General features: G+C 37.0%; 47 protein-coding genes and 1 pseudogene. 38 read left to right on the top strand and 10 right to left on the bottom strand.

The features are described 5' to 3' along the window. Positions 1 to 209: helix-turn-helix domain-containing protein (locus L634_RS0115260; RefSeq protein WP_157452411.1), on the bottom strand; the 209-nt coding region annotated here is incomplete at its 3' end. 72 nt (positions 210 to 281) lie between these two features. Here L634_RS0115260 and L634_RS32280 point away from each other — a divergent pair. From L634_RS32280 to L634_RS0115240, 5 genes are all read left to right on the top strand, one after another. After that, positions 282 to 1,175, top strand: a complete 894-nt coding sequence (locus L634_RS32280) for a hypothetical protein (RefSeq protein WP_051428347.1) — start codon at positions 282 to 284, stop codon at positions 1,173 to 1,175. Between the two features lie 39 nt (positions 1,176 to 1,214). Next, a complete protein-coding gene (locus L634_RS32275; RefSeq protein WP_051428346.1) occupies positions 1,215 to 2,381 on the top strand; it encodes a Mu transposase C-terminal domain-containing protein in 1,167 nt (388 codons plus the stop codon). Then, positions 2,365 to 4,089, top strand: coding sequence for an ATP-binding protein (locus L634_RS0115250; protein WP_026583187.1), 1,725 nt, complete (start codon positions 2,365 to 2,367; stop codon positions 4,087 to 4,089). Before L634_RS32275 ends, L634_RS0115250 begins: the two co-directional genes overlap by 17 nt. Before the next feature lie 21 nt (positions 4,090 to 4,110). Continuing rightward, positions 4,111 to 5,994, top strand: a complete 1,884-nt coding sequence (locus L634_RS0115245) for a TnsD family Tn7-like transposition protein (RefSeq protein WP_026583186.1) — start codon at positions 4,111 to 4,113, stop codon at positions 5,992 to 5,994. A 198-nt stretch (positions 5,995 to 6,192) separates the two neighbouring features. Further along, positions 6,193 to 6,555, top strand: a complete 363-nt coding sequence (locus L634_RS0115240; protein WP_026583185.1) for an ankyrin repeat domain-containing protein — start codon at positions 6,193 to 6,195, stop codon at positions 6,553 to 6,555. A gap of 255 nt (positions 6,556 to 6,810) precedes the next feature. Here L634_RS0115240 and L634_RS0115235 read toward each other — a convergent pair whose 3' ends face one another. The 6 genes from L634_RS0115235 to L634_RS0115210 all read right to left on the bottom strand — a co-directional run bounded on the left by L634_RS0115235 (position 6,811) and on the right by L634_RS0115210 (position 10,994). After that, complete coding sequence (locus L634_RS0115235) at positions 6,811 to 7,404, bottom strand: redoxin domain-containing protein (RefSeq protein ID WP_026583184.1); 594 nt, start codon at positions 7,402 to 7,404, stop codon at positions 6,811 to 6,813. Further along, entirely contained in the window at positions 7,397 to 8,023 is a 627-nt protein-coding gene (locus L634_RS32270) for a hypothetical protein (RefSeq protein ID WP_051428345.1), read from the bottom strand. The genes L634_RS0115235 and L634_RS32270 overlap by 8 nt, the downstream gene beginning before the upstream one ends. Next, entirely contained in the window at positions 8,020 to 8,424 is a 405-nt protein-coding gene (locus tag L634_RS0115225) for an OsmC family protein (RefSeq protein WP_026583183.1), read from the bottom strand. The genes L634_RS32270 and L634_RS0115225 overlap by 4 nt, the downstream gene beginning before the upstream one ends. Before the next feature lie 85 nt (positions 8,425 to 8,509). After that, positions 8,510 to 9,580, bottom strand: a complete 1,071-nt coding sequence (locus L634_RS0115220) for a HAMP domain-containing sensor histidine kinase (RefSeq protein ID WP_026583182.1) — start codon at positions 9,578 to 9,580, stop codon at positions 8,510 to 8,512. Further along, on the bottom strand, positions 9,567 to 10,265 hold the full coding sequence (locus L634_RS0115215) for a response regulator transcription factor (protein ID WP_026583181.1): 699 nt from the start codon (positions 10,263 to 10,265) through the stop codon (positions 9,567 to 9,569). The genes L634_RS0115220 and L634_RS0115215 overlap by 14 nt, the downstream gene beginning before the upstream one ends. A gap of 15 nt (positions 10,266 to 10,280) precedes the next feature. Further along, positions 10,281 to 10,994, bottom strand: a complete 714-nt coding sequence (locus tag L634_RS0115210) for a cytochrome c biogenesis CcdA family protein (RefSeq protein ID WP_026583180.1) — start codon at positions 10,992 to 10,994, stop codon at positions 10,281 to 10,283. 434 nt (positions 10,995 to 11,428) lie between these two features. Between L634_RS0115210 and L634_RS0115205 the strand changes: the two genes are divergently transcribed. From L634_RS0115205 to L634_RS0115180, 6 genes are read left to right on the top strand one after another with little or no spacing between them, the layout of a single operon-like run. Beyond that, positions 11,429 to 12,001, top strand: coding sequence for a sulfurtransferase TusA family protein (locus L634_RS0115205; RefSeq protein WP_026583179.1), 573 nt, complete (start codon positions 11,429 to 11,431; stop codon positions 11,999 to 12,001). Between the two features lie 15 nt (positions 12,002 to 12,016). Further along, entirely contained in the window at positions 12,017 to 12,406 is a 390-nt protein-coding gene (locus L634_RS0115200) for a DsrE/DsrF/DrsH-like family protein (RefSeq protein WP_026583178.1), read from the top strand. A 12-nt stretch (positions 12,407 to 12,418) separates the two neighbouring features. Then, the gene (locus tag L634_RS0115195; RefSeq protein ID WP_026583177.1) at positions 12,419 to 12,655 is read left to right on the top strand and encodes a glutaredoxin family protein; all 237 of its coding nucleotides are present in this window, start codon (positions 12,419 to 12,421) and stop codon (positions 12,653 to 12,655) included. A gap of 14 nt (positions 12,656 to 12,669) precedes the next feature. Then, entirely contained in the window at positions 12,670 to 13,806 is a 1,137-nt protein-coding gene (locus L634_RS0115190) for an MBL fold metallo-hydrolase (RefSeq protein ID WP_026583176.1), read from the top strand. A gap of 14 nt (positions 13,807 to 13,820) precedes the next feature. Then, positions 13,821 to 14,048, top strand: coding sequence for a sulfurtransferase TusA family protein (locus tag L634_RS0115185; RefSeq protein ID WP_026583175.1), 228 nt, complete (start codon positions 13,821 to 13,823; stop codon positions 14,046 to 14,048). Positions 14,049 to 14,100: 52 nt separating this feature from the next. Continuing rightward, positions 14,101 to 14,880 carry a sulfite exporter TauE/SafE family protein gene (locus L634_RS0115180; protein ID WP_026583174.1) on the top strand — a complete coding sequence of 260 codons (780 nt, stop codon included), beginning with the start codon at positions 14,101 to 14,103 and terminating at the stop codon, positions 14,878 to 14,880. Here the strand turns inward: L634_RS0115180 and L634_RS33870 are convergent. Beyond that, positions 14,877 to 15,053 (bottom strand): hypothetical protein, encoded by a 177-nt coding sequence (locus L634_RS33870; protein WP_198029775.1) that lies wholly within the window; start codon positions 15,051 to 15,053, stop codon positions 14,877 to 14,879. The two genes, L634_RS0115180 and L634_RS33870, sit on opposite strands and share 4 nt — an antisense overlap. A 121-nt stretch (positions 15,054 to 15,174) precedes the next feature. On the opposite strand from L634_RS33870, the gene L634_RS0115170 reads away from it, so the two are divergent. Then, entirely contained in the window at positions 15,175 to 15,576 is a 402-nt protein-coding gene (locus L634_RS0115170) for a DUF2892 domain-containing protein (RefSeq protein WP_026583173.1), read from the top strand. Between the two features lie 206 nt (positions 15,577 to 15,782). On the opposite strand, the gene hxlB is transcribed toward L634_RS0115170, so the two are convergent. Further along, on the bottom strand, positions 15,783 to 16,340 hold the full coding sequence (gene hxlB / locus L634_RS0115165; protein ID WP_026583172.1) for a 6-phospho-3-hexuloisomerase: 558 nt from the start codon (positions 16,338 to 16,340) through the stop codon (positions 15,783 to 15,785). A gap of 8 nt (positions 16,341 to 16,348) precedes the next feature. Then, positions 16,349 to 16,981 carry a 3-hexulose-6-phosphate synthase gene (gene hxlA / locus L634_RS0115160; RefSeq protein ID WP_026583171.1) on the bottom strand — a complete coding sequence of 211 codons (633 nt, stop codon included), beginning with the start codon at positions 16,979 to 16,981 and terminating at the stop codon, positions 16,349 to 16,351. Positions 16,982 to 17,192: 211 nt separating this feature from the next. Here hxlA and L634_RS0115155 point away from each other — a divergent pair, with 211 nt between their 5' ends. From L634_RS0115155 to L634_RS31205, 26 genes and pseudogenes are all read left to right on the top strand, one after another. Then, positions 17,193 to 17,558: a winged helix-turn-helix transcriptional regulator gene (locus tag L634_RS0115155; protein ID WP_026583170.1), complete on the top strand. Its 366-nt coding sequence runs from the start codon at positions 17,193 to 17,195 to the stop codon at positions 17,556 to 17,558. Positions 17,559 to 17,885: 327 nt separating this feature from the next. Continuing rightward, positions 17,886 to 18,050 carry a hypothetical protein gene (locus tag L634_RS33450; protein WP_157452410.1) on the top strand — a complete coding sequence of 55 codons (165 nt, stop codon included), beginning with the start codon at positions 17,886 to 17,888 and terminating at the stop codon, positions 18,048 to 18,050. A 51-nt stretch (positions 18,051 to 18,101) separates the two neighbouring features. Next, a complete protein-coding gene (gene zwf / locus L634_RS0115145) occupies positions 18,102 to 19,556 on the top strand; it encodes a glucose-6-phosphate dehydrogenase (RefSeq protein ID WP_026583169.1) in 1,455 nt (484 codons plus the stop codon). A gap of 53 nt (positions 19,557 to 19,609) precedes the next feature. After that, positions 19,610 to 20,503 (top strand): phosphogluconate dehydrogenase (NAD(+)-dependent, decarboxylating), encoded by an 894-nt coding sequence (gene gnd / locus L634_RS0115140; protein WP_026583168.1) that lies wholly within the window; start codon positions 19,610 to 19,612, stop codon positions 20,501 to 20,503. 49 nt (positions 20,504 to 20,552) lie between these two features. Next, on the top strand, positions 20,553 to 21,890 hold the full coding sequence (locus L634_RS0115135; RefSeq protein WP_026583167.1) for a glucose-6-phosphate isomerase: 1,338 nt from the start codon (positions 20,553 to 20,555) through the stop codon (positions 21,888 to 21,890). A 702-nt stretch (positions 21,891 to 22,592) separates the two neighbouring features. After that, positions 22,593 to 23,858, top strand: a pseudogene (locus tag L634_RS31225) (MFS transporter). A 270-nt stretch (positions 23,859 to 24,128) separates the two neighbouring features. Beyond that, entirely contained in the window at positions 24,129 to 24,512 is a 384-nt protein-coding gene (locus L634_RS0115125; protein WP_026583166.1) for a DUF302 domain-containing protein, read from the top strand. A 73-nt stretch (positions 24,513 to 24,585) separates the two neighbouring features. After that, complete coding sequence (locus L634_RS0115120; RefSeq protein WP_026583165.1) at positions 24,586 to 25,167, top strand: class I SAM-dependent methyltransferase; 582 nt, start codon at positions 24,586 to 24,588, stop codon at positions 25,165 to 25,167. A 263-nt stretch (positions 25,168 to 25,430) separates the two neighbouring features. Then, the gene (locus L634_RS31220; RefSeq protein ID WP_051428344.1) at positions 25,431 to 25,835 is read left to right on the top strand and encodes a hypothetical protein; all 405 of its coding nucleotides are present in this window, start codon (positions 25,431 to 25,433) and stop codon (positions 25,833 to 25,835) included. Further along, positions 25,814 to 26,074 (top strand): metal-sensitive transcriptional regulator, encoded by a 261-nt coding sequence (locus L634_RS0115110; RefSeq protein WP_026583164.1) that lies wholly within the window; start codon positions 25,814 to 25,816, stop codon positions 26,072 to 26,074. Before L634_RS31220 ends, L634_RS0115110 begins: the two co-directional genes overlap by 22 nt. A gap of 172 nt (positions 26,075 to 26,246) precedes the next feature. After that, positions 26,247 to 26,726 carry a DsrE/DsrF/DrsH-like family protein gene (locus L634_RS0115105; protein ID WP_026583163.1) on the top strand — a complete coding sequence of 160 codons (480 nt, stop codon included), beginning with the start codon at positions 26,247 to 26,249 and terminating at the stop codon, positions 26,724 to 26,726. Between the two features lie 49 nt (positions 26,727 to 26,775). Then, positions 26,776 to 27,135: a rhodanese-like domain-containing protein gene (locus tag L634_RS0115100; RefSeq protein ID WP_026583162.1), complete on the top strand. Its 360-nt coding sequence runs from the start codon at positions 26,776 to 26,778 to the stop codon at positions 27,133 to 27,135. A gap of 24 nt (positions 27,136 to 27,159) precedes the next feature. Beyond that, positions 27,160 to 27,456 carry a rhodanese-like domain-containing protein gene (locus L634_RS0115095; RefSeq protein ID WP_026583161.1) on the top strand — a complete coding sequence of 99 codons (297 nt, stop codon included), beginning with the start codon at positions 27,160 to 27,162 and terminating at the stop codon, positions 27,454 to 27,456. A 52-nt stretch (positions 27,457 to 27,508) separates the two neighbouring features. Then, complete coding sequence (locus L634_RS0115090) at positions 27,509 to 28,084, top strand: sulfurtransferase TusA family protein (protein ID WP_026583160.1); 576 nt, start codon at positions 27,509 to 27,511, stop codon at positions 28,082 to 28,084. A gap of 14 nt (positions 28,085 to 28,098) precedes the next feature. Next, positions 28,099 to 28,332, top strand: coding sequence for a glutaredoxin family protein (locus tag L634_RS0115085; RefSeq protein WP_026583159.1), 234 nt, complete (start codon positions 28,099 to 28,101; stop codon positions 28,330 to 28,332). Between the two features lie 12 nt (positions 28,333 to 28,344). Further along, positions 28,345 to 28,740 carry a DsrE/DsrF/DrsH-like family protein gene (locus L634_RS0115080; RefSeq protein WP_026583158.1) on the top strand — a complete coding sequence of 132 codons (396 nt, stop codon included), beginning with the start codon at positions 28,345 to 28,347 and terminating at the stop codon, positions 28,738 to 28,740. A gap of 40 nt (positions 28,741 to 28,780) precedes the next feature. Then, on the top strand, positions 28,781 to 29,908 hold the full coding sequence (locus L634_RS0115075) for an MBL fold metallo-hydrolase (protein WP_026583157.1): 1,128 nt from the start codon (positions 28,781 to 28,783) through the stop codon (positions 29,906 to 29,908). Positions 29,909 to 29,936: 28 nt separating this feature from the next. Further along, complete coding sequence (locus L634_RS0115070; RefSeq protein WP_026583156.1) at positions 29,937 to 30,164, top strand: sulfurtransferase TusA family protein; 228 nt, start codon at positions 29,937 to 29,939, stop codon at positions 30,162 to 30,164. A gap of 51 nt (positions 30,165 to 30,215) precedes the next feature. Next, positions 30,216 to 30,992 (top strand): sulfite exporter TauE/SafE family protein, encoded by a 777-nt coding sequence (locus L634_RS0115065; protein WP_026583155.1) that lies wholly within the window; start codon positions 30,216 to 30,218, stop codon positions 30,990 to 30,992. A 53-nt stretch (positions 30,993 to 31,045) separates the two neighbouring features. Next, positions 31,046 to 31,393 (top strand): DsrE/DsrF/DrsH-like family protein, encoded by a 348-nt coding sequence (locus tag L634_RS0115060; protein ID WP_026583154.1) that lies wholly within the window; start codon positions 31,046 to 31,048, stop codon positions 31,391 to 31,393. A 15-nt stretch (positions 31,394 to 31,408) separates the two neighbouring features. Next, a complete protein-coding gene (locus L634_RS0115055) occupies positions 31,409 to 31,789 on the top strand; it encodes a peroxiredoxin family protein (protein ID WP_026583153.1) in 381 nt (126 codons plus the stop codon). A 1,007-nt stretch (positions 31,790 to 32,796) separates the two neighbouring features. Next, a complete protein-coding gene (locus L634_RS0115045) occupies positions 32,797 to 34,650 on the top strand; it encodes a TnsD family Tn7-like transposition protein (RefSeq protein ID WP_051428343.1) in 1,854 nt (617 codons plus the stop codon). Between the two features lie 424 nt (positions 34,651 to 35,074). Continuing rightward, on the top strand, positions 35,075 to 35,260 hold the full coding sequence (locus L634_RS0115035) for a hypothetical protein (protein WP_026583151.1): 186 nt from the start codon (positions 35,075 to 35,077) through the stop codon (positions 35,258 to 35,260). A gap of 6 nt (positions 35,261 to 35,266) precedes the next feature. Beyond that, a complete protein-coding gene (locus L634_RS0115030) occupies positions 35,267 to 38,317 on the top strand; it encodes a DEAD/DEAH box helicase (RefSeq protein WP_026583150.1) in 3,051 nt (1,016 codons plus the stop codon). Between the two features lie 407 nt (positions 38,318 to 38,724). Continuing rightward, positions 38,725 to 39,648 (top strand): AlbA family DNA-binding domain-containing protein, encoded by a 924-nt coding sequence (locus L634_RS32760; RefSeq protein ID WP_084028913.1) that lies wholly within the window; start codon positions 38,725 to 38,727, stop codon positions 39,646 to 39,648. Positions 39,649 to 39,747: 99 nt separating this feature from the next. Next, positions 39,748 to 41,511, top strand: coding sequence for an ATP-dependent nuclease (locus L634_RS31205; RefSeq protein ID WP_051428342.1), 1,764 nt, complete (start codon positions 39,748 to 39,750; stop codon positions 41,509 to 41,511). Positions 41,512 to 41,809 lie beyond the last annotated feature (298 nt).

Here is a 41,809-nt window from a genome sequence, read left to right as displayed (position 1 = left end):
GGATACTCTTCTAGCCAGGCAAGTATCCAGTCTTTATAGTGATCTAGTTTTTTCTTCTTTCCCAAAGGCTGTTCAGTATAGGCTCTTGCTTCATCGAATGTCATTTCTAAATACTTATAGACAGTCGGTCTTGAGATCTTAAGCTCCTTAGCGATTTGTGCTACTTTAAACTTTCTCTTATGTAATTCCTGAATCTTTATATATAACACTAACTTCTCCTCCAAAATCCTAACCTCCAGTAAAATAACGTCACGATCTATTTTACTAAAGTAGTAGGTTGATTGAGCAAAAGTGTAAAATCTTATCGAGCAAAAAGTGTCAACTTTATTCTAGCGTTTACACCATTTTTTCGTAAATATGAAGAAATAGTAATTGAGGCTGAAAAAGGGCATCTTAGGACGATTGAAATTGATCCCGATTTAAGGATGATTTCTCCCGACGAGGAATATTTAAATAAATTTAGAGCAAAAAGAGATGAAAAATGGGGGGTAATAAAGGATATAGTCATTCACGAGCCTGATGCCTACATACCAGAAAAACGTGGACCTCTAGTTTCCAGGATTGAAGATAGTACAGGAAAGAGCAGAAAGGTTATTTATGATTACCTTAAAAAATATTGGTTTTATGGAAAATCAATTAATGGTCTTTTAAATGATTATTTTGACTGTGGTGCACCGGGAAAAACAAGAAATATAACAAAAAAAACTGGCCCACGTTCAGCAGATGGAAATGACTTCATAGTAACGGAACAAGATAAAAAAATATTTGAAAAAGCAATTGAATTATTTCATGAAAAAGGAGGTATGGATATTACTGAAACACATCAACGCATGTGTGAAAAGTGGTATAGTGTCGGGAAAGTTCGTGAGCAAGGAGTGTTGGTATCAATTGTAAAGCCTGAAAAATCACCTTCTCTTAAACAATTCAGGACTTGGTATACAAAAAATTATTCAAAGTACGAAAGGCATTCAAAAAGAAGAGGAAAAAGAAAAGCTGAAATGGAAGTACGGGCTTTAATTGGGAATGCTGAGGCACAGGCACCTAGTGTAGGAGCATTATTTGAAATTGATTCAACTCCAGCTGATATTATTCTAGTCGCTGAGGATAGGGAAACTATATTAGGTTCACCAACTTTATATATGGTAAAAGATGTATTTAGTCGTTTGATAGTATGATTTCATATTACATGGTCTCATGCTTCATCAGTAGAGCAAATGGTTGCTATAGAAAATACTGCAACCAATAAAGTAGAATTTTGCAGAAGATATGGGATTGAAATTGAAGAAAGTGATTGGCCATGTGCACATCTACCTAGTATGATTTCTGGTGACCGAGGGGAACTAAAGGCGAGAATGTCGGAAAATCTGGTGAATATTAAAGTGAATGTTGCTAATGCCCCATCATATAGAGGTGACTTGAAACCATTTATAGAACAACATTTTAGATTAACAAATAAAAAAATTAGAGCACTTTTTACTAAGTTTGGAGCAAAACCGCCAAAGTTAATAGAACGCGGGGATAAAGACCCGGAACGAGATGCAGTTATGACTATTTTTGAGTTTACACAATTCATGATTATGCTAATTCTTACTTACAATAAAAGCGCATTACCTAAGGGTTATTTTTTAACACAGGAAATGTTTGAAGATAAAGTAGAGCTTACTCCATTGGGGGTATGGAATTGGAATAGAGGAAAAAAACTTTTACATCAAGAACCTCGTGACCTATTGCGTTATAACTTACTTCCTAAGGAAGGTGCAACAGTAACAAGGTGGGGGATAAAATGGCAAGGTATGTTTTACGCAAGTCCTCGTGGGATTAAAGAAGGTTGGTTTGTTGAAGGGTGTATAGATGGTGAAAAGAAAATAACACTTTCTTATGATCCAAGGAATGTAAGTAGCATTTTTATAAGGTTAAAAGACGGAAGCCTAGAACAATGTGTTCTTACAGATAAATATAAAGAATATGAGGGGTTACATTTAGAGGATGTAAAGGCCCTTATGAAATATAAAAAGGAACAGTTAGACAAAAAGAAAAAAGAAGAAAAACAACATAATGCTGTATTAAACGCATACTCCAAACAATTAGCTGAAAATGCAAAAAAGGAAACAAAGGATGCCACTAAGGGTATGAGTTATTATGAGAAGCAAAAGAACAAGAGAGAGACAAGAAAAGCAGAAGCTAGGACAAGAGCTAGCGAACATGCATGGACAACAACTTCGAATTCCAATATGGAAGATGCCTTTGGGCAAAAAGGCCAAGTTGTTGAATTTCCTTCGAAAAGTGAAACCAATAATTTAGTGGAACAACAAAGTGAAATTCAAAAGCGATTTAGTTCGAAAATTAATAATAGGAGGAGAAACCGTGAATCTTTGGAATGAGGGGATGGAAAGACTAGATGGCACTCATTGCATGGCAGAATATAAAGAGCAAGTTGTACCAGAAAACAGGGGCAATCCATTCATTGAGGCTATTCCCAACCGACTAGGTATAGACCAATTTATAGATACCCTTCATTCTTTACCTGAGTTTGATTCCAGTTTCTTAAAATTAGAAGCAGAAGACAGGTTATCTCTTGTGCAACAAATAAAACCCAGTTTTTGGTTGCCATTTCCTAGTCATTTCGATAAATATAGAGGTTTGTATAACATGATTAAGATTGGTTATCAATCGAGAAATCCACTTAATGCCATGTATAATCGTCAGTTTGCTATTGGCTGGGATGAAATCTATAAAAATGGAATAGATAGTGAAGGTAAAAATATCGCAGGAAACATTCAGACAGCTCAAAGTTTGGCTGAAATAGGGGTAAGTGGAGTTGGTAAAAGCAAGGTTTATGAAAGAATATTAAAACGGCTTTTTCCTCAAGTAATCCATCATAGTGAATATAAAGGCCGAAAGCTGTTAATGACGCAAGTAGTTTGGCTGCATATTGAGTGCCCTAGTGGAAAATCAGTTGGGGCATTGTGTAAAAACTTCTATGATAAAGTAGATGAATTACTAGGAAGTAATTTTTATCAAAAATATGGCGAGAAAGCTGGCAACACTGATGTATTGGCTAAGCGAATGGTTAAAGTAGCAGCCCAGATAAACCTTGGTGTTCTAATAATTGACGAAATACAAAATGTTCATAAGGCTCATTCCGGTGGAGATGAACGTATGATCAACTTTATTACTGAATTGGTAAATACAATTGGAGTACCTGTAATTATCATTGGAACCTTTAAGGCGTTGTATCTTTTTAATGATTCTTTTGCAAATTCAAGACGGGGAACTCCAGATAGTTATAGTGAAAATATTATGGACCTATTACCAGGAGATAGCTGGGAGTGGAATGAGCTTATTGAAAGTCTTTGGGACTTACAATATACATCCAGCTTCACTCCACTAACTGATGAACTTAAGCATTTAATGTATTATCATACTTTGGGAATACCTGACATAGCCGTGAAATTATTTATTCACGTCCAATCTAAGGCTATTTTAAATGGTGGTGATGAAAGAATAACACCCGCTTTAATTAATGAGGTTGCTTCCAAAAGTTTAAAGCTACTTCAAGAAAAATTTGAAAAAATTAGAAATGGTAATACATCAGCGTTAAAAGAGTTAGATGACATTAAGCCGAATTGGGGCTCTTTTAATGACTACATTAGGGAAATGTCCTTTCGTATGAAGGTACATGGAAAGATTGCTAATGACCACATACGCTCTTTACAGCAAAGGGACAAAGAGTCAATCCTTGAGGAACTGGTTAAGTTTGCATTGAATTTAGCAGAGAACCCTGAAATGGCAGAATATTTAGCGAATCAAGTGTATGAAGCAAGTGGTGGTATGGGAGATAAACAGAACATGTTTTCTCAGTTAGCTCAATTAGCACTGGAAGCTAATGGACAAATAGTAGCAAACAAGAAAGAAAATAATTCTTTACCTAAACAAAAAAAGACAAAGAAAACAAAACCTATGCTTGAGAAGAATGATATCCGGTTTATTGTCCAACAAGGACATAAAAAGGGGTTGTCTACTGAAGAGGCTTTAGAAGAAGCTCAGTTAATTAATGAATGTGAGGATTTACTTAGATTTTGTAATTAGTTGTTTATATGGGGGAAACGTATGAATAAAATTTTAAATTTTCCAGAGGGATATCCGGATGAGGATTTTAGAAGTGTTGTTTATCGTTACCATATAAGAGCAGGAAATGTAAGTATGGACGAAACAAACAACGAACTATTTGATGTAAAATCGGCAAAATTATTACAGTTCCCTAGAAAATTATCAACCCTATTGGAACAGTTACCTTTTGGGCATAACTTGACAGAAGACCATTTTCTATCAAACACATGGTTTCCTTTAATTAGCCCTTTTTTGCCTAAAGAAAGATTATCTTTAGTCTACAACGATATTTTAAATGGTGATGGACCAAAGTATGTAGGACGCATTGTAAGTCAAAGGCAGTTGCCTATATTATCTAAGGAAATAAAATACTGTCCTTTATGTGTGGAACAAGATTATGAAGTATATGGTGAAAGCTATTTACACTTAAGTCACCAATTGTCATTTATTAAAATATGTCCAAAACATAAAGTAACCCTTTATGAATCGTGCCCTGATTGTGGGAGCAGTTATTCAAATAAAGAACAAGGTAGTCTTACTGTAATACCATGCTGTAAAGGCATTGAAATACAGCACGAAAGTGTGGACGAAGTTGAGGAGTTGAAAATAAAGCTAAAGAATGAAATGGTCTATTTTAGAAACAATTCATTTAACCTAAGCCATGGTATGCTCCATAGTAAAATAATGATTTTGCTTGGAGCCAAGGGCTACATCGATATTAAAGGAAATATTGAAAAACAACGTCTTATAAAGGATTTGGAGGGATATTATAAAAGAGATTTCTTAAATGAAATTGTAGGGTCTAAAGATACATATCTTTTGACTAAGACAAGCCTTTATAACTTTCTGAACCCCGACCAGATGACTAGGTTTATATTATTGTATTTTCTTGTAATTTTGTTTTTATCGGGATCAGTAAAAAATTTTTTAGATGTGCTTGAAACATTTTCTTGCCCTATTCCGTTTGGAACTGGACCATGGGAGTGTTATAACTCAATCTGCTCTTCTTACGAGATTGGGCTGCCAATAATAAAGTGTAAAAGAACTTACATCTATAAAGGAAACTTTAAAGGGTATTTCTTATGCCCAGTTTGTGGTTATGAGTATGCACGTAAGTGGTCTCTTACAGACAAGGAAAATGATAAAATTAGTGTCACGGAGATGGGACATTTATGGCAGATGAAAGTTAAAAGGTTATTTGATGACGGGTATAAAATACCTTACATTGCTAAGATACTTAAAAGCAAGGAAAGTCGAGTGAGGAGTTTCATAAAGAAAATAGATATGAATGTAGTAGAAACTAAAATTGATGCTACAATCGAAAATTTAAAGGTAAGAGAATTATATAGAGCGAAGGTTAAAACTCTATTAGAAACTAATGATAATTTTAAACGCATTGATATAAAAAGGCGGGCATATAAGGAGTACCGGTGGTTAATTAAAAATGATAATGAATGGTTTAATCTTGTTTTACCACCTTCGCGCGGGAAAAGGCAACCATTAGATTATGAAGCGGTAGATATTGAGTTAATTTCAAAAGTGAGAAAGGCAGCTGAAAAGGTTTATGCTATAAATCCACCCACTCGAATTAAAGCGACTTCCATAATAAATAAACTTAACCCTACAGATAGAAGTAGAATAAATAATTACCATAATAAATTACCTGGAACTATAAAAGAGTTAGGATTGCTTGTAGAATCCATTGATGAATATCAAATACGCCATACTCCTGTACTTTTCTCTAAAATAATGAATTCAGGTGAATATAGAAGGGTAACTTTTAAAAGCCTTTGTTCCCATCGAAAGTCATATAATAAATGTACGGCTGAAACACGAAAAAAAATTGAGGAGATATTGAATGAATTACAGAAAAATAATCCGTAGGTAATTATTATGATATTGGGCAATTAAAGTTGTTATTTACGGCAGGATGTTCTTTGGATGTAAAAAAATGTATTCGCAAGGAGTTACTAGTGGTATATGATTTTAGAAGCAGTTATGCTACTTAATTTAATTCCAAAGGTGAGCCCATCATATTGTAAGGTACAGAATGGGTTGCATTAAAAAAGAGGCTGGTTTCTAATGGAGTATTTAAATTTATTGGATAGTAATGATGCTAACGGTTTAGATGAATATTTAAGAAAATACAATATAAACGAGGAGTATAAAGGTCAAAGTCTTTTATATTGGGCAGTTCACAGAAATAATTATAAATGTACTAAATATTTGATCCATCATGGTGCGGATGTGAATCATTGTGACCGTTTAGGCAGAACTCCATTGATGATTGCATGTTATTTTGGTTTTACTGAAATTGCATCCTTTCTGATAGAAAACGGTGCAGATATGGATGGTTGTATAGAGAGAGCAAAACACGGTTGGGATGGTCATAAACAAACGGAAATTATTGAGTTGCTAAAGCATTGGAAGAAGGATGTTGAGTAATTTCAAAATAAATAAATAACAGGGCAATAGTACAACTAAGAGGCGGTTTTTTCAGTCCTTTTTTATTCGTTAACGGAGCAGCGCTCCTGAAGTGTCTAAGCATACAAAGAAGATAGGTGGGGAAATCAACTGCCCGTAAAGTTACGATTGATGAGATAAGAGTTTTCTTGGGCTTGCAGACCTTAGAAAACTCAACTAGGCTCGCGTAGTTAACCATCAGTGGGTGATGAAGGAACCTCCCACTGATGGAAGTTTTCACTTTATGTCCTTCGTTAGACTTTCCATCATAGCTTCGTCCATGGGCCCCATAATTTTCTTTGTTATGACCCCATTTGAATCAATAATATAGCTCGTCGGGATCGAGAAGGCTTGGTATTGCATGCCGATTGATCCTTCTTCATCAAGAGGTATCTCAAACGTAAGACCGTATTCTTTCACAAAGTTCTCTATTTGAGATTTGCCTTTATCGATATCCGTAAGGTTCACAGCTAGGATTTCAATTCCCTTTTCTTTATTGTTCTCGTAAAAGTTTTGCATATGTGGCATTTCAGCCTTACAAGGCGGACACCACGTCGCCCAAAAATTTAAGATAACCGTTTTTCCTCGATAGTCAGATAGTTTGACTGAATCCCCAGACAGAGTGGTTAATTCAAAGTCGGGTGCTATTTTCCCTTCCTGTACTTCTGAAAGATCAACGCCTGGAATATTCTCACTTTCGGGAACCACATTTTCCTTAGCTAAACCGGTTGTTGTGGTGTTTTCTTCGCTTGAGAATGGTTTCCAAATGTTTACAAATGCAATAACAACAGCAAGTACAAGGATAGCGATAGATAAAAAGTTTTTATTCAATAGAACGAGCCTCCTTGGATATTTTTTTAGAAAGTATAAATATGGTAAGGCCTATCCAGATGAACGTTAATACCTCAATAGAAACAATCGTCTGAAAAACACTTATCATCAAAAGATCGATTAGGAAAAATAAAATGAACACTCTACCCGATACCAGGTTCTCATTCTTTTTGCTGTACAGCAGGTAAAAGAGAAAGCTTACGAGTATTACGAGATGACCAAGGGCTTCGATATAATTTTTTTCTAAGGCATTCATTATTACTTCATAGCACATGAAATAAAGCAAAAATAGCCTATAAGATTCCTTATATATGGAAGGGGATTTCTTAAATGCAAACATGACTAAATATACAGATAGAACAACCAATCCCATGATGTGTCCATTCAGCCCGCCATTAAAATAAACAATCGAGAGAGGCATGTCTAAGAACATCTTTAAATGAAATACAATATAGCTAAGTTTCCATATAAGAAAATAAAGAAAAAAACCATTCCAAAACCAATCACTCGTTTTTTTTCCTGTAAACACCCTATTTAATATCGAAGCAATCAAAAGTGCACTAACTGCGGCAATCCATACTGTTGGAGCCGATAAGTTGCCAATTTGAAAATAGTTCATTGGCTATTCTCATTTATAGGGATCGCTGTAATCGTAAACTTGATATCAATGGTTTGAATGACAGACTGAATCATCCCACAGTTTTTAATAACTAGATCTGCAATCTTTTCAGCTTGTTCCCGTGTAAAGGCATTTTCTGTTTGAACATAAGCTATAAAGGCAAGTTGTTCAAATCGATTTGCTTTTTCGGGATTTCTTACAGAGGAGACCTCTATTTCGAGTTTTTGATAAGAAATTCTTTTTTTAAAAAGAATATTCCGGAGTAAGGTTCCGCTGCAACCGATTAATGATGAGACAAACAGTTCAAATGGACGGTACCCATTTGCCTCACTGGGTGAAACAGATATCTCACCAAACCCTAAATTCCCTCTAATATGGTCACGTTCAATGGTGAATTTCATATGTATTTGGACACTCCTTTCAGCCTCATTATGACTTCCATTTATTAAGGAATGATGAAGAAGGCAAATACCAATTTGTTTTAGATTAGGAAATAGCAGCGGACTTCAGGGGAAGTTCAATCCAAAAGGTGTGATGGGTGCCATCTGTATGAATTCCCATGGAACCAACGTGGGCGGTAATAATGCTTTTTGAGATTGCGAGACCAAGACCCGCACCATCCGATTTCACACTTCTTGATTCGTCTTGACGATAGAAGCGTTCAAAAATTAACTGTTTTTTTTCGGGATCAATGAATTGACCAGTATGAGTAAAGGTAATGGAATAGGTTTCATTTTTTCTTGTCCCATTTATGGAAAGAGTATCTCCCGTGTTATAATTGACTACATTTTGAAGAATGTTGGTGAAAACTTGTGTGAGTCCGTCTTTATTTCCATATAATTGGGCCTGTTCAATCACTATATTGATTTCTGTCATTTGATCCTCCAGCTTCAATTGAAAAGGGGTAATGGCTTCACTTAACACTTTGTCAATCGCGATAGGATGAAATTGTTTTTCTGAAAAATAATTTCCATGATTCCAAGAATTTAATTCTGTAATTAATTCAACTATTCTAGTAATTCGTCGTGATTCTTCAAGCAGGGAACCGAATAATTCCGGATCTCCATCCATCACTCCATTTTGGAGAGCTTCCAGATATCCATTTATATTCGTTAAGGGGGTACGTAGCTCATGGGCAATATCCCGCAGCATTTCCTCCCGTTGTTCTTGCACCGAGTAAAGGGTTTGTGTCATAGAATTGAAGTTTTCGATTAACTCCTTTAATTCGCCTGAAGTATGTATGTTGATTTGGGAGGGAGTTTTCCCTTCCTTGATTTCACTTGCTGCTTTTGAAAGATGTTTGATAGGACCTACGGTTTTTTTTACCGTAATATAGTGGAACAGTCCTGCGACAATAAAAGCGAGTATTCCCACTTTCCAAAGAAAACCATTCAACGTATCAACAAGCTCTTTTCCAACGATTTGTTGTGAATTCACTAAATAACAGGCATAGTCCTTAACAGATAAACCGGCTAGAAGAATGACCAATAAAATGACAATGCTATTTACAGCTACAAGTCTTGAAAATACATTGGACATTTTTTTATAAAGCCACAAATTTATACCCCATTCCTCTTACGGTTTGAATATAGTCTTTTGGTGTTTTTTCCTTTATTTTTTCACGTAAATGTTTAATGTGGACATCAATGGTCCTGTCGGATACGCTCTTTTCATTGTTTTCATAGATAAATGAAAGAATTTGTTCTCTTGATAACACTTGGCTAGGATGCTGCATGAGTGTATGAAGCAGTTTAAATTCAAAATGAGTTAATTCTAGCTTCTCCCCGTTTATCCATGCTTCTCCTTTTGCAGGTTTAATCGTAAAACCTGTAAAGGTCAGCTTCCCACATCTACTAGCTGTTCTTCTTAAGACAGCTTCTACTCTTACCATTAATTCCGCAGGGCTAAAAGGTTTGACAACATAATCGTCGGCTCCTAATTTGAAGCCTTTGATTCGTTCCTTTTCAGACACTTTTGCTGTAAGCATGATTATAGGCATCATACTTTTTAAGTCCTCTCGAGCCCATCTGCATATTTCTTCCCCACTGATCTCAGGGAGCATGAGATCTAGAATTAACATACAAGGGTCTAGTTCTTCAATTTTTTGCTTTGCTTCCAATCCATTTACTGCTTCAATGACTTCATATCCATCCTTCAATAAATAAATTTTGACGAGTTGACGAATTTTAGGGTCATCTTCCACAACCAAAACTGATTTACCAATCAGACTTTTTTGATTCATGCTTGCTCAACCTTTCTATAGTTCAAATAAACTATATGCTGACAGCCATGCACTGATTTTCTGCATTTGACCGCTTAATACAAGAAAACCAAGCATAACCATGATCATTCCATTTGCAAACGCAAGTTTTGATAAGTATTTATTTATTTTTTTCATTGTTTGTAATGAATAAGAAATAACGATGGAAATAATAAAAAATGGTATCGCCATTCCTAGAGAAAATGCACCCAATAGGATGACACCTTGTGATAAAGTATCCGATGAACTTGCTAATAAAAGAATAGAGGAGAGGGCCAGTCCAACGCAAGGGGACCAGCCACTTGCAAAAGCCATACCTAATAAAACCGAGCTGAATATACTTTTTGATTGAGATTCCTGTTGTATTCTTTTTTCCTTCATCAAAAATTTGAATTTTAGCAGCCCTGCCATCTGCAATCCAAAAATAATGATGAGTAAACCAGCAATCTGCATAATGATCATTCGATAATTCATTAGTATTTTTCCAATAAAGCTTGCTGAAGCTCCAAGTGCAATAAAAATAATGCTAAACCCAATAATAAATCCAATCGATCTAAAATAGAGCTTTTTCTGATTCACCTGCACTTTTGAATCTTCGATTTTCCCCCCTGTTAAATGGGTAATATAGGCTGGTAATAAGGGAAATACACAAGGGGAGAAAAAGGATAGGACTCCTCCTACTAAGGCAAAAAATATTCCAATATCATTCATTATGACTCACTCCTTTTAGGTTCAATATGATTGGAGTTTGTTAAGGTTTGATTAATAAACGGAAAGTTATTAAGAGTCGGTAAGAACAAACCGATACTAATTATTTATTTCCTAGCCTCTAAGAATGGAGTTTTTTATGCTTCCAGCAAAGAAAAGAGCATCCTTTTTCGGGTACAAGGCTTCTTGCCTTTATTTGGTTGTATGGTAGGGGTATATTTGAAAGTTTTAATACAAAATCTAAAATGTAATGTAGTCTCTTAACCAAAGGAGGTTTAATGGATATATTACCCAACAATGTTTCGCGAAAGGGTGTTTTAAGAACAATAAATAATGGGAATAGCCATTAAAGGGCATTCAAATTAGACTTTTAAGCTGAAAAAAATATCCCGCGGGATATTTTGAACTCTTAACTAAACTTGAAAGGAGAGATAAACATGGAAGTTACGGTAAATAGAGTTTTGGATGCCAAGGGGCTGGCTTGCCCTATGCCCATCGTAAAAACAAAAAAAGAGATGAATTCACTTGATCCTGGTCAAATTATGGAGATACAAGCAACGGACAAAGGCTCAACTGCCGATCTTAAAGCTTGGGCATCCAGCACCGGTCATCAATATCTAGGCACTGTTGAAGAAGGGGATACGTTAAAACATTATATACGGAAAGCACGTTCTGAAGAAGAACAGCCAGAAGCAAAACATCCAGATGTGGTAGGCCTGGATGAATTATCAAAAGCCCTGGACGGAAATGAGAAAATTACGGTATTGGATGTAAGAGAGCCGGCTGAATATGCCTTTGGTCATATACCTGGTTCTGTGAATATACCGCTTGGAGAGTTAGAAGAGCGCTTTGAGGAACTAAACAATGCAGAGAACCTGCATGTTATATGCAGAACTGGAAGCCGCAGCGACTTCGCAGCACAAAAATTAAGTGAAAAGGGTTTTACAAATGTGAAAAATGTGGTCCCCGGTATGAAGGACTGGACAGGATCTGTGGAAAAACACCAGTAATGAGGAGGAAAAGGAATGAAAGTTGCGATTATTGCTTCAAACGGCGGGAAGTTCGATGCCTATAAAGTGTTCAATATTGCTACGGCTGCTGCAGCAACAGATGCTGAAGTCGGGATCTTTTTTACATTCGAAGGGTTAAATCTGATTCACAAGGAAGCACATAAAAGTTTGCCTATGCCTAGTGGAACTGAACACTTTGAAGAAGGTTTTAAAAAGGCAAATGTCCCCCCAGTGGAAGAGCTCGTTTCTATGGCAAGTGAAATGGGTGTAAAGATGATTGCATGCCAAATGACTATGGACGTAATGAGCCTAGAGAAAGAGCAATTTGTGGAGGGGATCGACGTTGGCGGTGCAGTCACTTTCTTGTCTTTTGCAAGAGATGCTGATGTCACACTAACTTTCTAAAGGAGAAATGGTATGAGCAACCAGGTAACGGTTTATACAACAGATACTTGTCCTTATTGTGCTATGGTTAAAAATTTCTTAATGGAAAAAGGAGTTTCATTTAACGAAGTGAACGTCCAACAAGACCCCGAAGCTGGACAGAAGCTGGTTGAAACAACTGGGCAGAAGGGAGTTCCCCAAATCGAAATAAACGGAGAATGGGTTCTTGGTTATGACCCTGAAACCATCACAAATTTATTGGGAAAATAAAGGAGGGGAAACATATGGGTAACGAACAAGGTGTAAAAACCATAACAGTGAAAGAATTGGCACGAAAGGTTATCAACCATGAAGAACTTTTTATTATTGATGCCCGCAATACAGATGATTTTGATGACTGGAAGATTGAAGGACGAAATATTGAAATCATCAACACGCCTTACTTTGAACTATTGGAAGGGGCAGACCCTATCGTAGAGAAACTCCCAAAGGAGAAGGAAATCTACGTAATCTGTGCGAAAGGCGGCTCATCTCAATTTGTTGCTGAACAAATTATCGAAGCCGGATTTAGTGATGTATATTCTGTTGAAGGCGGAATGAAAGCCTGGAGTGAACATCTTGAACCCGTTAAGATCGGTGGCTTGAAAGGTGGGGGAGCGATTTACCAATTTGTCCGAATTGGCAAGGGCTGTCTGTCCTACCTTATCCAATCCAATGGGAATGCAGCCATAATCGATACAAATCGAATGCTCGGTCCATATGAGGATATGATTAAGGAGCAGAACCTGAAACTGACTCATGTGCTGGACACGCATTTACATGCTGACCATATATCCGGGGGGCCAAAAATAGCCGAAAATCATGGAGCAACCTATTATCTTCCACCAAAAGATGCTGGGGAAGTAATGTTCCAATACACCGAGGTCAACGACGGAGATGTGTATCAGGTAGGAACTACAAACATTAGGGCTTTATATTCGCCGGGGCACACAATTGGCAGCACATCCTATGTCATTGACGATCAATATCTGTTGACCGGTGATATCTTATTTATTGATTCGATTGGCCGTCCGGACCTTGCAGGGAAGGCAGAGGATTGGGTCGGAGATTTAAGGCAGACCTTATATAAGCGCTATAAAGAGTTAACAGATGAACTATTGGTATTGCCAGCCCATTATATGAGCATCTCGGAAATGAATGATGACGGAAGCATTTCCGAAAAATTAGGTATTCTCTATCAACAAAACCATGGGCTAAACATTACGGATGAAAATGAATTCAGAAAAACAGTGACCGAAAACTTGCCACCCCAGCCAAATTCCTATCAGGAAATCCGTGAGACCAATATGGGGAAAATTTCACCTGAGGAAGAAAGGCAAAGAGAAATGGAAATCGGTCCAAACCGATGTGCCGTTAGGTAAAGGAGGATATTTCCATGGACGTAACAAAAGTATTGGATGCAAAAGGATTGGCATGTCCTATGCCGATAGTTAAGACTAAAAAGGAAATGGATACCTTGAGTCCAGGGGATATCCTGGAGGTTCATGCAACCGACAAAGGAGCAAAAAATGATCTAACTGCATGGGCTCAAGCGGGAGGACATGAATTAATAAAAGATGAGGAAGATAACGGTGTCTTTAAATTTTGGTTGAAGAAAGGGTAAGCTGAGGTAACCCTAAGGTTACCCTTCCCCTTTTGAACGGAGGATCAGGTAAGTGGAAGTTACCTTTATAATCGTTATATTTTTAATAGGGTTCATTGGTTCGTTTATTTCCGGGATGGTAGGGATTGGTGGATCTATCATAAAGTATCCAATGCTATTATACATTCCGCCAATATTTGGATTGGCAGCCTTTAGCGCTCATGAAGTTTCAGGAATAAGCGCGGTACAAGTTTTCTTTGCAACCATTGGCGGAGTATGGGCTTACCGAAAAGGTGGATACTTGAACAAAACATTAATCGTTTATATGGGTTTCGCAATCCTTATTGGGAGTTTTATAGGGGGATACGGATCCAAGCTGATGACCGAGAATGGGATTAACTTTGTATATGGCATCCTTGCTTTGATTGCTGTAGTGATGATGTTTCTCCCAAAAAAAGGATTGGATGATATTCCTCCCGATCAAGTCAAATTTAATAAGTGGTTTGCAGCAGGTTTGGCTTTGGCAGTGGGAATCGGAGCAGGGATTGTGGGAGCCGCAGGTGCGTTTATTCTGGTCCCAATCATGCTCGTGGTCTTGAAAATTCCGACAAGGATGACCATTGCCACCTCTTTGGCCATTACATTTATTTCTTCAATTGGTGCCATGGTAGGAAAAATAACAACGGGTCAAGTTGAATATTATTCAGCCGCAATCATGATTGTAGCAAGTTTAATTGCTTCACCTCTTGGGGCAAATGCCGGGAAAAAAATAAACACCAAAATCCTTCAATGGATTTTGGCGCTGTTAATTCTGGCTACTTCCATTAAAATTTGGTCCGATATTTTACTCTAACAATGCATTTTTGATTCAATATACATTTCCAGTGCAGGATGGTATTCCTTTTTAAAATGATTATTTGGACACGTTTTAACTACTACCGAGAATAAAGTATTTGATTGATCGGTACGTAAAACTTTATGACAGGCAGGACATTTTTCATTAAATAATGATTTTAAAAAATTCATGAGTAATCCTCCTAAATATAAATTCCTAAATTCCTATTCGTATACTGGGTATTATAAGGGGATTGATTAGAAAACTCAATGGATTAAATCACCATATTGTGTAAGGAGAGGAGACCTTTTTATGAAAAACATACTTCCAGCAACTACGAACAAGGTAAATTTAAATACCAGTCATGAAATAAATTATGAGATTAATAAAGAAACGCTACAGAATATTAGGAAATACTTCGGGAAAAGCGAAGAAGAAATCAACCGGCGCATAGAGGAACTAAATCATGAGTGGGATACCGAACGAGTATTGGAGCTTAATATGGCTACGATTGCAGCAGCCTCCTCTGTTCTAGGATTGTTTCATAATAAAAAATGGATGGCTTTGTCGGGAATAGTAAGTGTGTTCATGATCCAACATTCTTTACAAGGCTGGTGCCCTCCATTGTCCATTATTCGACGTTTAGGGGTAAGAACCGCATCAGAAATCATGAGGGAAAAAGAAGCTTTGGCAAAATTGAAACAAAAGGTATAACTAATAACATCACATAGCTTAGTGGTTTGTATTTTGCCCATGAAGGTATTGTGGGCTTTTTTATATTCACAAGGCAAGCGTTATATCCGGTCGGGTATGTTTTGCAATTTTTCACTTGGCTGCGTTAGTTTAGGGGAGTTTCAGATATTTTAATAGAAATGAAAGACCGCATAACAATGCGGTCTTTCCTAGCGTTATATTTAGGTTTATTCAAGATTGGCATGTTTACCATACATTTTATTGGAATCTAAATCTTTTTTCTCCATAAAACGCAGGATCACGGAATCATAAAATAACAACATCGTTTGTTCGAATAGGGATCCCATTGGCTGAATGGTTTTGTAATCACCTTCAGACTGGTCTTTCGTTACCCCAGGTAATTTGACAATCATATCAGCCAATTTTCCAATGGTGGATTCGGGAGAAATGGTGATAGCTGCTACTTTACCTCCTAAGCTTTTGGCTTTTTCGGCAATGGCAACCAACGTTTTGGTTTCTCCTGATCCTGAACCAATAATTAATAGATCGCCCTTTTCTAGGTTGGCTGTTACGGTTTCTCCAACCACATAGGCATCAATCCCCATGTGCATCATTCGCATCACAAAAGCTTTACCCATAAGTCCAGATCTGCCCGCGCCAGCCACAAATATTTTCTTGGATTCTAAAATTTGGTTTACTAACTCTTCAGCTTGTTCATCAGAGATTAAGTGTCCCGTTTGACTTAATTCTTGTACCACTTCGGCTAAATATTCAGTAGTCTTCATAAATTCAATTACCCTTGTTTAATTAATTCTTGCATTTCGCGTGCTGCAGCTTTTTTATCATCCTTGCTTGTGATGCCGCCGCCTACGATAACTAAATCTGGCTGTTGTTTAATAACTTCAGGAAGTGTTTCTAGTTTGATTCCGCCTGCGATGGCCGTTTTAGCATTTGATACAACGCTTTTAATGGTTGCTAGGTCTTCGAAAGAATTCTTTCCAACAGCTTGCAGGTCGTAACCAGTGTGAACGCAGATATAATCAACGCCAAGTTCATCCAGTTCTTTTGCACGGGAAGCAATATCTTTTACCGCAATCATATCAGCGAGGATTTGTTTCCCTTGTTTTTTAGCTTCTTCTACTGCGCCTTTAATGGACTCGTCTTCTGCCGCTCCCAGAATCGTAATGATGTCAGCACCGGAAGCAGATGCCTGGCTCACTTCATATCCAGCTGCATCCATGATTTTCAAATCAGCTAATACAGTTAAGTTTGGAAAAGCAGCTTTTACTTCCTTCACTGCTTTAAGGCCTTCATTAATAACCACAGGTGTGCCAATTTCTACAACATCAATATGCGCTTCTACCTCTTTTACTACTTCAAGGGCTCCAGGAATATCGACTAGATCTAATGCTAATTGTAATTTCATTAAGTTCTCTCCTTCTAGATGATTTATCTGTTTTACTTTGTGCCTAATAGTTCATAAAAACATGTGTAAATATTTCCTTTTGAAATTCTATTTACTCACCAGCACATTCCTCAGTATACTGAGTATGCATTAAAATGAAAAGTACGCATTTTTTTCGCATATAGTGTTAAAAAGTATACTATAGGTTAAAATAAGGGTGGAGGTTTGATATATGCCAAATTTAGGAGAGAAAAGCTTCAATTGTGAAAAAGAACTTACGCTTGCGATAATTGGCGGTAAGTGGAAAATGTTAATTTTATGGCATTTAGGCAAGGAAGGAACAAAACGCTTTGGTGAATTAAAGGCCCTTATGCCAGGGATTACCCAAAGGATGCTTGTAAACCAATTACGCGAACTTGAAGAGCATTTAATCATACATCGTGAAGTGTACCCTGTCGTTCCGCCAAAAGTGGAATACTCATTAACGGAGCATGGAAAAAGCCTTTTGCCGATTTTAGATGGCATGTATAAGTGGGGCAAAGGTTATATTGAGAATGTATTGGAAAAGGAAACAACTAAGGGAACTGACGATCAATAAGCCAGTATCTTTTCATCCTGTAAATCAATCATAACTTGCCACGTGCTAGCCATTTTAACCGTGATGACTGTGAATTTAAAGAATAAAGAAATGACACTATATGAAATAAAATAGTATTAAAAGCCTTGAACAGCGATCTTTCCATGAATGCTGCTCAAGGCTTTTTACGTTCACCTCATAGTATTTTCTTTACACTATGTTCTCCATTTGTAACTATATGCAAAAAAAGTACGTACTTCACAAGAGTGGAATATGCGTAATATACTATTTTAGCAAAGCGATGCGAACCCTCGTTAGCAAGCTGTTTGCACGAAAGGAGAGGTTCTAATGAAAAATCACAAAGGGAAAAAACATTGGGTTTGTGAAAGATGTTTAACCTTTACTTCTAATAATAAACAATGTCCAACATGTGGATATACCCATTTAAGTGAAATGACAATCTGCTCCTATACGGGGAAAAGCAAACAAAATACAAGCGGCAAAACAGGGTAAAGGATAAATGCTGCAGGGATTAATGTTTGTTCAAGAAAGGAAGGTATTCCAATGGACTCTATGACATTTGTATTATTTGGGGCATCGGGGGATTTGGCGAAAAGAAAAATCTTCCCTGCCCTGTTTAATTTGTATCGGAGCCAAAAGCTGCCACAGTCTTTTTCAGTAATTGGCGTAGGAAGAGATGAGTTTTCTGATGGCGAATTTCAATCAAGGGTCATCGATTCCTTGTATACATTTTCCAGACATTTGGTGAATGATAAATCTAAAAAAGAAGAGTTCGTGAAGGCGTTTCGCTATTGTCAGTTAGATTTCACACATACTGAAAGCTATCAGAAATTACTAGAACTCGTTCAGCAAAACGAAAAAGAACGAAATATTGATGGGAATCGGATGTTCTATTTATCGGTGGCTCCTGAGTTTTTTGATGTTATTGCCATGAACATCAAGAAAAGTGGATTGGGCATAACAAATGGATGGAAACGATTGATTATCGAGAAACCCTTTGGCCATGACCTGAAATCTGCCCAGGAATTAAACGAAAAACTAAGCAAAGCTTTTGAAGAAGAAGAAATTTACCGGATCGATCATTATTTAGGAAAACCGATGGTCCAGAACCTTGAAGCCCTAGCCTACGCTAACCCTGTATTGCAATCCTTGTGGAACAATCGATTCATTGCGAACGTGCAAATTACGGCAAGTGAAACCGTAGGGGTTGAAGAAAGAGCTGGTTATTATGACAAGGCTGGGGCCATTCGCGATATGGTTCAAAACCACATGCTGCAATTGTTAATGATGACGGCCATGCATTTGCCTAAACGGATTTCCGCAAACGATATTCGCAACGAGAAAAGAAAAGTCCTGGAAGCTTTACGTCCATTACAAAGGGATACAGTAGGGGTGCATGTTATCAGGGGTCAATATGGGGTCGGAGAAATAAACGGCCATCCTGCAGCTGCCTATAAAGAGGAACCTGGCGTGGATGCTTCCTCGCAAAATGATACCTTTATTGCGGCTCGTCTATGGGTTGATAATTCCTTCTGGGACGGGGTTCCCTTTTATATTCGCACTGGAAAGAGGATGGCAGAAAAAGCAACAAAGATTGTCATTGAGTTTAAAAATCCGTTAAAGGATTCATATACTTCTGAAATGGAACAAATCGAACCAAATCTATTAACCATCAATATCTTTCCAAATGAGGGCATATCGCTCCAGCTCAATAGCAAAAATCCAATCAGCGGAAAAACGGAACCGATCACAGTCGACTTTTCGTCAAGTCTTCAAGATGTACCTGAAGCGTATGAACTATTGCTATTTGATGCACTTGCTGGAGATTCAACATTTTTTGCTCATTGGAACGAGGTAGAACGTTCCTGGAAGTGGGTAGACCCAATTTTAGAGGCGTTTCAAGAGAATAGAGTTCCCCTTCATATCTATCCATCTGGATCCATGGGGCCGGAGGCTGCTCATCAATTGCTGGAAGCAGATGGATATAAATGGTGGTAAAAGAATCTATAAAAAGAGAAACAGTTTTAACAAAGATTTAGGAGGAATAAAGCATGAAAGTGGGATTAATTGGATTAGGAAAAATGGGACTAAACATAGGGAAAAATTTAATCGATCATAAACACGATGTCGTCGCGTTCGACCTTCATACAAGTGCGGTGGAAGAAATGAAAAATTACGGAGCCGATGGAGTATCTAATTTACAAGACCTTGTTCAGAGATTGGAAAAACCACGTGTTCTCTGGCTGATGATCCCTCACTCTGTGGTCGATTCCGTTCTTGGTGAGCTAACACCCCTTTTAAGGGAAGGAGATATCGTGATTGAAGCAGGTAATTCTCATTATAAGGAATCCATCCGCCGGTATAACCTCTTAAAAGAAAAGGGGATCCAGTTTATGGATGTCGGAACATCTGGCGGGATGGAAGGCGCACGGAACGGTGCTTGCTATATGATTGGCGGAGATCGTGAAACATGGAATATCGTTGAATCTATTTTTAGGGATACAGCCGCAGAAAACGGATATTTATATGCCGGACAAGCTGGCAGCGGCCATTTCCTGAAGATGGTTCACAATGGAATTGAGTATGGAATGATGGCCGCGATTGGAGAAGGTTTTGAGGTATTGGAAAAAAGCAGCTTTGAGTTCGATTACGAAGAGGTAGCAAGGGTTTGGAATCATGGTTCCGTGATTCGATCCTGGTTGATGGAGTTAACTGAGAATGCATTTTCCAAAGACGCTAAACTGGATGGAATTAAAGGGGTTATGCACTCATCCGGGGAAGGAAAATGGACAGTTGAAACAGCTTTAGACCTGCAAGCTGCCACTCCCGTCATCGCCATGTCGTTATTAATGCGCTATCGCTCCCTAGACAATGATACGTTTACAGGCAAAGTCGTATCTGCTTTGCGAAATGAATTTGGCGGACATGCTGTGGAGAATAATTGACCCGCTAAAAATAGATAAGAGTAACCCTATGCAGGAGGAAATATAAAATATGACGATTTCGTTTGATTATACCAATGCGTTGCCATTTATGAAAAACAGTGAAATAGAAGGATTCAGTGAATTTGTAAAAGTGGCACATGGAATGCTTCATGAAAAGAAAGGTCTCGGTTCCGATTTTCTTGGGTGGGTTGATTTGCCACTCACCTATGATAAAGAAGAATTTTCACGTATTAAACAGGCTGCCAAGCGAATACAGAATCAATCAGATGCCTTAATTGTTATTGGGATTGGTGGTTCTTATTTAGGCGCAAGATCGGCTATTGAGGCTTTGTCTCATACATTTCATAATAAAATGAAAGGTAAGACACAAGTTTATTATGCGGGGAATAATATTAGTTCCACCTATATCACTCATTTATTGGAGCATATAGAAGGAAAAGATATATCGGTCAATGTGATTTCTAAATCAGGAACAACTACCGAGCCTGCCCTGGCCTTCCGCATCTTCCGTAACTATCTGGAACAAAAGTATGGCAAGGAAGAAGCAAGAACACGTATTTTTGCCACTACTGACCAGGAAAAAGGGGTATTAAAAAAGCTGGCTGACGAAGAAGGCTATGAAACATTTGTCATTCCGGACGATGTTGGCGGAAGATATTCTGTGCTAACTGCAGTAGGCCTCTTACCCATTGCTGTCGCTGGACTGGATATCGATCAAATGATGGCAGGGGCGACATCTGCTGCTCGTAAGTATAATAATCCAGAGTTAATGACAAATGAATGCTACCAATATGCTGCAGTACGAAATGCGCTCTACAATAAAGGGAAAGCAATCGAATTACTGGTGAATTATGAGCCATCTCTTCATTATATATCCGAATGGTGGAAACAACTATTTGGGGAAAGTGAAGGAAAAGATCAAAAAGGTCTGTTTCCTGCTTCCGTCGATTTTTCAACCGATTTACATTCAATGGGCCAATATGTACAGGAAGGCAGACGAAACCTTATTGAAACGGTTTTACAAATTAAGAAACCCAACATAGAAATGACGATTGGAGAAGATCTAAACAATCTTGATGGCTTAAACTTCCTAGCAGGAAAAACAATGGATAAAGTCAACAAAAGTGCGTTTCAAGGGACGCTTTTGGCCCATGTTGATGGAGGAGTACCCAATTTAGTAATTGAGCTCGATGAAATGAATGAGTACACATATGGTGAATTGGTTTATTTTTTCGAGAAGGCTTGTGGGATAAGTGGCCATCTATTAGGAGTAAATCCATTTGATCAGCCGGGAGTTGAAGCATATAAAAAGAATATGTTTGCTTTACTTGGCAAACCAGGTTATGAAATGGAGAAAATGGCATTGCTGGAACGCCTATCCTTATAAAAATATAAATTTATAGTAAAAGGTTATATAAAAATTAGGGTGCTCTATGAAAATTTTTAATACTATTTTAAACGTTGGTATTATTTATTAGAATAGTTATTATTATCCCGAGAATTACTCCCTTTTAATGTTAGTTTGTTAACGGAAGCTCCTAAGCTTCCGTTTTTTTTGCCTTTCAAGAGCAATTTAGAACAAGGTTCTCTAAAACTTAAAAATAAATGAAAGGATAATTAACATAGGCATAGTAACGATTTCATTATGTGTTACACACCCTTTAGTTCTTTGGATAAACTACCCGTTTGTAAATAAGCCGTACTTAATAAGTGTGTATAAAAATTAGTCTACATACAATATCTCTCAGATTAATAATATATAACAAGCTATAAATATACTGTCGAATTATAAATGAATTAATTGCCAGAAACATTTAGGATGCTGAAAAAGTTAGAGGACCACAAAACAGAAGCTTTTATTAAAGGTGCGGTAAATTTATTAGTATAAAAAGCAAAAGGGTTGACACCTCTTTTTATTTTTATTAAGGTTAATACCCATACGGGTAATCCTAATAAAGAATAGTATTCCTGCCTGGGATTTGGTGTGGTCAGGTTTAGCATTGGCTAGACACATTCAAATTGCAATATTATGAGTTATTAGTTATCAAAAAAACTTGGAAAAATATCCATGTGAGAAGGAGTGATTGAGGTGAAAACAGTAGATGATACGATTCGGGACTACTTAGAATCTCCCGATGAACTGCAAAAGTTATATAGACGCGTATTAATTGTAGTGAGTTTATCACAAATTTTTGGTGGCGCAGGTTTAGCTGCAGGCATTGCTGTTGGTGCGTTGCTGGCTGAGCAAATGCTTGGAACCGATGCGTTCGCAGGAATACCAATAGCTTTATTTACTTTGGGGTCTGCGGGAGCAGCTTTGATAGTAGGAAGGCTTTCTCAACGCTATGGACGCAGAACAGGGCTTACAGCAGGATTTATAATCGGGGGGCTTGGTTCGATTGGAGTTGTGGTTGCAGCACTGATCAATAGTGTTCTTTTATTATTTGCCTCTCTTCTAATCTATGGTGCAGGCACAGCAACTAATTTACAAGCCCGTTATGCTGGAACCGATTTGGCAAATAAAAAACAAAGGGCAACTGCCGTCAGCATGACATTGGTTATGACAACATTTGGGGCCGTTGCTGGTCCTATTTTAGTTGAACCATTGGGTATATTTGCCCTTTCTATTGGAGTCCCGGCCCTTGCCGGCCCATTTATTTTGGCAGCGGCAGCTTTTATCTCAGCAGGTCTTTTACTTTTTATTATGCTTCGTCCAGATCCATTGGATATTGCAAAAAAGATAGAAGAGTACAAACTTGAACATAGGTTTAATGACTCAGAACCTGTTGATATAAAAATAAATAAAAGAGGCGTTATAGTTGGTGCCACCGTTATGGTGCTTACCCAAATTGTGATGGTTGCCATCATGACCATGACTCCTGTGCATATGCAACATCATGGGCATGGCTTAAGGGAAATCGGTCTCGTTATTGGTTTTCACATTGGTGCCATGTAACTTCCATCACTCTTCACGGGAATTCTTGTTGATAAAATAGGACGAACAGCAATGAGTTATGCTTCTGGGATTACATTATTACTGGCTGGTTTATTAGCAGCAATTGCACCAAGTGATTCTATGACTCTCTTAGTTATTGCGCTGTCGTTACTTGGATTGGGATGGAATTTTGGCTTAATTAGCGGGACAGCACAAATTATAGATTCAACAGAACCTTTTACACGTGCAAAGACGCAGGGAACTGTCGATGTCTTGATCGCTTTGGCCGGGGCATCCGGAGGAGCGATTTCCGGGATGGTCGTTGCAAATTCAAGTTATACAACATTGTCATTAGCCGGAGGGTTATTATCCTTATTACTTATCCCAGTTGTATTATGGTCCCGTGGGGGTAAATTATAATTAGAGTTTAAAATTTATCAGCACCTCCAACCTACGGGTACCTTAAAACAATTAATGACCAATAGGGTGCCGGGACAAAGGGTACTGTGGCTGATAGTTAGTTAAAACTTTTAACAATCAGAAGTCCCGATTACAAAAAATATACCCCTGCCAGTTTATTTATATAGATGATGGGAAAAAGAAAAAAGTATGTAAGTAAAGACGAAGTGTTGTATTAAAAGGCAATCGTACTAGCCAAAAGATTAATGGGTGAAGAATGGAGACTTCATTATGTTCCACCATACAATTGATGTTTCTTTATCGTTAGAAAAAGTCATTCCCAAACTGGAAGAATCTTTGAAAAGTGAACAATTCGGTGTTCTATGGCAATTTGATATTAGGGAAAAGCTACAGGAAAAGGGGGTAGATTTTAATCAAAAGTTCGTAGTATTGGAAGTGTGCAACCCGAAAGAAGCTAAGCGAGTGTTAGAGGAAGAAACCCTTGCCGGGTATTTCCTTCCATGTAAGATTGTTGTATATGAGGAAAATGGCCAAACAAAGATAGGGTTGCCAAAGCCGACTGCTTTGATTAGCATGGTTAATAATGAACAATTGAAGGAAATTGCGGCAGATATTGAAAAGCGTTTAATAAAATGTATTGATTCTGTTCTTTAATGCTGATAATAGAGGCAACAGTGAATAGATTAACCAGTAATTTTAAAGCATTTTATATTATGGAGGCAAAAAAATGGCTGGACATCGTTTTAATCCGGAAAAAGCAGATCGATTGATTGATCCACAAAGGGAGAAATTAATCTCACCGTCTCAAATGGCTAAGATTTTAGACATTCAACCACAGGATACCATTGCCGATTTAGGAGCGGGAAATGGCTTTTTCGCCTTGCCTTTTGCGAAGTTAACGAAGGAAAAGCTCATTGCTGTAGACATTGAGCCGAAGATGCTTCAGAAATTGAAGGCGCGTGCGCAAGAAGCAAAAGTTCACAATATCGAGTATGTGGAAAGCGACCTTGAAACCTTGCAATTAGGAAATGAAACGGTAGATAAAGTAATCACGGCATTTGTCCTGCATGAAGTAAGGGACTTGAACCAGGTACTTTCCCATATCCACACTATGTTAAAGCCCGCTGGCATGGCTCTTCTACTGGAATGGGAAAAGGTAGAATCAGAATCTGGACCGCCTATTCAGGAGCGCATTTTATCGAAGGATATGCTTGAAATAGTGAAGGAGCACCCGTTCAGTGCCGCCATTCATCAAATTAATGAAGCCCAGTACGGGGTATTGCTAACAAAATTGGTTGAAAAACAATAGAAATTGATTATGGAAAATGGCTATTCCGGGAGAATCGTGATTCAACGACCTTCTGGGACGGCCATTTCTCCTTTTAAAAAAGAAAATTCTAGGGTTCAATGCATTTTTTATGAAGAGTAATCCCCCCTTTAACGGTTAAAGAATGGTAGACATCATTATTCCCCGTTCCAATTTAATAAAAAGGGCTTGACTGTAATACCTAACGGGGTATATAATAAACCTTGTCAACGATATTCCTTAATCATCATTAAGGAGGGTAACCCATGTTGGTTATGATTACTGCATTACTTGTGGTTATTTTTGTCCCCATCTATACAAGGTATTTTCCTGTACATGGAGTTAAGTGTCTAAATTTACAAGATATAGATAAGCGGGCTAAAAACCTTGTCGATGTACGGGATTTTAACCAGTCATACAAGGACTCCATTCAAGGATCCATTAATATCCCGGTAGCCTATTTCAAGAGGAGTTATCGGGAAATACCCAGTGGGGATATTCATATTGTCGCTTCAAGCCGCCTTGATAAAAATATAAGTGTCCGTTTCCTAAGGGGAAAAGGACTGAATGTTATAGGCTATACTATAACTGAATGTAACTGCAAAAAGGATGAATGTAAGAAACATCATATCAGAAAGGAGAATGTAATGTGGAATACAATGATCAAATGAAAAATAGAGTAAAGCGAATGGAAGGTCAGCTTAGAGGAATCTTGAAGATGATGGAAGAGAATAAAGATTGTAAAGATGTTATCACTCAATTGTCAGCCGTTCGCTCGGCCGTGGATAGAACAATTGGTGTAGTTGTAAGTTCAAATTTGGTTGAATGTGTCCTGGAAGCTGATAAAAGCGAAGAGAAAACGGATGAATTAATCAAACAAGCTGTCAATCTACTAGTAAAAAGCAGATAAAAAAATCTCTTGGGTTGACATTCTTTCTTTTGTCTATTAATATACCCCTATAGGTAACTTTGACAAAGCAACACGAAGAAGAAAATGCTGTACTCATAATGTGTATTAAAAAGTAATTTTTTTGGCAGAAATAATACCCATACATGTATGGGTGAAATTCTAGGAGGAAGCGATGACAGAAAGAAAAACAACCAACATCATCCTATTTAGCGGGGATTATGACAAGGCAATGGCAGCTTATATTATTGCGAACGGGGCAGCGGCTTACGACCACGAAGTCACCATTTTCCACACGTTTTGGGGATTGAATGCCTTGCGTAAGGATGAACATATCCCAGTGAAAAAAGGGTTTATGGAAAAAATGTTCGGCAAAATGATGCCGAGGGGCTCCGATAAAATGGGGCTTTCAAACATGAACTTTGCCGGTTTCGGTCCCAAGATGATCAAGGATGTAATGAAGAAACATAACGTCATGCCTCTGCCTCAGCTGATTGAAATGGCTCAGGAACAGGATATAAAGCTGGTGGCATGCACCATGACAATGGATCTGCTGGGCCTTCAAAAGGAAGAGCTGCTGGATAACATTGAATACGCCGGCGTGGCAGCCTATTTAGCGGACGCTGAGGATGGCAAGGTCAATTTATTTATCTAAGTATTCTTTAAGGGGGGTTCCCCTTTTATAAAATCAAGGAGGGAAGGGAATGGACTATCTAAACTATCTTCTTCTTGCACTTGTTGCTTTCTTTTTCATCCAGCGTCTTGTTCCAACAAAGGGAGTAAGGCAAATCTCGACTGCAGAGCTGAAAAAAGAATTGCAAGATAAAAACAAGCAGTATATTGATGTAAGGACACAGGGAGAGTTTAAAGCAAAGAACATAAAAGGCTTCAAAAACATCCCGCTTCATCAATTGGCGGATAAGGCTGACCAGCTTTCAAAGGAAAAAGAGGTCATTGTCATCTGCCAAAGCGGAATGAGAAGCAATAAAGCCAGCAAATTACTGAGGAAAAAAGGGTTTAAGCAAGTGACAAATGTAAAAGGCGGAATGAGCGCCTGGGTTTGATCCAAATAAAAGGAGATGAACATAATGAGGGAAATGACGGCTGAAGAAGTGGAAGCGTTGCTTAACAAAGGAGAGCAGCTAAACATCATCGATGTTCGTGAGACAGATGAGGTGGCTGCCGGAAAAATTCCGGGAGCGGTCAACATCCCTTTGGGATTAGTTGAGTTTCGCCTGCATGAGCTGGATAAAGCCAAAGAATATATCATGGTTTGCCGTTCAGGGGCAAGAAGCGGCCGCGCGTCTCAAACACTTGAAAGCCATGGATATAAAGTCATTAATATGGCAGGCGGCATGCTTTCATGGGAAGGAAAAGTTGAATAGAATCTTTTAGGTTCACAAATACCCTATACTGTATTAAACGGGAGGACTCACTATGGAAAACATCAAAGTGAACGTAACATTGGACGCAAAAGGATTGGCTTGTCCGATGCCGATTGTCAAAACAAAAAAGGCTATGAATACATTGGAAGCTGGCCAGGTCTTGGAAGTTCAAGCGACAGATAAGGGATCGAAAGCAGACCTCCAAGCGTGGGCAAACAGTGCCGGCCACCAATATCTTGGAACCATTGAAGAAGGAGATGTACTAAGGCATTACCTTAGAAAATCATCAAATGACGGTTCAGTTGAAAGAAAGCATCCCCATGTAACTAGCAATGAGGAACTTGAACAGAAGCTGGATGCCCTTGATAATATTGTGGTTCTTGATGTAAGAGAGGCAGCTGAATATGCATTTAACCATATTCCTAATGCTGTTTCAATTCCGTTGGGAGAATTGGAAGAGCGCCTAAGTGAATTAAACAAGGACGATCAAATCTATGTGGTATGCCGTACAGGAAGCCGTAGTGATTTGGCTGCCCAGAAGCTTACGGAAAACGGATTTTCGAATGTGATCAATGTTGTTCCAGGTATGAGTGCCTGGACGGGAAAGACCAATACTTTAAATAAATAAGGAGAATGCAGGATATGAACACAGTTACAGTGTATACAACAACACGCTGCCCCTATTGTGTCATGCTAAAAAACTTTTTAGAGTCGCAGAATATCCCATTTAAAGAGGTAAATGTTGAAACCAACCCACAGCTGATGAACCATCTTGTGAACAAAACAGGTCAAATGGGAATCCCTCAAACAGAGATTAATGGTAAATGGGTTGTTGGGTATGATCCAAATAATATAATGCTAGCATTAAAAAACTAGGAGGAATTTGATATGAATAAAAAAGTAGCTATTATCGCAAGCAACGGTGGCATGTTCGATGCCTATAAAGTCTTCAATATCGCGACTGCAGCAGCAGCAACGGATCAGGAAGTAGCGATTTTCTTCACATTTGAAGGACTAAACCTAATTCATAAAGAGGCCAACCAGCAGCTTCCAATGCCGGCAGGAAAAGAACACTTTGCGGAAGGTTTTCAAAAAGCCAACGTTCCGGCCATTCCAGAATTGGCGGAAATGGCACAGGAAATGGGAGTCAAATTTATTGGCTGCCAAATGACAATGGATGTTATGGGCCTTGAAAAAGATTCATTTGTTGATGGGATTGAAGTTGGCGGAGCGGTGACATTCCTTGAGTTCGCCAAAGATGCTGATGTGACATTAACATTCTAAAATTTTTTATTCAAAAATATACCTAGGGAGGTAAAGGAGAATGGCTTTTAAAGCAATGACTTCAAAAGAAGTAACAAAGAAAGTCTTCAATAAAGAAAACCTGTTTGTATTGGATGTCCGGAATGAAAGTGATTTTCAGGATTGGAAAATTGAAGGGGAAAACTTTCAATATCTAAATGTTCCTTATTTTGAACTTCTTGATGGGGTGGAAGAAATTATGGACAAAATCCCAGCCGATCAAGAAATTCTCGTTGTCTGTGCGAAAGAAGGTTCATCCGTCATGGTTGCGGAAATGCTGTCGGATGCCGGACTTGACGTTTCCTACCTGGAGGGTGGAATGAAAGCGTGGAGTGAACATTTGGAGCCTGTTAAGGTCGGGGATCTTAAGGATGGCGGAGAGCTTTTCCAGTTTGTCCGTATTGGAAAAGGGTGTTTATCCTATATGGTGGTCTCTAATGGAGAGGCGGCTATTATTGATGCGACAAGGATGACGGACATCTATCTTGAATTTGCTAAAAGCATTGGGGCTACGATTACCCATGTATTTGATACCCATCTTCATGCGGACCACATCTCAGGAGGCCGGGTGATCGCCGAAAAGACAAATGCGACATACTGGCTGCCTCCAAAGGATGCCACAGAAGTGACCTTTGAGTATGAGCCGCTTGAAGGCGGAAACGATGTAGCCATTGGGGAAACCAAGATCAATATTCATTCTTTATACTCTCCAGGGCATACAATAGGCTCCACTTCCTTTGTGGTCGATGAGAAGTTCCTGCTTTCAGGGGATATCCTGTTCATCGATTCCATCGGAAGGCCTGACCTTGCCGGGTTGGCAGAGGACTGGGTTGGGGATCTGCGCGAGAGCCTGTATAAGCGTTACAGAGAGCTATCCGAAGAATTGATCGTGCTTCCTGCCCACTTTATGATCATCGACGAACTGAATGAAGATGGAAGTGTCGCGGAGAAGCTTGGCACATTGTTTGCCAAGAACCACGGATTGAATATTGAAGATGAGAACGAGTTCAGGAAGCTAGTGACGGAAAACCTTCCGCCGCAGCCAAATGCGTACCAGGAAATTCGTGAAACCAATATGGGCAAAATCAGCCCGGACACAGAAAAGCAGCGTGAAATGGAGATCGGTCCAAACCGCTGTGCGGTTCGCTAAAAAATAAACAATTAGGAGGAAATTAAAAATGGAATCAAACAAAGTATTGGATGCAAAAGGATTGGCGTGCCCGATGCCAATCGTTAAAACAAAGAAAGCGATGAATGAATTGGAATCAGGCCAAGTGTTGGAAGTTCATGCCACCGACAAGGGGGCAAAGAATGATTTAACTGCCTGGGCCAAGTCGGGCGGCCATGAATTGATCAAACATGAAGAAGAGAATGATGTGTTCAAATTCTGGATTAAAAAAGCCTAATATTAAGGGAACCGATACCGGGTTCCCTTTTCTTTTAAAGGAGGAAACAGGATGGATTTTGCCTTTATTGTCACGATTTTCTTAATTGGTTTTATTGGATCTTTTATTTCGGGCATGGTGGGCATTGGAGGCTCCATTATAAAATACCCGATGCTTTTATATATCCCCCCTTTGCTGGGCGTGGCGGCATTCAGCGCCCATGAAGTGTCCGGAATCAGTGCAGTACAGGTGTTCTTCGCAACAATCGGAGGTGTCTGGGCCTACCGTAAAGGCGGGTACTTAAACAAGACGCTGATTGCGTATATGGGGGTCAGTATTTTAATTGGGAGTTTCATTGGCGGATACGGTTCAAATGTAATGCCGGAGAGCGGGATTAATCTAGTCTACGGAATTCTCGCCTTGATTGCGGCAATCATGATGTTTATCCCGAAAAAAGGAATTGATGACATTCCGCTGGACCAGGTGAAATTTAATAAATGGCTTGCCGCTTCATTATCCTTTATCGTCGGGATTGGGGCCGGAATCGTTGGCGCGGCGGGTGCCTTCCTGCTCGTGCCCATCATGCTGGTTGTGCTAAAAATCCCAACCAGAATGACCATTGCCTCTTCACTGGCGATTACGTTTATTTCCTCCATTGGTTCAACCATTGGGAAAATCTCAACAGGGCAAGTGGAATATGGCCCGGCGATTATCATGATTGTGGCCAGTCTTATCGCTTCGCCGTTAGGGGCCGCAGCTGGGAAAAAAGTCAACACAAAAGCGTTACAGGTAATTTTGGCTTTAATAATTGCAGCGACTGCCATAAAGACTTGGTTGGAGATCTTATAAAAAACAGGGAAAACTACCGTGTATCATACATGTAGCTGAAAGAAGGGGTGGACATGCGGAAGAAGAGAGTAGTATTCTTTGTCTCGTTAAGCTCAAATGTTCCCTATGTATTAAAGACATCCATTGAAATGGTTGAAAATGATAATGAAGTCTCTATATTTTTTGATTTAGATGGTGCCCGTGTTTTGGATAAACGTTATTTTAATAAAATGACCAGGACTCATGGAGTGGATCTCTCATTACTATTTAACATCGCTTTGAATACTGGAATTAGAATTTATGGATGTCAGATGAATGTATTAATTGCGGATGGTTTGGAGTTAATTGATGGAGCAGAACTTGCAGGCGTTGTTACCTTTTTAGAGCAAGCATACCAAGCAGATGCTGTTTTAAGTTATTAAAAGAGGTGAACAAATATGAAGACGAAAAAGGTAGTCGTTTTAGCACTTCATGATGAATTGGAGTCTGCTTATCCCCCATTGAACATTGCAGTTGGGGCATCTTCTTCCGGGGCGGAGGTAATTTTAGCGTTTTCCCGAAAAGGAGTAAACATATTAGATGAAAAATACATTCCCATTCCATCAGATGGAATTGAATACCTATCTAATGCACTATCAGACTTCAACGCGCCTTCCCTTCACGATTTACTAAAGATAGCTGTTGAATCAGGCGTTAAACTTTATGTAGTTGATTTGGATATAAAGGACGACACACAATTCATTTATCCGGCTGAACAAGTCCCGATCAAATGGGTCCTAAACGAGGCAGTATCAGCGGATTTGTTTTTTCATTTTTAAACAATTGGAGGAATTGCATTGATTAAAATAACTGACGCAGCCATAACTAAAATTAAAAAAGAATTAAAAGATGTTTTAAATGAAGGCAAAACACCATTTATACGTCTTACAATGGGCATTGGTTGAGGGGGACCCCAGCTTCGTCTGGCTCTGGAAGAGTCAGCTTTAGAAAATGATGAAATTACAGAAGAAAATGGAATACAATTCTTAGTGAACGAAAGAGATAAAGTTTATTTTAATAATGTCAAAATTGATTATGTTAAGTCCCTATTTGGAGTTGGACAATTCAAGGTAATTAGACTATAAATTCCTGAAAGGAAATGCCAAATGGGAAAGAATCTTTCAAAGAACTATAGCACTTGAGGAAAAAAGAAAAGTAATCCTCGGAGAAATTTACCTCCTATATGACCCGGGGTATTTATTTGGCTTGTGGCAGGAGTCATCATTTTAATTCAAAAATTTTTTTAGGGGCTACTTAGCCCTTTTTGTGACTTTTAAATCGCTCATTATTTGATGGCCTTTTTAAAGTATGGAAGAAAAATTACTAGATTTGAGTTATTTTCAATATTTTTAGGGAGGCTTTAAAATGTCAAAAGTAACTAAGAAAACTGCTGATTGCACTACAACTGGTTCTTGAGGAATTAGTCGGCCTAACGTTTCTGGCAATGGAAAACAGGTTAAGCAACCCCTTCCTATATGACCGGGTACGTTAGTATGGCTCCTGGTAGGAGCTATTTACCTTATTTATAAAGCTTTTAGCTTATTTTTTAGTTAAAACCTTATAATTAACAATTAACGAATACGACAAAGTTATTAGTGTCAGAGTTTTGTAGCTTGAATGTTGAAAGCATCTCTTAGGTAGCTGGTCATGATAGTATCTCGCACCAGGAGGTAGAGAGCAATATGTTCGGAAGAAAATTGTTGGTCATGCCGGTATCTCATAGTAGGTAATATCTTATGTAATTATTGGGGAAAATGTTGATACTTAACTTTTAGAGGTGAGAGTATTGATATTTTTCCCTTGTTTGTATGAAGATGAACTTTTTTATAGTGTATTAGCAAGGTATCATCAGTATTCGGGCAATGAGAATTCAAAAATCACTATGGAAGAGGTGTTTGGGTCCAGTACTCTCTGTGCAGCTACAACCTTACCTTCGAATTTTAGAAAATTAGTTAGAAGACTACCCATCCCAGAAAGTTACTCTGATCAGCAATTAATAAATAACCATACTTTTTTGCCCTACTTTGCTCCTTTTATCCCCAACGAGAGGTACCAAGAATTAAAGCTAATGATGAGTGAAAGTGATGGGAAATTCATTTATATGAAAATTGGTATACCCGCAAGCAAAATAAAAAGCCCAGATTATTTAAGGTATTGTTTAGAATGTGTAGAAACAGAAAAAGCACTCCATGGTGAATGTTTCTGGCATAGAGTTCATCAAGCAGAAGGGGTGGTGGTATGCCCAAAACATGGTTGTTATTTAACAGACTCAGACGTTCCGTATTCAGAAAGAAAAAATAAGCATGATTTGGCTTCTCTTGGAAAAAGTGTTCATTTAGATAAAGTTTCTAGTAGTCAGGATGATTCCGTTCAATTTAAACACCGGTTTTTTATTTCTGAGCAAACTTTTTATTTGCTTAATAACCTCATTAAACCATTCGGATTAGAGAACTTGAGAAGGTTTTACATTGCAAGGTTAAAACAACAAGGATTCGCGACTATATCAGGGAGAATTAAATGGGTTGATTTAATACCTAAGTTTAATCAATTTTATGGTGTATCCCTATTAAAAGAATTGAAATGCTATATTTCAGAAACAGATGAAGATACCTGGCTACATAAGGTTTTAAGAAAGCCAAAAGTAAGTTGTCACCCACTAAGACATATATTGCTGTTAGGATTTCTAGGGGAAACAATTTTATCTTTACAGCAACAAATCAATTCTGATTTTGAACCATTCGGGAGTGGGCCATGGCCATGTTTGAATAGAGCAGCGGAGCACTTTAAAAAGCCTGTAGTCATTTCATGTAAAATTACTAATGATTTCAAAATGAAAGTTCCTGTTGGAACATTTACTTGTACATGTGGTTTTGTTTATTCAAGAAGGGGTCCTGATAAAAAAGAAGATGACCTTTATAAAATTGGGCGAATAAAGACTTTTGGTCCTGTTTGGGAACAGAAACTAGCTGAACTCTCTACGCAAGATCTTTCTTTAAGAAAAAAGGCGGAAATACTTGGGGTAGATCCAATGACTGTAAAAAACAAGTTGAACATTAAAGAACAACTTACTGAAAATAATTCAGTAAACCCTTTATTAGAGGGTTACAGGAAAGAATGGTCTTTATTAATTAAAAATAATGGAGATAAAACAGTTACAGAACTCCGTTCATTAAACCCTTCTGTATACCTGTGGCTTTATCGAAACGATGAGAGGTGGCTAAAAGAACATAGTCCCAAGGCTAGGGTAAGCAAAGTCAAAAACTTAAACCAAAGAGTAGATTGGGAAAGTCGAGACAAAGATGTAGCAGAGCAAGTGGAGTTAATAGCTAAAGAAATCATTAATGGTGCTGGAGAAGTAACAAGGGTTAGTAAAAATGAAATTGGTCGCAGGATAAGTACTCTATCTTTAACCTCTTTTATCAACTATATAGACAGGTTACCAAAGACAAGGGAAGCACTTGAAAAGCATGTAGAATCGATAGAACAATTTCAAATAAGGAGGATTAAATATTTTATAGGTGAACTGAAAAAATCAAAAGCTTCATTAAGTGAGTGGGAAGTAATCCGTGCAGCAGGGTTAAAAAGTGAATTTGCTGATAAATTAAAGCATATAATCATCAAAGAAATATATAGAGTTTAAATAATTTTAGGTTTCTTATTAAAATGGATTTTTTTCTCGAGGAGTTAAATGTAGATTTGTTATACGGACAGATTTTGTTTTCTTAGCAATTGATCAAGCCGCATCTAAAAAGGTCCATAATAGATTACCTTATAGCTTTAGATATTCCAATTTGTCGATTTGGGTATGGGAATAAATCTAGTCCAAGGTTCTTTAAGGGGGAGTAGTAAAAAAACACTTATGCTCCTGACAATACATCTTTTATTAAAGATTGCAATAGGATAAGCGGTTGATGATGTCTATACTACAAAAATTCAAATATCATAGTTAAATGCATTGAATGTCATTATGGGCTTACTTGTTTGGAGAAAAATGAATGATATTTATTTAAGTGAAGATACATTTATGCATTCTACTTTTATAATTCATAAAGAGGAAATTAATAATGAAACATAAATTTGTAGAGTATATAACTTCGGAAATTGAAGAGGATGTCTGGGAATTTATTCCGTTATTAAATTTACACTTTCGTTTTAAAAACAAACGAGGTGTTTTTATTTTGGCAGGAATACAAGGTAATTTGTTGAATGATGTAAATATTAAAATTAGTATTATAAAAATTTCAGGGTGAACAATTATGAGTTTAATTAAATGGGAACACCGTTCAATAATATCTTCTAAATTAAGAACTTATCAGGTTAAAGCGATTGAAACTTCTTTAAGCTATATAAAGAGTTCTTCGGCTAAACAAGCATTAATTAAGATGCCAACGGGTACAGGCAAGACATTCGTAATAGGTGTTTTAGCATTGTTTATTAAAGGATGCAATAATGTTTTAATTGTTTCCCCTTCTTCTGCTATTAGAGAACAACTTTATAAGGAAATTAAAAAAAATTTGTGGGAAAAAATGAATATTGACTTGGAAATAAAAAAGTCAATTGAACGTTTATTTCCCAAAAATGCTTCTGAATTAGTGGATAAGGAAGGTAATAAGGTATTTATCACAACTATACAGGCTTTAACTCAAGTGAAAAATGAAAACGAGGAAGTGTTTAATACTTTAAAAGACAATGTTGATTTAATTTTATTTGACGAAGGGCATAAAGAGCCAGCAAATACTTGGAGTGAGACAATTAGAAGTCTTGGTAAGAAAACAATTCTGTTTACTGCTACACCGATTAGAAACGATTATCATATCTTTAATATTGATGAGAAATATTTTTATAATTACTCATTAAAAGAAGCAATTGATGAAAAAATTATAAGAACACCTGAATTTAAATATCTTGATCAAGATATACCAGCTTCAAAAGTAAAAATAAGTGTTTTTATCGATAAGATCATGGAATTAAAAGGAAGGTTTGAAGAGGAAAATAATTTTGAACCAAAAATTATTATTAGATTTGCAAACTTTAGTGATTTGGAGACAGCAATTGATTATTTAGATGGAAAAGAAGAAAAAGCAATCGCTATCCATGAAAGATTTAAGAATACTAAAGATAATGATTCTAAATTCCAAGACGTACCTACTGAAAATGATGCAATTTATTGGTTAGCTCAAAATAAATTAGTTGAAGGAATAGATGATAGTAAGTTTGCCTTTTTGGCTATTTATGGTGGATTTGACAATGCAAGGTCATTTATACAACAGATAGGAAGGACGTTACGGAAAGAAAGGCCTGATAGTAGTCTTGAAAAAAGTTGGATAATAATAAATCCTGCAGATAATTATCTTGAAGATATCTGGAATACTTATGTTGATTATGAATCAGATACAGCTCAAAGAGATAAACTTCCTACGAATAACTTTAAAAATTTTTTCAAAAGCTTTTTATTAAACCAGCCGGACTATATTTACGGTTCCCGAAAATTCCTAAAAAAGTTTGATGACCAAACACCAATGGAATTTCGAGATACGCTTTTCCGTTATAGATTACCTTTAAAAGCAAATATTTTTTCATTAAAAGACGAGATATTAGGGGAGTTTAGATTTGATAAGTTCATAAATGAAATTATAAATCAGAAAGAGCTTTCAAACGAGTATGTTATTAATAAACATAAACATGAAAGTGAAGATATGTATATAGTTACTTATACTAAGTTTGGAAATTCTTCAATATTGAGTAATGAATCATTTGTAGAGGTTAAACTTGGGCTGTTTTTTTTATGGTTAAATAATAATTATTTATTTTTTTATGATACTAACAATTATATACCCAGTATAATCTTGGATTTATCAGAACCAGTAAACCCCAGTAAACTACAATTTCTTTTCAATGAGGATGCAGAATTTACACAGGTAACGTTAAAAAACGGAATTATAAGTCAAAATAACATTCATAGACAAGTAATAAATAGTAGAAATATGAAAAATATCGCACCGAATATTACTGACAAATATAATTTTTGCACAACTATTACGGGTTCGGTAAATGAAATGGGTAGCCGGGGAAGAAGATATATCGGTTTTTCAAACAGTCGGGTATCCGATAACTCGGGTTATATGCACCTAGCAGATTATTTAAACTGGATCAAAAAAATAGCTGATAAAATTCTTAATGAGACAGGTGCAGCAAATAGCTTCTTTCAAAGATATTCGCCTATTGTGGGAATTCCTGCAGATACCAGCCCTATTTTAATTACTTTTGACTTTAATGATTTTGAAGACATTTTAGTTGATGAGAATGGGAATAAAGTTGAAATTGAAGAGTTAAATTACAAAATAGAAAATAATAAGACTCAGTTGAAAATAAATGGAGAAATGGTTTGCCTCAATGTTAATTTTGAAAACAAAAGATATAATTTATCATTTGAAGAGTTCTCTTTAAACAATAGTTACCGTTTTAGTGAAGATAAAATAACTGAGGAATATAGTGTTCGTAAGAATGAGTCATTGATTAGCTATTTAAATAGATATCAAGATTTTCATATTGTTACGAGTGATGCGACACATATATATTACAAAAAAGAATTTATAAAAAGTGGAATCGCCTTTGATGATCGAAGAATGGATGGGGTTTTTGGAGAATACAAACTTAAAGATGATAAAAGGATTAATAGTGAAAAAGGAGAACTAGATGTCCGGCGAGAGGAGTGGGCCGAAGACTCATTGTTCTATTTAGTCTCTTCTTTAGGTAAGGACTTGGAGGAACAAAATGAAATTAAAATGTCATTGAAAGAGATGGATTATTTAATTTGTACTGACCTAAAAAAAGAAATATCGGATTTTATTGGCCTGGATACCAAAAATAAAAGGATATATTTTATCCATTGTAAATCAAAAAAAGCTTCTTATTCTGCTTCCGCATTTCAAGATATTGTTTCTCAGGTGATGAAAAATCTTGATTATGCACATCCATTAAGTAGTCGTGTTCCTAATGATGTAGAAAAATGGAATGAGGATTGGAAGTTAAAAGAAGTGACAAGGAAGAGAGTAATTAAAGGGGATCTAGAAGCACAAAAAATTTGGGATTTAATTAAACATTATCAAAGAGATCCAGAATCTGTTACCTACATATGGGCACTGACCGCAAATATGTTTTCTTTAAAGACGTATACCAATCAAAAGCAAGAAAATTTAAAACAATACCCAGAAATCATACAAATAGATTATCTGCTAATGAATACTTGGGCAGCTGTTCAATCGGTTGGTGCGAGATTTAAATTCTTTTTTGATAAAAAAAGTTGATTCTACCCCTTTCAATATATCCACGTCCGGCCAACACGTGAAAATGACATAATTCGATAAGGGGGTATTCCTAGAAAGCCATAGAAAGCCATATAAAGCCACATAGCCTCGTAACCTAGATTTAGAAGGATTTACAGGTTATGTGGCTTTTCTTGTTGTGTAAAATGACCTATTAAAACCCTAATTTCAGACCTTCGATAATACCACATCCATGAAATGTTGGAAAAAGTAACCAAATTAGAAATCTTAAATTCTAATAAAGTATAAATTAATGGGTCCTTTTTATATTATCTATAAAACTGAATTAATATCTTAAAGAATTCACTAAATTTCCTTAGGTAAATATAGGGGAATTGTGATATTTGTCGAATTATACTTTATATAAAATTTACTTAAGGAGAAACGGCGTGGAAAAAATTGAAGAATTGATAAGGTTTGGATATGAATGTGAATATCTAGACTTTAAAGAAAAACAATATTCGAAAGACAAGCACATGGATCTAATTGCTGACATTATGGCAATGGCCAACTCCCGTCATGAAGGAGAAAAATTCATCATTATTGGGATTAAGGATAGACCAGAAGGAAAAGAAATTAAGGGAATTACTCAAGAGGAATTTGTTGATTCATCAATTTATACCCAGGTTATTTTGAGTAACATTGAACCCGACATTCAGTTTGATTATTTTAAGTATGAATATGAAGGGAACTTTCTTGGTGTTTTCAGAGTATTTAATACAAATAGCAAACCTTATATGCTTAAACGAAAATACAATAAATTAAATGAAGGCTTGTGCCTAATTCGTAAGGGGAGTTCAAACTCTATAGCAAAGCGGAGTGATTTTGATTTTATGTATCAAAACAAAGGGGTATTTGAAGTCAAATTGCTTGAACAAACCCTTTATGGTGTACATGACCTGGATGGTTGTGCGTCAATAGACGTACTATTGGCAAATACCACGGAGAACCCAGTTACAATCACTTCAGGTTATATGAACATACATAATAAAGATGGTAAGAAATTATCTCACCATCCCATATTTGGTATAGATAAGGTAATTGGAGCTGATTTTAATATAGGAATACAGCCCAAATCAGAAATAGTTGGTCAGTTATTTGTTGGTTTCAGTTCATCTGATCCTTTAAGATTGGATATTGACGAATACGGTGTTGGAAACAAGGACTACCGATTTGAACTTTTATTATTTGATGCACGTGGGAACCAATACAACGCAACCTTAGAACAAGGAAATGTGCTTGTAAATGGTGATTTTCTTTGGAAGGTGAAAAAACAAAAGGAGATTCCTCATAAGTTTAGGGCGCTAAAATAAAATAAAATTTTAATATATGATTACAAGGTTTGAAAAATTGTTAATTATAAGGAAAAGAGTATTAAATACAAATTCTTTAGTAGTAAGAAGGGATAAGAGATGTATCTACATAGTTTGAAATTATGGAACTGGAGAAAATTTTCTGTGGGTGAAGATGGAAGTTCTGGGTTTGAGGTTGAGTTTAAAGAAGGATTAAATATTTTAGTTGGTGAAAATGATTCAGGAAAAACAGCAATCATCGACTCCATTAAAACAATTCTTGGAACAAACAGTCACGATATAAATTGGGTGACAGAACAAGACTTTAATAAAGATAATACCTCATTAAAAATTGAATGTATATTTAAGAAGTTAAGTTCACTAGAAGAATCATATTTTTATGAATGGTTATCGCTTCAATCACAAACTACTGAACTTCGCATTGTATTGGAGGCAGAGATTTATGAAGATGCTAATAAACAGAAGAAAATTAAAAGAAGTGTAAAAGCAGGTCCAGAAAATTTAGAAGTGGGTATGGAAGATACTGTTCGACAATTATTAGCAGTAACATATCTTAAGCCATTACGAGATGCTACAACTGAATTAAGCCCAGGTACACGTTCTCGTGTAGCTCAAGTAGTAAAAAGCTTAAGGGATTTTTCAGATGATAGCACAGAAAAGCAGCAGATTGTTGATAGTTTTACTCACGCTTTTGATGAATTAAAAAGAGTACTGAATGAACCGGTTTTGAGTAAAATTGGACTAACTGTTAATGAATTCTTTGAGGAAAATAATAAGAAAGAACCTGAAATAAAAAATCGGGAAATGAGTTTCTCCGAGATTTTAAGAAAACTAGAATTGAACTTAGGAGAGATTGGAACAGGCTTAGGAAGCTCCAATTTATTATTTATGGCTGTTGAATTATTATTGCTAAGTGAAACAGAAGTGGGACCCAAAATTGCTTTGATAGAAGAGATAGAGGCACATATTCATCCACAGGCACAACTGCGAGTTATTAAACACTTTGAAAAAAATGCTGAAGAAACAGGTATGCAATATATTTTCACATCTCATAGCCCGGTGTTAGCAGCTTCAATATCCTTAGAAAATATTATTTTTATTTTCAATCAACAAGCTTTTTCAATGAATAAAGGCCAAACAAAACTGGAAGCGGATGACTATGAATTTTTAGAAAGGTTTTTAGATGCAACTAAAGCTAATTTATTTTTTGCTAGAGGAGTTATCTTTGTAGAAGGTGATGCAGAGAATTTGTTATTACCATCCATTGCGGAGATCATTGAACGCCCCTTACATAAATATGGAGTTTCAATTATAAATGTTGGCAATTTGGCATTTAAACGATATTCATCCATCTTTATTAGAGATGATGTTAATAAGCCAATGAATTTTCCAGTTTCTATAATAACCGATTTAGATTTAAAACCAGCAGAGTATTATGAAGAACCTTGTTATATAAAAGTGAATAGCGAACTAAATAGAAGAATATCTGACTTTTTTGAAAGTGAACACTTAAAAAGTGAATTAGAAGAAAACATATATGTTCAGATGAAGGATTTAATAAGTAAATCTAAAACAATCTATGGTGAAAAAGTCAGAGAGAGACTTTCAGGGGCTGAACAGAAACAAAAATTTGAAGAAATAGCTGTAAGGATAGAATCATTGTTGCAATCTGTAGAGCCGAATTTTTATGAATGTAAAAGAGTAAAAGAGAATGAAATTAAAGATAGATACTTCGACAATGTGGAACAAACAAAAGTTTATATCTCTCAACCATGGACTTTAGAGCACTCTATTGCACATAGTAGTTTAAAAGAAGAATTTGAAGATATTTTGCTAAATGTTTATGGCATCATAAAAATGTAGGTTATGGCATTTAATTTGTGCTGGCCCCTAGGGGCCTGCACAAATTAAAAATGGCCACTTGTCAACATTCCAAAATACACATACACTTCCTGTTGGGTACAAAACGTGCAGGAGGTATTTAAGGAGATGTTGGCAGTGGCCGAGATTAATTATATCAGACATGAGGTTAACAATAAAGACTGCGGATATTCAAGTGTAGCTAAAAGGACAGGGAGAGATCCGCGAACCATTAAGAAGTATGCAGAAATGGAGGATTTCAACCAAAAGCCAAAGAAAAGACAGAATAGGGCCGCTCCGG

Source organism: Bacillus sp. J33 (genome assembly GCF_000518885.1).
Lineage (GTDB): Bacteria > Bacillota > Bacilli > Bacillales > Cytobacillaceae > Cytobacillus.
This window is presented reverse-complemented; position numbering and strand designations above follow the sequence as displayed.

Coding starts and splice junctions, on each gene's coding strand:
- L634_RS32275 (WP_051428346.1), top strand. CDS start 1,215: ATGGTTGCTATAGAAAATACTGCAACCAATAAAGTAGAATTTTGCAGA.
- L634_RS0115245 (WP_026583186.1), top strand. CDS start 4,111: ATGAATAAAATTTTAAATTTTCCAGAGGGATATCCGGATGAGGATTTT.
- L634_RS0115240 (WP_026583185.1), top strand. CDS start 6,193: ATGGAGTATTTAAATTTATTGGATAGTAATGATGCTAACGGTTTAGAT.
- L634_RS32270 (WP_051428345.1), bottom strand. CDS start 8,023: ATGAACTATTTTCAAATTGGCAACTTATCGGCTCCAACAGTATGGATT.
- L634_RS0115225 (WP_026583183.1), bottom strand. CDS start 8,424: ATGAAATTCACCATTGAACGTGACCATATTAGAGGGAATTTAGGGTTT.
- L634_RS0115215 (WP_026583181.1), bottom strand. CDS start 10,265: ATGAATCAAAAAAGTCTGATTGGTAAATCAGTTTTGGTTGTGGAAGAT.
- L634_RS0115210 (WP_026583180.1), bottom strand. CDS start 10,994: ATGAATGATATTGGAATATTTTTTGCCTTAGTAGGAGGAGTCCTATCC.
- L634_RS0115205 (WP_026583179.1), top strand. CDS start 11,429: ATGGAAGTTACGGTAAATAGAGTTTTGGATGCCAAGGGGCTGGCTTGC.
- L634_RS0115200 (WP_026583178.1), top strand. CDS start 12,017: ATGAAAGTTGCGATTATTGCTTCAAACGGCGGGAAGTTCGATGCCTAT.
- L634_RS0115195 (WP_026583177.1), top strand. CDS start 12,419: ATGAGCAACCAGGTAACGGTTTATACAACAGATACTTGTCCTTATTGT.
- L634_RS0115190 (WP_026583176.1), top strand. CDS start 12,670: ATGGGTAACGAACAAGGTGTAAAAACCATAACAGTGAAAGAATTGGCA.
- L634_RS0115185 (WP_026583175.1), top strand. CDS start 13,821: ATGGACGTAACAAAAGTATTGGATGCAAAAGGATTGGCATGTCCTATG.
- L634_RS33870 (WP_198029775.1), bottom strand. CDS start 15,053: ATGAATTTTTTAAAATCATTATTTAATGAAAAATGTCCTGCCTGTCAT.
- L634_RS0115170 (WP_026583173.1), top strand. CDS start 15,175: ATGAAAAACATACTTCCAGCAACTACGAACAAGGTAAATTTAAATACC.
- hxlB (WP_026583172.1), bottom strand. CDS start 16,340: ATGAAGACTACTGAATATTTAGCCGAAGTGGTACAAGAATTAAGTCAA.
- hxlA (WP_026583171.1), bottom strand. CDS start 16,981: ATGAAATTACAATTAGCATTAGATCTAGTCGATATTCCTGGAGCCCTT.
- L634_RS0115155 (WP_026583170.1), top strand. CDS start 17,193: ATGCCAAATTTAGGAGAGAAAAGCTTCAATTGTGAAAAAGAACTTACG.
- L634_RS33450 (WP_157452410.1), top strand. CDS start 17,886: ATGAAAAATCACAAAGGGAAAAAACATTGGGTTTGTGAAAGATGTTTA.
- zwf (WP_026583169.1), top strand. CDS start 18,102: ATGGACTCTATGACATTTGTATTATTTGGGGCATCGGGGGATTTGGCG.
- gnd (WP_026583168.1), top strand. CDS start 19,610: ATGAAAGTGGGATTAATTGGATTAGGAAAAATGGGACTAAACATAGGG.
- L634_RS0115135 (WP_026583167.1), top strand. CDS start 20,553: ATGACGATTTCGTTTGATTATACCAATGCGTTGCCATTTATGAAAAAC.
- L634_RS0115125 (WP_026583166.1), top strand. CDS start 24,129: ATGTTCCACCATACAATTGATGTTTCTTTATCGTTAGAAAAAGTCATT.
- L634_RS0115120 (WP_026583165.1), top strand. CDS start 24,586: ATGGCTGGACATCGTTTTAATCCGGAAAAAGCAGATCGATTGATTGAT.
- L634_RS31220 (WP_051428344.1), top strand. CDS start 25,431: ATGTTGGTTATGATTACTGCATTACTTGTGGTTATTTTTGTCCCCATC.
- L634_RS0115105 (WP_026583163.1), top strand. CDS start 26,247: ATGACAGAAAGAAAAACAACCAACATCATCCTATTTAGCGGGGATTAT.
- L634_RS0115100 (WP_026583162.1), top strand. CDS start 26,776: ATGGACTATCTAAACTATCTTCTTCTTGCACTTGTTGCTTTCTTTTTC.
- L634_RS0115095 (WP_026583161.1), top strand. CDS start 27,160: ATGAGGGAAATGACGGCTGAAGAAGTGGAAGCGTTGCTTAACAAAGGA.
- L634_RS0115090 (WP_026583160.1), top strand. CDS start 27,509: ATGGAAAACATCAAAGTGAACGTAACATTGGACGCAAAAGGATTGGCT.
- L634_RS0115085 (WP_026583159.1), top strand. CDS start 28,099: ATGAACACAGTTACAGTGTATACAACAACACGCTGCCCCTATTGTGTC.
- L634_RS0115080 (WP_026583158.1), top strand. CDS start 28,345: ATGAATAAAAAAGTAGCTATTATCGCAAGCAACGGTGGCATGTTCGAT.
- L634_RS0115075 (WP_026583157.1), top strand. CDS start 28,781: ATGGCTTTTAAAGCAATGACTTCAAAAGAAGTAACAAAGAAAGTCTTC.
- L634_RS0115070 (WP_026583156.1), top strand. CDS start 29,937: ATGGAATCAAACAAAGTATTGGATGCAAAAGGATTGGCGTGCCCGATG.
- L634_RS0115065 (WP_026583155.1), top strand. CDS start 30,216: ATGGATTTTGCCTTTATTGTCACGATTTTCTTAATTGGTTTTATTGGA.
- L634_RS0115060 (WP_026583154.1), top strand. CDS start 31,046: ATGCGGAAGAAGAGAGTAGTATTCTTTGTCTCGTTAAGCTCAAATGTT.
- L634_RS0115055 (WP_026583153.1), top strand. CDS start 31,409: ATGAAGACGAAAAAGGTAGTCGTTTTAGCACTTCATGATGAATTGGAG.
- L634_RS0115035 (WP_026583151.1), top strand. CDS start 35,075: ATGAAACATAAATTTGTAGAGTATATAACTTCGGAAATTGAAGAGGAT.
- L634_RS0115030 (WP_026583150.1), top strand. CDS start 35,267: ATGAGTTTAATTAAATGGGAACACCGTTCAATAATATCTTCTAAATTA.
- L634_RS31205 (WP_051428342.1), top strand. CDS start 39,748: ATGTATCTACATAGTTTGAAATTATGGAACTGGAGAAAATTTTCTGTG.